This window comes from Streptomyces sp. NPDC027663 (genome assembly GCF_055566415.1).
In genome coordinates, this window is sequence record NZ_JBVHSK010000008.1 from 65,838 (window position 1) to 122,530 (window position 56,693).

The window sequence follows — 56,693 nt, forward strand, 5'->3', positions numbered from 1 at the left end:
ACGGAGCCGGCCACCACGGCCACTCGCACAGCCACGGCCCGGCCGCGCCCGTGTCCAAGCACCTGCGCAAGGTCATCGCGGCGATCCTGGTGCCCTTCACCGCCGCGGTGATCGTCGGCCTCGTGGTGCTCTGGCCCGGAGGAGCCCCGTCCCACAAGCGCACCGGCGTCGGCTTCGACCGGCAGACCCAGCAGGCCACCGTGACCCGGGTCGTCGAGGTCGACTGCAAGTCGGTGAACGCGTCCGGCGGCACACCGACCGGCGACCCCGCCGAGGGCACCTCAGCAGTGCAGGAGGCCGGCGGGGCCTGCAAGAAGGCGACCGTCCGGGTCGACACCGGCAAGGACGAGGGCCGTACGTTCACCGAGATCGTGCAGCCGGACCAGTCACGGCAATTGCACCAGGGTGAGAAGGTGGTGGTCGCCTACGAGCCCTCGGCACCGAAGGAACTGCAGTACTCGGTGACCGATGTGAACCGGACGTTCCCCATGGCGCTGCTCGCGGGGATCTTCGCCGTCGCCGTCGTCGTGGTGGGACGGCTGCGCGGTGTCATGGCACTCGTCGCCCTGGCCGTGAGCTTCCTGGTGCTGACCCTGTTCATCCTGCCCGCCATCCTGCAGGGTTCGAACCCGCTGGTCGTGGCCGTGGTCGGGTCGAGCGCCATCATGCTGATCGCCCTGTACATGTGCCATGGCCTGTCGGCCCGTACCTCGGTGGCGGTCCTCGGCACGCTGATCTCGCTGTCCCTGATCGGTGTACTCGGCTCGCTCTTCATCGGCTGGGCCGCCCTCACCGGCAACACGGACGACAACACCGGTCTGATCCACGGTCTGTATCCGTCGATCGACATGAGCGGTCTGCTGCTGGCCGGCGTCATCATCGGTTCGCTCGGTGTGCTGGACGACGTGACGGTGACGCAGACGTCGGCCGTCTGGGAGCTGCACGAGGCCAACCCTGCGATGGGCTGGCGCGGGCTGTACCGGGCGGGTATCCGCATCGGCCGCGACCACATCGCCTCGGTGGTCAACACCCTCGTGCTCGCGTACGCCGGTGCCGCGCTGCCGCTTCTGCTGCTGTTCTCGATCGCGCAGAGCAGCGTGGGAACCGTGGCCAACAGTGAGTTGGTGGCCGAGGAGATCGTGCGCACGCTGGTGGGCTCCATCGGCCTGGTCGCCTCGGTGCCGGTCACCACCGCACTGGCCGCGCTGGTGGTCGCCGCCGACCGGCCGGGCCCGGGTGCCGCGGTGGCGGCCGGGGCCCAGCCGGTACCGGCGCGCGGCGGCCGTGGGCGGCGCCGGAAGCGGTGAGTGCGACGGGGCCGGCCGCGGAGCCGGACACCGTGAGTGCGGCCGGGCCGACTTCGGACCCGGTGAGTCCGGAGCGGCCGGCCGTCGGCCGCAGAAGCGTTCCTGCAGGCGTCCCCGAGGTCCTGCGGAGCACCGGGCGCCACCCCTGCCGTAACGCTTCAGCCGGCGCTCTGTTCCTCGGCCAGGATGCGGTCCAGAGCCTCGTCGAGATGAGCGTCGAAGTCCGCCAGCGCACCCTCTTGCCCGAGCGGTACGAGCTTGTCCGTACGGTCGAGAAAGGCCACGAGCGGCGGCGCCGACGAACGGAACAGCGCCTGGTCACCACCGACCTGAAGCCTGATCAGCACCTCGCCCAACACCTCGGAATCGACGGGGGCGATGTGCACGTCCCCCTCCCCGCACGGACGGCCGACCCCGTCGATCAGCAGCTCCCGCCCGAAGGCCCAGGTCACCGGGGCGTCTCCGGGCAGATGAAAGGTGAGCCGCACGGCATAGGGATCATGGGTCTCGTAGCGCAACTCCACCGGAATGCGGAAGGAGAGCTCCTCCGACACGAGAAAGCTCATCAGGACTTCTGCTTGTACGGACTCGCGCATCGCCTACCCCGTCACATGACATCGACTGGCCGGGATTGATCCTCTGACCGTGGTCAAATCTTGCTGAACGTACACAACAGATCACAAGGAGTAAGTTTTCAGATACTGATAGAGAGCGTGAGCGACCCCAGATGCCGCCCGATCTCGGTCTGCAGCCGGTGCGCCGCGGGCATCAGCCGGTCGGCGTGCTGAGCGGGGAGGGAAATGGCCATGGTGGCCGCGGTGGTGCCGACCGTGATCGGGACCGCCGCACAGACCGTCCCGAGTGCGTACTCCTGCCGCTCCACCACCGGCTCCATGCGCCGTGTCCGGGCCAGCCGCCGCAGCAGCGCGTCGTTGTCCCGCACGGTGTACGGCGTGAGGGGCTGTACGGGATAGCGGGCCAGATGATCGCGCCGGGCGTCCTCGTCCAGCTGGGAGAGCAGGCACTGCCCGATGGCGTGCGCGTGGCCCGTCTCGCGGAAGCCGGCCCACTCCTCGACCGCGGGCGCCTCACGGGAGTCGGAGACGCACATGACCTCGATCTCGCCGTCCCGGTACATCGCGTAGTACATCGGCACACCGATGGAATCGCGCCAGTGCGCGAGCGTGTCCGCCACCGTGCTGCGACGTTTCTGCTGCGCTCCGCTGCCGGCGAGCCGGGCCGCCGCTTCGCCGAGGAAGAACAGCCCTTTCTCGCGCCGCAGATAGCCCTCGTGCACCAGGGTGCGCAGCAGGTGGTACGCCGTGGGCAGCGCGAGGCGGGTCTCGCGGGCGAGTTGTTTGGCGGGAGCGCCGTAGGGGTGGGCGGCGACGGTCTCCAGCAGGCGCATGGCGCGCTGGACGGATCCGATGAGCGTCGCGGTGGCCGGAGGGCCCGGGTCGTCCGCCGCACGCGGCTGTCCGGGGACGACCGCGAGGGGAGCCGGGGGCTGGGCGGGGGATGCGCAGGAGCGCGGGACGGTGGGGGGTGCGTGGGGTTCTGCCGGTGCGGTGTCAACCGTGGCCAAGGGTCACTCCCGGAGCGCGAGGGGGCAGCCCGTGCGGAGAAAGAGCACGGAGGGGGGTCTGCGCCGCCCACGGGGCCGGTCCCGTGGGGAGTTCCGGACTTTAACCGTCCGCCGCCGCGCGCAGACGGCTCCTGCCGAAACTTCCCTCCCCCGAGGGAACCGGTGGTCCCGTCACCGGTCACCGGCCCCCCGTACGCCTCACCAGTCGCTGCGCGACGAGGAGTTTCCCATGAACTTGCGCACGACGTAGATCAGTCCACCGACCAGGGCGACGAAGAGCAGCACCTTGAACAGCAGGAGGATCACCAGACCGACCACATGCGCTATCAGGCCGCCGAACACGACCAGGGCGATGACCGGCACCGCGACCCACTTCACCCACCACGGCAGCCCCGCGAAGATCTCTCGCATCGCCCTCGTCCTTTGCGTTCTCGTGCGTTGTCGGTTTTCTGCACTCGATGCTAGGGCCGCGCAACGGCCCGGCGGGGGCCGCGCAGCCCTTGTCCTCCCCTGATCCGTCCCCTAGGGACCCCAGGGTCGCGGGTCACGCCTCGGGCGGAGAGAACACCACGAGCACCCTGAGGTCCTCGCTGATGTGGTGGAACTTGTGCGCGACCCCGGCCGGCACGTACACGACGCTGCCCCGCGCCACCTGGGTGGTCTCCAGCCCGACCGTGATCGACGCCCGGCCGCTGACGACGAAGTACACCTCGTCCTGGTTGTGCGGCTTCTGCGGGTCGTGCTCGCCCGCGTTGAGGGCGTACAGGCCGACCGACATGTTCCGCTCGCGCAGGAACTGAAGGTAGGCCCCCTCGTTGGCGGCGCGCTCCGCCTCCAGTTCGTCCAGCCGGAATGCCTTCATCGCCGCTGCCGCCCTCGCCTCACTGCTCGCTCTGCCCCTGCTCGACGCCCGTCAGGTCTGCCACGATCAGACACATGAAGAATTTCGTAGTCAAGACGATCGCCAACGCGGGCGCCCTCGCGGTCGCAGTGTGGCTGCTCGACAAGATCACCCTGACGGGTGACAGCACCACCAAGAAGGCCGGCACGCTGATCGTCGTCGCGCTGATCTTCGGTTTGGTGAACTGGCTCGTCAAGCCGATCGTGAAGGTGCTCACCTTCCCGCTCTTCATCCTGACCCTGGGTCTGATCACCCTGGTCGTCAACGCGCTGATGCTGCTGCTGACGTCCTGGGTCTGCGGAAAGCTCGACCTGAGCTTCCATGTGGAGGGATTCTGGACGGCCGTCCTCGGCGGCCTGATCATCTCTGTCGTCTCCTGGGCGCTGCACATCGTCCTGCCCGACGAGGACTGAGCACACCATGCCCTACCGCGTCTGTTTCGTGTGCACCGGCAACATCTGCCGCTCCCCGATCGCCGAATCCGTCTTCCGTGCGCGTGTGACGGAAGCCGGCCTGGAGGAGCGGGTGAAGGCCGACAGCGCCGGCACCGGGGGATGGCACGAGGGCGAGCACGCCGACCCGCGAACCGTCTCGGTCCTGCACGAGCACGGCTACGGCAGCGAGCACGTCGCCCGCCGGTTCGAGCCGTCGTGGTTCGCCCGCCTCGATCTGGTGGTCGCGCTCGACGCCGGCCACCTCAAGGCCCTGCGTCGCCTCGCGCCCACCGAGGAGGACGCGCGCAAGGTACGCCTGCTCCGCTCCTACGACCCCGCCGCCGGCGACGACCTCGACGTACCGGACCCCTACTACGGGGGCCGGGACGGCTTCGAGGAGTGCCTTGAGATGGTGGAGGCGGCGAGCACCGGTCTGCTCGCCGCCGTACGGGAAGAACTGGAGGGACGTGCCGCATGAGCGACACCACGAAGGACGAGGGCCGCACCGGCGACGGCACGCGCGCGGTGCGGGCGGGGCTGCCCGAGCCGGTCAAGCACGAGCCGACCCTGCCCGGACCGGTGTTCGCGGCGCACTTCCACCTGCCCGGGGAGGTGACGGGGCCGTATGCGTACGGCCGTGACGACAACCCGACCTGGACGCTGCTGGAACGTGCCATCGGCGAGCTGGAGGCGCCCGGCCGGGAGGACGTCGAGACGCTGGTGTTCGCCTCCGGCATGGCGGCGATCTCCGCGGTGCTCTTCTCGCAGCTGCGCGCCGGGGACGCGGTCGTACTGCCCTCCGACGGCTACCAGGTGCTGGCGCTCGTCGGCGCCCAGCTGGAGGCCTACGGCATCGAGGTGCGCACCGCGCCGACCGGTGGCGGCGCCCAGCTGCAGGTGCTCGACGGAGCCCGGCTCCTGTGGATCGAGTCCCCTTCGAACCCCGGACTCGACGTGTGCGACATCCGGCAGCTGGCGGACGAGGCACACGCGCGTGGCGCCCTGGTGGCCGTCGACAACACCCTCGCGACCCCGCTCGGGCAGCGCCCCCTGGACCTCGGCGCCGACTTCTCCGTGGCCAGCGGCACCAAGCAGCTCACCGGGCACGGTGACGTCCTGCTGGGCTACGTCACCGGCCGGGACGCCGAGGCGATGGCCGCCGTACGACGCTGGCGGAAGATCGTCGGTGCGATCTCCGGGCCCATGGAGGCCTGGCTCGCGCACCGGTCCATCGCCACACTCCAGCTGCGTGTCGACCGGCAGAGCGCCTCAGCGTTCGCCGTAGCCGAGGCCCTGCGGCAGCGGCCCGAGGTCTCCGGCCTGCGCTACCCGGGCCTGTCCGACGATCCCTCGCACAAGATCGCCGCGCAGCAGATGCGCCGCTACGGCTGTGTCGTCTCCTTCACACTGCCCACACGCGCGCGTGCCGAGCGTTTTCTCGAGGCACTGCGTCTGGTGGAGGACGCGACCAGCTTCGGCGGGGTGCGTTCCACGGCCGAACGCCGCCGCCGCTGGGGCGGGGACGCCGTCCCGGAGGGTTTCATCCGGATGTCCGTCGGCGCCGAGGACCCGGAGGACCTGGTGGCCGACGTGCTGCGCGCTCTGGACGAGTCCACCGGCTGACCGTCTCCACGACCGCGTCACGGCACACCACACGGAGTACCTTCCGGAACTCGGCCCGGCAGCCTCCGAGAGGCGCGGCAGGTCCGCCTGGGACGGCCCGTGCCCGAGCGGACGCACGACGGTCCGAACCTCCCCCCTCATGGCTCGGACCGTCTGCGGTTTACGTGCGAACAACCGCTCGACCAAGGCTAGTTGACTCTGTGTCAGTGTCCAATCACGGTGGCGACAGAGACCTATCGACTTATTTATAGTTGGTGTCTGCCTCGGGGGCCGGAGGAGGGCAGGACAGGGGAGGCGCGTCATGGATCTGGCCTTGCTGCGGACCTTCGTCACCGTGCACCGGGCCGGTTCCTTCACACGCGCCGCCGCTCTGCTCGGCCTCTCCCAGCCCGCCGTCACCTCGCAGATCCGCACGCTGGAGCGCCAGCTCGGCAGGCCCCTCTTCCTGCGCCAGGCACGCGGCGTGACCCCGACGACCATCGGTGATGAACTCGCCCACAAGGCCGCGCCCCATCTCGATGCCCTGATGGAGATAGCCGAGAGCGGCCTGGACGACGACGCCTCGCTCCGGGCGCTGCACCTCGCCGGGCCTCCGGAGTTCATCGCCGAGCGCGCTCTGCCCGCCCTCACGGAGCTGTCCGACGACGACGGACAGGGCTTCGCGCTGCGCGCCTCGTTCGGAACGGCGGAGGAGACGCTGGAGGGGCTGGCCTCCGGACACCACGACCTGGTCGTCAGCACGGCCCGCCCACGCGGCGGCCTGCTCACCGCCACTCCGCTCTGCGACGAGGAGCACGTACTGGTCGCCGCCCCGCGCTGGGCGGAGCGCATCGGAGCGGACGCGCTGCGGCTGAAAGGCGCACCGGTCCTGGAGAACCTGCCCGTCGTCGAGGTGCACGAGTCGCTGCCGTTCGTCTCGCGCTACTGGGCCTCCGTCCTCGACTCCGACCCTGCCGCCTCCGGCACGGTCGTCGTTCCCGATCTACGAGCCGTGCTCGCCTGCGCGATCGCGGGGGCGGGACTGGCAGTGCTGCCCCGCTATCTGTGCGACCAGGCCCTGGACGACGGAACGATCGTCACCCTGCACGAACCGCCGGTACCGCCGCTGCGCACGTACTTCCTGGTGGTGCGCGCCGGCACCCTCGCACTGCCTCATGTCGCACGGGCCCACGAGTGGCTCCTGCGCGCGGCCACGACCTGGTGCTGACACCGTTCGGTGGAGGTGTACGCGCTGCGGTCGTGTCGTGGCGTCCTGTGATGTTTCACGTGGAACCAACCGGGCCACATTTCTCCCATGACCGTCCGACCCGTGGTCAAGCGCACCGCCCGTGCTGTTCTCCTGGACGGTGACGACCTGATTCTGATCAAGCGCACCAAGCCCGGTGTCGATCCCTACTGGGTCACCCCCGGTGGCGGGGTCGAGCCCGGGGACTCGACCGTCGTGGACGCCCTGCATCGCGAGGTGTACGAGGAGCTGGGCGCCAAGATCACCGACGTGGTGCCGTGTTTCGTGGACACCGTCGAGCACATCGGTGAAGACGGCGGCGCGACCGGCGTGAAGGTTCAGCACTTCTTCGTCTGCCGACTGGGATCCATGGACCCGGCCCTGCGGCACGGCCCCGAAGTGGAGGCGCCGGCCGGTGAGTACGAGATCGTCCGCATCCCGTTCACCCGCGTCGGCATCGCCTCTGTCCACCTCGTCCCACTGTCCCTGCGTCACTATCTGGACGGCAATATCGAGGGAGTACGTGCCATGCACGCGCCCGACCTCGGGTGAAAGCGGTCAGTCCGCGAAGACGAGCAGTTCGCCCACCGAGTCGTGTCGTATGCGGCTCGGCGGAACGCCGACGTCCCGGAGTGTGTCGATGCCGCTGCGGATCATTCCGGGCGGCCCCGACAGGTAGGCGTCGTACTCGTTCCAGGGCCCGTAGTCGCGTACGGCATCCGGCAGCTGGAGGTGGGCCTGCTGGTCGATGACGGCCCGGACCGACAGCCAGGGGTGGCTCTGCTGGAGTCTGAGCATGGTGTCGATGTCGTAGAGCCCGTGGTCGGTGCATGCGCCGTAGAACACGTCGACCGGCCGGCGTTCACCGTGCTCCGCGACGTCTTCGACCAGGGCCTTGACGGGTGCTATACCGGTGCCGCCGCCCAGGCAGAGCAGTCCTCTGTCGGTGGTGTGGTCGACGGTCATCGAGCCAGTCGGCGGACCGAGGCGTATGACATCTCCGGGCCGTGCTCGATGCACCAGCGCATGGGAGACCCAGCCGGCCGGAACTGCCTTCACATGGAAGGTGAGCAGTCCGTCGGAGCGGGGCGCGGACGCGAAGGAGTAGTGCCGCCAGACTCGCGGCCACCAGGGCGTCTCCACGCTGGTGTACTGGCCCGCGAGGAAGGGATAGGGCTGGTCGGGACGGACGGTGAGGACAGCGACGTCGGGGGTCCGCAGATCGTGGGTGACGACCTCGGCGTGCCACCAGGCCGGGGACCGCAGTTCGTCTGCAGCCGCTGCGTCGATCATGACCTGGGAGATCGTCGTGTACGCGCGTACCCAGGCCGCCTCGGCCTCCGGGGTCCAGACCGCGTACTTGCTCAGTGCTCCGATCAGGCATTCACCCAGGGCCGGATAGTGCTCGGCCCGTGTCCCGTACTTGCGGTGTCCTCGGCCCAGGTTCTGCAGGTAGTCGACGAGGACCGGGGTGTTGTCCAGGTGCTCGGCCGCCGTGAGCAGCGCCCTCAGCAGACGGTCCCGCTGGATGTCCATGGCGGCCGGGAACAGAGCCCGCAGCTCGGGATGGCGGACGAAGACAAGAGCGTAGAAGTAGGAGGTGACCTTGTCCGCGACAGGGGCCACCTCGGCCAGCGTGCGGCGGATGAGAAGTGCGTCCGGGGAACCGTGGTCGGCGGCCGGCACCGGTAGCTGCGGGGACACGTGCCCCGGAAGGGCACCGGGCCGGGCAGCGGGGTGACCGTGTGGCAGAGCCGAACCACCTGGGGCAGCCGCTGTCGGTTTCATGACGGTCGGGACGAGCGCGTTCGAGGCGGGGTCGTGCCTCTCCTGATCACCGCCCGGAGGCAGAGTGGACGGCGCCTTGCGCGGCATGAACCAGCCGCCCTCGCCCGGCATGTCGTTCTCCCCCGACGTGGTGGTCGGAGCGTCCATGATGTGCCCTCGCCTCGAACATCTCGCGGTCGGTCTGCGCGCCTCCCTCTCGGAAGGCACATGCTTTCCCCCGGTCGGCGGCCGGCCGTAGCACTCTCCGCAGCCTCCCCTCCCGACCGGCGGCCGCGGTCGCCTACCCGGAAATGCGGTTTTTGATGTCCCCGGCCCGCTAGGCTGCCTGCCTGCTCCCGGCCCGCACGGGATGCGTGCACTTCATCCCGGACGTGAACCGGGGTCGACCCTACCGGCCGTCGCCGCGCACACAAGTACCCCCTTCCGCCCTCACGAAGAGGGCACCCGCGTGCACGATGGCGTACGTCAACTAGCGGGGTTGACGGACCAGTTCATAGGCATCCCACAGGTCCCGGCCCGTGTAGGAGTGGGTCGCGATCCCGGTCAGGTGCGCGTCGGCGTTGACCGCCACCGAGACCGGTACGACAGCAAACAGTTCCTTGTCCGACGACGAGTCGCCGTATGCCACGCAGTCCGCCCGCACCACGCCGAACTCCGCACACAGCTGGTCGGCGATGATCACCTTGGCCGCCGCGCTGAGCACCCCGGCCGGGTCGACGGGCTCACTGAACGGCACGGCAGGAAAACGGGATCCATGGGCCGCGTGAGCGCCCCAGTCAAGGAGCAGCTCCACGAAGAAGGAGGGCGAGAGGGACACCACCGCGCAGTAGTCGCCGGCGCTTCTGATCTCCGCCCAGACTTCCCGGATGCGGGCCAGCCAGGGAGCCGCCTCGAACGCGGCACGTACCTGCGCCTCGGTCAGGTCCATCCACAAGTCGTACACCTGCGCCGCATACTCCGGAGGACCTATCCGTCCTGCCGCGATCGCGCGGTCCAGTGCCACGGTTTCCGCCTCCAGTCCCAACTGGCGGGAAATTTCCACCGGTGCGGTGGTGCCGTGCAACAAGGTGCCGTCGAGATCGAAGAGATGAAGTCTCGCCATGGGCCCGAGGCTAGTCGGCTGCCGATGTTTCACGTGAAACACCTGGCAGCTGTCCATGGGCTGTGCGCACGGCTACGAGATGACCAAAAGCACGTGCATCCGCGTCGAAACGGGTGGACGGCGAGGGTGCCGGTCGGACAGCCTGACCTGCGTGCCAACTCTTTCCCTCGCCTCTCTGCCCATCCGTCGCCTGACGCTTCGCGACCTCACCGCATGCGCCGATCTGTCCGAAGACCGGGGGTGGCCACGCGAGGAACACAAGTGGGGACTTCTCCTCGCGGCCGGGAAAGGCCTGGGCATCGACGACCCCGAGGGCGGTCTCGTCGCAGCGTGTGTGGTCACGGAGTACGGCTCGTGGGGGCGACCGGATCTCGCAGCCGTCGGCATGGTTCTGGTGGCCGAACGGCATGCGCGGCAGGGCGTCGGGCGCCGCCTGATGCGGTACGTCGTGTCGTCCATGGGGACCACTCCGCTGACCCTTCATGCCACGCCCTACGGGCGTCCTCTGTACGAGGAACTGGGCTTCAAGGTGACGGGCCGGGCGGAGATGCTGACGGGCCGCTTCACTCCAGGCGAACCGGAAGCCGGGGTCGTCACGCGTACGGCCACCGCGGAGGACCTCCAGGCGATCCTGCGTCTCGACGAGGAGGTGTTCGGCACCGATCGCACGCCACTCATCACCCGCTTGCCCGCCTTCGCCGATCAGCTGCGGGTGGCCGAAGAGGACGGTCGACTCATCGGCTACACGGCCGCGTGGCCCAACATGGACACCCATGTCGTCGGTCCGCTGATCGCACGGGACACCGAAACCGCCAAGGCCCTCATCGCCTCGCTCGCGGCCGGCACGGACCGTCCGCTGCGCACCGACATCGACGTGCGCCACGAGGAACTGCTGGCGTGGGCCAAGGCACGGGGGCTGGCCTCGGTGGCTTTCAATGCCGTCATGACCTACGGCATCACGGACCTGCCCGGGGACTGGACCCGTCGGTTCGCACCGCTGACGGTGGCCGCGGGCTGAACCGTCGTACGACACGCGCAGGGCCCCGCCGCCACAGCGGCGGGGCCCTGCGCCGTGAGGCCGCGGGTGTGTCCTCAGGCGAGGGCCTGCACGGCCGCGGCGGCGAAGCCGTGGTCCTGGTCCGGCGCACCGCCGCCGACGCCGATGGCGCCGATCAGCCTGCCGTCCCGGTGGACCGGGATACCGCCCGCGATGAACAGCAGGGGACGGTCGAGGGCCGTGGGCAGCGTGTGGAAGAGCCCGCCGGGCTGGACGGCGTCGACGAGGTCGGCGGTGGGCGTGTTCAGCTGGAGTGCCGTGTAGGCCTTGCGGGTGCTGGTCTCGCCGGAGATCAGCACGGCCCGGTCGTCCCGGCGGAAGGCGAGCAGGTTGCCACCGGCGTCCAGGACGGTGACGCTGACGGTGACTCCGGCGTCCTCGGCCGCTCGGCGGGCCGTGGTGATGAGCAGCTCGGCGTCCTCGATGGTGAGCGGGGCGACGGCGGTGGTGCTCATGGAGGTGTCTCCTTGGGTGGTGCGGGTGGGTGCTTGCCGTACCGCGAGCGCGTCACCGGTACGGACGTCTGTCGGATGGCGGTGGTGGCGCGTCCGGGGTGCGAACGGTTCAGTGGTGGACGGGTGTCCGCTGCTGAGCGGGCGTCCCGGAGGCGACCACGGAGCCGTGCGCGCCGTTGCGGTGCTCCAGCGCGGCCGAGAGGACGGCGAGGGCCAGGGCGGCCGCGGCAAGTGCGGCACCGACCCAGTTGGGGGCCGTGTAGCCGAAGCCGGCCGCGATCACGAGGCCGCCGAGCCAGGCGGCCAGGGCGTTGCCCAGGTTGAAGGCGCCGATGTTCACGGCCGACGCGAGCGTCGGGGCGCCGTGCGCCTGGTCGAGGACGCGCTTCTGCAGCGGCGGCACGGTGGCGAAGCCGAGGGCGCCGATCAGGGTGATGGTGAACGCGGCCGTGATCTTGTTGTGGGCGGTGAGTGTGAAGAGCGCCAGGACGACGGCCAGGGCGCCGAGGGAGACGTACAGCATCGGCATCACGGCGCGGTCGGCGAACTTGCCGCCGACGAGGTTGCCGCCGACCATGCCGAGGCCGAACAGGACCAGCAGCCAGGTGACCGATCCGTCGGCGAAGCCGGCGATGTGGGTCATCATCGGTGCGATGTAGGTGATGGCTGCGAACACACCGCCGAAGCCGAGGACGGTCATCGCCATCGCGAGCAGGACCTGGGCGTTCTTGAAGGCGGCCAGCTCGTGCCGCAGGTGCACGCCCTCCGGTCGCGGCAGCTCGGGGACGAGCTTGGCGATGCCGACGAGACCGACGACGCCGAGGGCGGCGACGATGCCGAAGGTGACGCGCCAGCCGACGCTCTGCCCGATGAGCGTGCCCAGCGGGACACCCACGACATTGGCAACGGTCAGGCCGGTGAACATCATGGCGATGGCGCCGGCCTTCTTGTCGGACGCGACCAGCTCGGCCGCGACGACCGAGCCGATACCGAAGAAGGCACCGTGGGCGAGCGAGGCGATCACTCGCCCGATCAGCATGATCGCGAAGGCCGGGGCCACGGCGGAGAGCAGGTTCCCGGCGATGAAGAAGCCCATCAGCAGCATCAGCATGCGCTTGCGCGGGACCTTGGTACCGAGGGCCGTCATCAACGGGGCCCCGATGACCACGCCGAGCGCGTAGCCCGTCACGAGCAGGCCCGCCGTGGGGATGGAGACCCCGAAGTCGCCCGCGACCTCGGGCAGCAAGCCCATGATCACGAATTCGGTCGTTCCGATGCCGAAGGCCCCGATCGCGAGGGCCAGAAGCGCGAGAGGCATGTGGGGGTACACCTTCCCAAACGATTGCAGGAGCGCTTTGCGTGCGTCCACAATAGTTGCAGACGCGGGCTACTTGCAAGCGCGGGCTATTGCAGGAGTGCTCTACCCTGGTGATGCAGCCGCTCCGGGATGGAGGAGAACGCCAATGACAGCGACGGACCCCGCGCTCACCGCCCTCGCCCAGGGCTGGTGCGCCCTCTCTGCGCTGCACGGAAGGATCGAGGCGCACATCGAGCGTGCCCTGCAGGCCAAGCACGACTTGAGCGTGCGCGAGTACTCACTGCTCGACGTGCTCAGCCGGCAGCACGACGGTGAGGGCGGCCATCTTCAGATGAAGCAGGTCGCTGACGCGGTCGTGCTCAGTCAGAGCGCCACCACACGCCTGGTGACCCGGCTGGAGGACCGCGGTCTGCTGGAGCGCTATCTGTGCCCCACCGACCGGCGCGGCATCTACACCAACGTCACCCCGGCCGGCCTGCGGCTGCTGGAGGAGGCACGGCCCACCAATGACGCCGCACTGCGCGAGGCTCTGGACGAAGCGTCCCGGAACACCGAGCTGGCCCCGCTGGTCCGGGCCGTGGAGTCCCTGAGCGTGCCCGCATAGGGTGCGCGCATGGGAGATCTTGAAATACGGTACGCGACCGCCGATGACCTTCCGGCGATCGTCGGGATGCTCGCCGACGACCCCTTGGGCGCCGAGCGCGAGTCACCCGACGACCTGACGCCCTACCTGGCCGCGCTGGAACGCCTCGCCGCCGACCCGAACCAGCACGTCGTCGTGGCCGTGCGCGAAGGTCGTGTGATCGGAACTCTCCAGCTCACGATCATTCCCGGCCTCTCCCACAAGGGTTCCACGCGCGCGCTCATCGAGGCCGTGCGCATCCACGCCGACGAGCGGGGCAGCGGGCTGGGCAGCCGGCTGATCGAGTGGGCGATCGACACCTCGCGACGGCTCGACTGCCAGATGGTGCAGCTGACGTCCGACAAGTCACGCACCGACGCCCATCGCTTCTACGAGCGGCTGGGCTTCAGCGCCTCGCACGAGGGCTTCAAGCTGCGGTTCTGATCACGTCCCAGAAGCTGTTCAGGCATCGGACACCGGAGGGGTGTGTTTCACGTGAAACACACCCCTCCGGCCTCCAGGAGCTAGCCGATACCCCGCCATCCCTCCGGGTCCACTCCACCAGGCACCGGCGCCTCGGGGTCGTACGGCTGTCGGGTGAACACGAATGAACCGAGGTCCAGGTGGCTCAGGGACCCGTCGCGACGCCATACGGGTCGCAGCAACTCGCCGGCGTAATACCCTTCGAGGCCCGTCCAGGTGCCGTCGCCGTTCGCGCGGAAGCGTGCCTGACGGCCGCCCCCGGCCAGCGGTGCGAGCGCGAGCAGACCGTCGGCAGTCGCCCGCAGTCCGAAGGCATGAGTGCCCCAGTACCACTGGCCGACCAGCTCCAGCACCGCCGGGTCGACCTCGCGCAAGGGTCGCCAGGGCTCGGGGATACGCGGTTCCGCCTCGGCGACGATCCGGATGAGATCCGCACTCACGGCGCCCGGCAGGGGTCCGCTGGTGCAGTTGGCGAGCACGACCGCGGCCACGTCGTCCTCCACGCTGATGGTGAGGTTCGCCAGAAAGCCCGGCAGCGAACCGGAGTGCCCGGCGAGCAGCCGGCCGTCACGGCGTTGAATCTGCATGCCCAGACCGTAGGTGGCCCCGTCCATCACCTCCGCAGCCTCAGCAGGCGCTGCCGGGGTACGCATCTCCCGCACTGATTCCGCACTCAGAACCCGGTCGTCTCCGCGAGCCAGCAACACGGCGAAGCGCGCCAGGTCCGCGGTGGTGGACCAGAGTTGGCCGGCCGGTGCCATCCGGCCCAGATCCTCCAGCGGCTCGGGCAGCATCGCGTCGGCCCAGGGGTGCACGGCCCATCCGCCGACGTGCGGGGCCTGTGGCTGTGCGCTCGTACGGTGCAGGCCCAGCGGCTCCAGGACCTCGTCCCGCAGCACCTCCTCCCAGGGCGCCCCGCGCAGTTCCTCCACCAAGGCACCGAGCACGGTGTATCCGGGATTGGAGTAGTGATGCCGTCGGCCGGCGGGATGCAGCAGGGGCTGTTCCCCGAGCACATCGCTCAGCTCGGGCCGCAGGGAGCCGGGCGTCCGTTCCCACCAGGGCGCCGGTGATTCGGCCGCCAAGCCCGCCGTGTGTGCGAGAAGTTCGGCGATCGTCGCCTCCCCCACACCGGTGCCCGGCAGGTGCTTCTCCAGCGGATCACCGAGGCCGAGCAGGCCCTCGTCGCGCAGCCGCATCACCAGTACGGCGGTGAAGGTCTTGGTGATGGACCCGATCCGGTACTGCACGGTCTCGTTCGGTGCGTGCCCGCCCACCGAGGTCCGCGCCCCGTGCCATACGGCCTGTCCGTCCCGTACGACGGCGGCGACCAGCGAAGGAGCCCGTCCTTCGGCCTGCGCGACGGCGATCCGGTGCAGCAGGGCCCGCCGGGTGCCGGGCAGCAGCGCTTCCTGAGTTGTCGTCATGGGGCCAGTCCACCGGTTGCGTCAGCAGACGTCGAATCCAGTTCGGGCACGGGCGCTCGTGCCCGACGGATCAGGTCTGGGCCATGTCCACGAAACGGGAGTAGTGACCCTGGAACGCGACCGTGATGGTGGCCGTCGGACCGTTTCGGTGCTTGGCGACGATCAGGTCGGCCTCGCCCGCGCGCGGAGACTCCTTCTCGTACGCATCCTCACGGTGCAGCAGGATGACCATGTCGGCGTCCTGCTCGATGGAGCCGGACTCACGCAGGTCGGAGACCATCGGCTTCTTGTCGGTGCGCTGCTCGGGGCCACGGTTGAGCTGGGAGAGCGCGATGACGGGGATCTCCAGCTCCTTCGCGAGCAGCTTGAGGTTACGGGACATGTCCGAGACCTCCTGCTGACGGCTTTCGGCGCGCTTGGAGCCGCCGGACTGCATCAGCTGGAGGTAGTCGATGACGACCAGCTTCAGGTCGTTGCGCTGCTTCAGGCGCCGGCATTTGGCGCGGATCTCCATCATCGACAGGTTCGGGGAGTCGTCGATGTACAGCGGTGCGGCCGAGACGTCCGGCATGCGGCGGGCGAGGCGCGTCCAGTCCTCGTCGGTCATCGTGCCGGACCTCATGTGGTGCAGGGCGACCCGGGCCTCCGCGGACAGCAGACGCATGGCGATCTCGTTGCGGCCCATTTCGAGCGAGAAGATCACGCTCGGGAGGTTGTTCTTGATGGAGGCGGCTCGCGCGAAGTCCAGTGCCAGGGTGGACTTACCCATGGCCGGACGAGCCGCGATGACGATCATCTGCCCGGGGTGCAGGCCGTTCGTCAGTGAGTCGAAGTCGGTGAACCCGGTGGGGACACCCGTCATCTCGCCACTGCGCGAGCCGATCGCCTCGATCTCGTCGAGGGCGCCTTCCATGATGTCGCCGAGCGGGAGGTAGTCCTCGCTGGTGCGCTGCTCGGTGACGGCGTAGATCTCGGCCTGGGCGCTGTTGACGATCTCGTCCACATCACCGTCGGCCGCGTATCCCATCTGTGTGATGCGCGTACCGGCTTCGACGAGACGGCGCAGGACGGCCCGCTCGTGGACGATCTCCGCGTAGTACTCGGCGTTGGCCGCCGTCGGCACGGTCTGGACGAGGGTGTGCAGATACGCGGCGCCACCGACCTTGTTGATCTCACCGCGCTTGGTGAGTTCGGCGGCGATGGTGATCGGGTCGGCCGGCTCACCCTTGGCGTAGACGTCCAGGATGGCCTGGTAGATCGTCTCGTGCGCGGGCTTGTAGAAGTCGTGGCCCTTGAGGATCTCGACGACGTCGGCGATGGCGTCCTTGGACAGCAGCATGCCGCCCAGCACGGACTGTTCGGCGTCCAGGTCCTGGGGCGGCACCCGTTCGAAGGAGGTACCCCCGCCGTCCCAGCCACCGTTTTCCCGGCCCCGGTCGTGCTGTTCGTCACGGCCCCGGCCGCCGTCGCTGCGCCGACGGGAGGCGGGCAGACGATCACTGGGTCCGGTGTCGGCCCACGGATCGTCCAAGGGCTCGGAAATGCTCACCGAGCCACCTCCTCCCGTCCGCACGGCGGACCTCGCCGTGCCCTCTTTTGTACGGCACGACACTGACAAATAAGAGGCCCAACTCCGGTTCTCACGCGTCGGCTTTGTGACGGTTCCCGGGCCGGAAGAGGGACGCTCCCCGGGCCGGAGGAAGGAGCGGGCGCCGGACCACGGTAGGCCTCTCGGCACCGTCAGCCAATCTGGTTATCCACAGGCCATGTGGACGACCGCCCGGATGCTGTGGAGAACTCGGCGAAACCTGTGCACGACCCGGTGGACAGCCTTGTGAACAAGCCCTCGATCTCCCACAACGGAAGCGTCTGACCTGCGCCTTTGCCGTCCACCGGCTGTGCAGAAGAAAAACTTCCCCAGTCGGGCCAAGATCCCTTCGAACGGTGCGCGAAAGGACACGACCGAAGACTCGAAGTAAGGACCGATGACCGTTTGCATCTCTTACCTGTGGACGATTACATTGATGCTCATGACACACGCTCCCGCGAGACCCGAGGCCCCCCGGCGGCAGCACGACCGAGACATCATCGCGCTCGCCGTCCCGGCCTTCGGCGCCCTCGTCGCCGAGCCTCTGTTCGTCATGGCAGACAGTGCGATCGTCGGCCATCTCGGGACCGCTCAACTGGCCGGTCTCGGCGTCGCCTCCGCACTCCTCACCACCGCGGTGAGCGTCTTCGTCTTCCTCGCCTACGCCACCACTGCCGCCGTCGCCCGCCGCGTCGGTGCCGGCGATATCCCCGCAGCCATCCGCCAGGGCATGGACGGCATCTGGCTGGCGCTGCTGCTCGGCATCGCCGTCATCGCCTTCGTCCTGCCTCTGGCCCCCGGCATCATGGACCTCTTCGGCGCCTCCGCGACCGCGGCTCCCTACGCCACGACGTACCTGCGCATCTCCTCGCTCGGGATTCCGGCCATGCTCATTGTCCTGGCCGCGACCGGTGTCCTGCGCGGACTGCAGGACACCAAGACGCCGCTCTACGTCGCCGTAGCCGGCTTCGTCACGAACGCCGCGCTGAACGCCGGACTGGTCTACGGCGCCGGGCTCGGCATCGCCGGCTCGGCCTGGGGCACGGTCATCACCCAGTACGGCATGGCAGCGGTCTACCTTACGGTCGTCGTACGCGGGGCTCGCCGGTACGGCGCTTCCCTCCGACCGGACACCGCCGGTATCCGGGCCTCGGCGCAGGCAGGTGCTCCCCTTCTGGTCCGCACCCTGTCCCTGAGGGCGATCCTCATGATGGCCACAGCGGTAGCGGCCCGTCTCGGTGACGCCGACATCGCCGCTCACCAGATCATTCTGTCCCTGTGGAACCTGCTGGCTTTCGCGCTCGACGCCATAGCGATCGCGGGACAGGCCATCATCGGCCGCTACCTCGGCTCGGACGACACCGAGGGCGCACGAGAAGCCTGCCGTCGCATGATCCAGTGGGGCATTGCGACCGGTGTCGTCCTCGGTCTGCTGGTAGTGGCCGGCCGACCGTTCTTCCTTCCGCTGTTCACCGGCGACTCCGTGGTCAAGGACACCGCGCTGCCGGCTCTGCTGCTCGTCGCCCTGTGCCAGCCGATCTGCGGAATCGTCTACGTGCTGGACGGAGTCCTGGTGGGGGCGGGCGACGGACCGTACCTGGCCTGGGCCATGGTCATCACCCTGGCCGTCTTCACTCCGGCGGCCCTGCTCGTCCCCGCGCTCGGCGGCGGGCTCACCGCGCTCTGGGGCGCGATGACGCTGATGATGGCCATCCGCATGCTGACCCTGTGGCTGCGCACTCGCTCGGGCCGCTGGCTCGTGACGGGCGCGACCCGCTGACTGTTGCACCTGACGGGCGCGCCGCGCTGGCCGTTTCACGTGAAACAAGCGGCTGGCTGTCGTGTTTCACGTGAAACCTGCTGCAGCGCCGGGCTCCAGCCATAGGAAAGGGGCCGCACCCTTTATGGGTACGGCCCCTCTCACTGGCTCAAGCGAGCACAGCGATCACGCAGCGATCAGGCCGCGACGACCTCGATGTTGACCTTGGCGGCAACCTCGGGGTGCAGACGCACGGACGCCTCGTGGGCGCCCAGGGTCTTGATCGACGTACCCAGCTCGACGCGACGCTTGTCGACCTCGGGGCCACCGGAAGCCTTGATCGCGGCAGCGATGTCGGCCGGGGTGACGGAACCGAAGAGACGGCCGGAGTCGCCCGAGCGGACGGCCAGACGGACCTTCACGCCCTCGAGCTGGGCCTTGATCTGGTTGGCCTGCTCGATGGTCTGGATCTCGTGGATCTTGCGAGCACGACGGATCTGCTCGACGTCCTTCTCGCCACCCTTGGTCCAGCGGATCGCGAAGTTCCGCGGGATGAGGTAGTTGCGAGCGTAACCGTCCTTGACGTCGACGACGTCGCCAGCGGCACCGAGGCCGGAGACCTCATGGGTGAGGATGATCTTCATGAGTCGGTCACCCTTCCCTTAGCGCGCGGTGGACGTGTAGGGCAGCAGCGCCATCTCACGGCTGTTCTTGACGGCCGTGGCGACGTCACGCTGGTGCTGCGTGCAGTTGCCGGTCACGCGGCGGGCACGGATCTTGCCGCGGTCGGAAATGAACTTCCGCAGCATGTTCGTGTCCTTGTAGTCCACGTACGTGACCTTGTCCTTGCAGAAAGCGCAGACCTTCTTCTTCGGCTTGCGCACAGGCGGCTTCGCCATGGTGTTTCTCCTGTGTGATCAAGAAGTTGGGGTACGACCCGCCTTCGGCCCGAAGGCTTAGAAGGGGGGCTCGTCCGAGTAGCCGCCGCCACCGCTGCCGCCGGAGCCTCCGCCCCAGCCGCCGCCACCCTGGTTGCCACCGGCGGGAGCGCCGGTCGCCCAGGGGTCGTCGGCCGGAGCGCCGCCCTGCTGGCCGCCACCGGGGCCTCCGCCCCAGCCGCCGCCCTGCTGGCCGCCACCGCCGCCGTAACCGCCCTGGCCACCGCGAGCGCCACCGGCGGTCTTGGTGACCTTGGCCGTGGCGTTGCGCAGGCTGGGGCCGACTTCCTCGACGTCCAGCTCGTAGACCGTGCGCTTGACGCCCTCACGGTCCTCGTAGGACCGCTGCTTCAGCCGGCCCTGCACGATGACGCGCATGCCTCGCTGAAGCGACTCGGCGACGTTCTCCGCCGCCTGACGCCAGACCGAGCAGGTCAGGAAGAGGCTCTCGCCGTCCTTCCACTCGTTCGTCTGGCGGTCGAAGGTGCGGGGAGTGGACGCGACGCGGAACTTCGCGACCGCCGCACCGGACGGGGTGAAGCGCAGCTCGGGGTCGTCGACAAGATTGCCGATGACCGTGATGACGGTCTCGCCTGCCATGGGGGAACCTCTCGGCGGGTTTGCTGCTGGCTGCTTGCTGCTACTCGAATCCCGAGATCAGCTGAGCGGGAGAGCTCAGTGGGTCTCGGGGCGGAGGACCTTGGTCCGGAGGACCGACTCGTTCAGGTTCATCTGGCGGTCGAGCTCCTTGACGACCGCAGGCTCGGCCTGCAGGTCGATGACCGAGTAGATGCCCTCGGGCTTCTTCTTGATCTCGTAGGCGAGACGACGACGGCCCCAGGTGTCGACCTTCTCAACCTTGCCGCCGCCGTCACGGACGACAGACAGGAAGTTCTCGATCAGCGGGGAGACAGCACGCTCCTCGAGATCGGGGTCGAGGATGACCATCACCTCGTAGTGACGCATGTGGAACCCACCTCCTTTGGACTCAGCGGCCACGGTCGTTCCGTGGCAGGAGGGTCGTGATGCGTACGCAACGGTATCGGCCGCCACTGACAATCCAGGGCCCCTCGGGGGAGCCGGCAGTGGGACTGCGGTGTGAGCCGCCAAGCCGTGGGCAGACACCGGTGCAGACGGTACAGACTACCCGCACACCTGCTTCCGGTTGAAATCCGGTCGCGGAGGCGGCCAATCTGTACACATCCGGTGTGTACGGCGCTACGATGCGCCGCCTTCCGCAGGAGGTGCCCATGGCACAGGCATTGCGACCCAACACCGCTGGTTCCCTCTTCGCCACGGACGGCAAGCCCCATCCGCTCCAGGACGCCCTGATGGCGGTGACGTTCGTCCTGGGGATGCTGTCCTTCATCACATGCTTCTTCCACAGCCTCCACCTGCTGACCTCGTGGGCGGGCCTCGTGGCACTGGCCACCGGCGTCTACGGACAGTGGGTCTCGGTGACCACGAGGCAGCGGTTTTTCCTGATCCTGGGTCTCGGTGCCGCGGGGGTCGGCTTCCTGATCGGCATGGCACACGGCGGGCTGTTCGGCGGGATCGTCGGCTGACCCACCCGGTCAACGCCCGTACGCCCGGTCGGGGCGCTCGCAAGGCGCAGTAGGCTTCGGCGCGAGAGCCGGAGCCCCTGTACCCATGGGGACACACCAGCCCGAGGAGCGCCCCGACATGAGCCTGACCCTGAGGACCATCAGCCGCGAGCAGCATCTGGCCTACATCCAGAGCCTGCCGGCGGCGAGCCACATGCAGGTCCCGGCCTGGGCCGACGTGAAGGCGGAGTGGCGCTCGGAGAGCCTCGGCTGGTTCGACGAGCGCACCGGCCAGATGGTCGGCGCGGGCCTGGTCCTCTACCGCCAGCTGCCCAAGATCAAGCGCTATCTCGCGTACCTGCCCGAGGGCCCGGTCATCAACTGGTACGCGCCGAACCTGGACGACTGGATCCAGCCGATGCTCGCGCACCTGAAGCAGCAGGGTGCCTTCTCCGTGAAAATGGGCCCGCCGGTGATCATCCGTCGCTGGAACGCGGACACCATCAAGAAGGGCATCCAGGACCCGGACGTCAAGCGGCTGCGCGATCTGGAGGCCGACTTCATCGAGCCGCGAGCCTTCGAGGTGGCTGACAAGCTGCGCCGCATGGGCTGGCAGCAGGGCGAGGACGGCGGCGCCGGCTTCGGCGACGTGCAGCCGCGCTACGTCTACCAGGTGCCGCTGGCGAACCGCTCCCTGGAAGAGGTCCACAAGAACTTCAACCAGCTGTGGCGCCGCAACATCAAGAAGGCCGAGAAGGCCGGCGTCGAGGTCGTCCAGGGCGGCTACCAGGACCTGGCCGAGTGGCAGCGGCTGTACGAGATCACGGCCGTCCGTGACCACTTCCGGCCCCGACCGCTGTCGTACTTCCAGCGCATGTGGACGGCCCTCAACACCGAGGACCCCAACCGCATGCGGCTGTACTTCGCCCGGCACAACGGCGTGAACCTTTCCGCGGCGACCATGCTGATCGTCGGCGGCCACGTCTGGTACTCCTACGGCGCCTCCGACAACATCGGCCGTGAGGTCCGCCCGTCGAACGCGATGCAGTGGCGGATGCTGCGCGACGCCTACGCGATGGGCGCCACCGTCTACGACCTGCGCGGCATCTCCGACTCGCTGGACGAGACCGACCACCTCTTCGGCCTGATCCAGTTCAAGGTCGGCACCGGCGGTCAGGCCGCCGAGTACCTGGGCGAGTGGGACTTCCCGCTGAACAAGCTGCTCCACAAGGCGCTCGACATCTACATGTCGCGACGTTGAGCCGCGCGGGCGTTTGATTCCATAGCCTTCACAGCTCTCCCCTCTCTGAATACACCGCAGCCACGAGAAAGGTTCCGGGTCCGGCCATGGCGCTCACGCTCTACGTCGACACCGCGCGCTGGCGGGCGCATCACAAGCACGTGCAGGAGCAGTTCCCGGGACTCGTCCCGGTCTGCAAGGGCAACGGCTACGGCTTCGGACATGAACGGCTGGCGGAGGAGGCCACGCGGCTCGGCGCGGACCTGCTCGCCGTCGGCACGACGTACGAGGCCGCGCGCATCAAGGACTGGTTCAGCGGTGACCTGCTGGTGCTGACGCCCTACCGGCGCGGCGAGGAGCCCGTCCCGCTGCCCGACCGGGTCGTCCGCTCGGTGTCGTCGATCGACGGTGTGTACGGCCTCGTGGGTGCCCGCGTCGTCATCGAGGTGATGTCCTCGATGAAGCGGCACGGCATCAGCGAGCACGACCTGCCGCTGCTCCACCAGGCCATAGAGAACGTCCGCCTGGAGGGCTTCGCCATCCACCTGCCGCTGGACCGTACCGACGGCTCGGACGCCGTCGAGGAGGTCATCGGCTGGATGGACCGGCTGCGCGCGGCCCGGCTGCCGCTGCACACGATGTTCGTCAGCCACCTCAAGGCGGACGAGCTGATCCGGCTCCAGCAGCAGTTCCCGCAGACCCGGTTCCGCGCCCGTATCGGCACGCGGCTGTGGCTGGGGGACCACGATGCCACCGAGTACCGCGGAGCCGTGCTGGACGTCACGCGCGTGGCGAAGGGCGACCGGTTCGGCTACCGGCAGCAGAAGGCGGCCTCGGACGGCTTCCTGGTGGTCGTGGCGGGCGGTACGTCGCACGGTGTGGGTCTGGAGGCCCCGAAGGCCCTGCACGGCGTCATGCCGCGCGCCAAGGGCGTCGCACGCGCCGGTCTCGCCACGGTCAACCGGAACCTTTCTCCGTTCGTCTGGGACGGCAAGCAGCGCTGGTTCGCCGAGCCGCCGCACATGCAGGTGTCGATCCTGTTCGTGCCGTCGGACGCCGCCGAGCCGAAGGTCGGCGACGAGCTGGTGGCCCATCTGCGGCACACCACCACCCAGTTCGACCGGATCGTGGATCGCTGAGCCCCGCAGGACCACGAAAGGCCGTACCCGGGCGTTCCGGGTACGGCCTTCTGCATGTTCTGCCGGTGTGACCCCGACCAGCCGGGAGAGTTGTTCGCTCAGAGCGAACGGCCGTCGTGGGACAGCGTCTCGGTCCTGCCCCAGTCCACCTGTGGCCCCTCGAAGTGGGCTGCGTGCCGCGGCGGGTGGGCTGCCGCTCCGAGCACGAAGGCGTCCTCCGCACCGTCCAGCACCCCGCCCGACGGATCGTCGTCGCCGGCCCGGCGCACCACGTCCCGCTCCGGCATGAGGATGTCCCGCACGACGACGGCGCACAGGTACAGGGTGCCCAGCAGGTGCACCGCGATCGCCCAGTGGTAGCCCTGCGTCGGCAGGCCTTTGTGGGCGTCTCCGCTGGTCGTGTAGGCGAGGTACATCCAGATGCCCAGGAAGTACGCCACCTCGCATGCCTGCCAGATCAGGAAGTCCCGCCACTTGGGCCGGGCCAGGACCGCCAGCGGCACCAGCCACAGGACGTACTGCGGGGAGTAGACCTTGTTGGTGAGGACGAAAGCCGCCACCATCAGGAAGGCCAGCTGGGCGAAGCGCGGACGGCGCGGGGCCGTGAAGGCCAGCGCGGCGATACCGAGGAAGCCCAGCACCACCAGCACTATGGCCGCGTTGTTGACGAAGTCGGTGGTGGGCGGGTGGCTGGAGTTCTGCGCCCAGATCAGCCAGAACGAGCCGAAGTCGACACCCCGCTCCTTGCTGAAGGTGTAGAACTTCGCCCAGCCCTCGCGGATGTGGAAGCCCGTCGCGTCGTGCGTGAGCATGATCGGCAGGTTCACCAGGAGCCAGGCGCCCGCCGCGCCGCCCACGGCCTGGAAGAACTCCCGCCACTTGCCGGCCCGCCAGCACAGCACCAGCAGCGGGCCGAGCAGCACGACGGGATACAGCTTGGCGGCCGTGGCCAGCCCCAGCAGGATGCCGAAGGCGAGGGCCCTGCCCCGCGCCCACATCAGCATCGCGGCGGCCGTCAGTGCCACCGCCAGCAGGTCCCAGTTGATGGTTGCGGTCAGCGCGAAGGCCGGCGCCAGGGCGACCAGGAGGCCGTCCCAGGGGCGTCGGCGATGGGTACGGGCCACACAGACGGCGATGACGGCGGCGCACACCATCAGCAGCCCGGCGTTGACGAACCAGTACCACTGCTCCTGGTGCTGGATGCTGCCGCTGTGCGGGGTCAGCCAGGAGGCCACCTCCATGAACACGCCGGTCAGCACCGGGTATTCGAGGTACTCCATGTCACCCGGGAGCTTGTCGAAGTACGGCACGAGATGGTCGGCGAACCCGCGCCCCTGGTAGAGGTGCGGAATATCCGAGTAGCAGGCGTGCGTGTACTGGCTGCTCGCGCCGAAGAACCATGCGCCGTCGTAGCAGGGCGCCTTCTGGACCAGGCCGAGAGCGAACATACCGATCGCCACGAGCACCACGACCCGCACGGGCGTCCACCAGGAGGTTCCGAGCAGGGCACGCCGCCCCAGGGGGCCGCCGATCAGCTCACTGCCGGCGGCGGCGATCCCGTCCTCCCTGGTGGGCTGCACCGGTTCTGCCGTGGCGGCCCGCACGGGCTCGGGCTCGTGCATGCTCGTGGGCCTCATCTCTGCACTGGGCATGGGGCACATCCTGCCGTACCTGTCCAGGAAAACGCCGAGGGCCGCCGCACCTCGTGGGTGCGGCGGCCCGATGTTTCACGTGAAACACCCCTGGCGGGCGAAACGGCCGCCAACCGGGCGGATCACCGGCTAACCGGTCTGACCTCCGAAAAAGCCCCCGTTGCCATTGCCTCGGGTGTTGCCGGGCTCGATCGTCTCCGTGCCCGTGGGCGTCGGTGTCGTACCTCCGTCGGTGCCGCCCGTGTCCAGGCCTCCGGTGTCGGTGCCGCCGTTGCCGTTGCCGTTGCCGTTGCAGTTGTCGCCCCAGCCGAAGTCACAGGACTGGCTCGGCGAGGGAGACGGTGTGGTCTCCGTCTCACTGGGCGTCGGACTCGGGGTGTTGCTCGGCTTCTGGCTCGGCGTGATCGTGACGCTCGGCGTCGGGGACGGGGCGCCCGCCTGGTCCTGGACCGTGCCGATCTCGGTGGCGGGCGGGAAGCCGAGGTCGTTCTGACCCTTGAGCGCGTCCTTCATGTACTCGGTCCACACCTGCGTCGGGATGTCACCACCGTGGATGGAGTCGACGCCCGCCGTGCCGTTCATGGACAGCAGCTTGTGGTCCTTGGGGTTCTCGCGGAACATCGCCACCGAAGTCGACAGCTGCTTGGTGTAGCCGACGAACCAGGCCGACTTGTTCTCGTCGGTGGTACCGGTCTTGCCCGCCGCCGTACGGCCGAGGGCCTTGGCGTTCTTGCCCGTACCGTTCTGGATGACGTTCTCGAGGACGTCCGTGACGTTGTTGGCGATGTTCGAGTCCATCACCGTCCTGGGCGCGGGCTTCGGCTTGACGAAGCTGGGCGCGTCCACACCGTTCACCCTGACGGCGGTCACGGAGTACGGGTCCGTCTGCTTGCCGGACGCGGCAAAGGTCGCGTAGGCGTCGGCCATCCGGATCGCGCTGGGCGTGGACGTACCGATGGCGAACGACGGGTTGAGGTTCTGCGACATGCTCTGGTTGAGGATGCCGGCGGAATGGGCGACGTCCCGGACGTGCGTCATCCCCACATCGACACCGAGCTGCACGAACGGCGTGTTGATGGACTGCTCCATCGCCTTGCGCAGGGTGATGTAGCCCCAGCGGTGATCGCTCTCGTTGTTCTGGAAGAAGGGCGTGTTGTCCTTGTTGAGGTAGTACGACCCGTCCGGTTTGTAGACCTTGAGGTGGTCGTCGCCGTTGTACTTGCTCAACGGAGAGACGCCCTCGCCGTCGGACTTGTACGTGCCGTACTCCATGGCGGCGGCCAGCACGAACGGCTTCCAGGTCGAGCCCACGGGGACACCGGAGGTGTCGGCGTTGTTCGTGAAGTGCCCGTTCTCGTAGCCGTCACCACCGTAGAGAGCGACGATCGCCCCGTCATTGGGCTTCACCGAGGCCGCACCGAACTGGACGTACTTGTCCAGTTCGCGGCGCTTCGGGTCGAGGCGTTCCTTCTGGACGTTCTTCACCGCCTTGGCCAGGGCGTTGACCTTGTCCTTCTTGAACGTCGTGTAGATCTGGTAGCCACCCCGGTCGAACTGCGCCTCGGTGATGTCGGAGTGTGCGAGGACGTACTTCTTCGCCGTGTCGGCCAGATAGCTGATCTGACCGGTCATGCCCTTGGTCGCCTTGCGGCCGTCGGGCCTGGGGTACTTCTTGATGGCTTCCTGGTAGTCGGCGTCCGAGAGGTGCTTGTCCTTGTGCATCTCGCCGAGGATCCAGGCCCAGCGGTCCTTGGAGCGCTTTTCGTTGGCCTGCGGGGTCGCGGACTTGTCGAGGTCCTGGTTGCCCGCGGGGTCGTAGTACGTCGGGCCCTTGAGCAGTGCCGCGAGGACCGCACACTCGCTCGGCTTGAGGTCGACCGCGTTCTTGTCGTAGTACGTCTGCGCCGCCGCCTGGATGCCGTAGGCACCCCGGCCGAAGTACGAGGTGTTCAGATAGCCCTGCAGGATGTCGTCCTTGTCGAGCTTCGCGCCCACCTTTATGGAGATGAACATCTCCTTGAACTTGCGGGTGACCGACTGCTCCTGGCTCAGGTACGTGTTCTTCACGTACTGCTGGGTGATCGTCGAGCCACCCTGCGTCTGGCCGCCCCGCGCCATGTTGGCCAGGGCGCGCGCGATGCCCATGGGGTCGACGCCCGAGTCGTCGTAGAAGGACTTGTTCTCGGCGGAGATCACCGCGAACCGCATCGCCTCGGGGATCTGGTCGATGCTGACGTTCTGCCGGTTGACGCCGGTACCCGTGGCCACCATCTGGGAGCCGTCGGCCCAGTAGTAGACGTTGTTCTGGGACTTGGCCGCGTCGTTCTCGTTGGGGATCGAGACCATCGCGAAGCCGACCCCGGCGATCGCGACCAGGCTGCCGACGAAGCCGATGAACAGCCCGCTGACCAGCTTCCAGGACGGTACCCAGCGGCGCCAGCCCGCTCTGCCCACCCTGGGGTAGTCGATGAAGCGCTTCTTGCCGGGGGCCGTGGCCGGGCGGCCCTTGCCGCGTCCGGGGCCGGTCGGCCCGCCGCGCCGGCCACCCGGGGTCGTGTTGTCGGCCGCTCTGCGGCGGCCCCCTCTCTGCGCCGCCCGGCGAGCCTCGGCACGGCTGCCGTAGGGGCGCTCTTCACCCCCGGAGTCGTGAGAACCCGACCCATAGGAACTGGACCCATAGGAGTCGGCAGGGGACCCGGTGGCGCCTCGCGGTGCCGCACGGCGACCGGAGGACGGGCCGGACTGGCCGCGTCGGGCAGCGGCACGTCCGCCTTCCTGCGGCGGCGGTTTGCGACGGTGCTCGCTCATCGAACGATTACTCCTCGGGCAGGCGCACCCGTGCGCGCCTGGAACGGCGGCTGTTTTCCGGTCCCCCCGAAGTACGGATGTGGTCGGTTCTGCATTCACCCGTACTGCACCGGGGACGATGACGCTCCCCGGGCGCCACTTGGTTCCCGGTGGTGTGCATGCCGCACAGACTACGCACCACCAAAACCTGCCGAGCCCAGAAGTTCACCCCAAATCAGGCAACTTGCCTCCAACGAATCGGTGATGTGATCCCGTTCACCGCTGCCCCTCTTGTCGCGTGCGAGCGGCCGTTCTATCGTCTTGATGTATCGAGTCGATACATCAGCGCGAGATAAAGACGCTGACAGGCACTGCGTGACCTGCGGGACCGACCTGCAGGACCGAGAGGAGGCGACGATGAGCCGGCGCTCCGGCATCCTCGAGTTCGCCGTGCTCGGCCTGCTGCGGGAATCCCCCATGCACGGCTACGAGCTGCGCAAGCGGCTCAACATGTCACTGGGTGTTTTCCGAGCGTTCAGTTACGGCACGCTGTACCCCTGCCTCAAGACACTGGTCGCCAACGGCTGGCTGGTCGAGGAGACCGCAAGCGCCCACGACGACGCACTGGCCGCTCCGCTGGCCGGCCGCCGCGCCAAGATCGTGTACCGGCTGACGGCGGAAGGCAAGGAGCACTTCGAGGAGCTGCTCTCGCAGACCGGCCCCGACGCGTACGAGGACGAGCACTTCGCTGCACGGTTCGCCTTCTTCGGGCAGACCTCGCGCGATGTGCGCATGCGCGTGCTGGAGGGCCGGCGCAGCCGCCTGGAGGAACGCCTGGAGAAGATGCGCGCCTCACTGGCGCGCACCCGGGAGCGCCTCGACGACTACACGCTCGAGCTCCAGCGCCACGGGATGGAGTCCGTGGAGCGCGAAGTGCGCTGGCTGAACGAGCTCATCGAGAGCGAGCGGGCCGGGCGGGACCTGAAGGGTTCCGCGTCCGGGGGGCCCGCTCAGCAGGACACCACCACTGGATCGACGGGCGGCCTGCCCCGTACCGGGGACACCCCCCGGACGGATACGCCCGACGACACCGCCACGTGAGACCCACTCAGGGCCTCACTCGTACACACAGGGAGCAACCGGAATGGGTTCGGTTCGCGTAGCCATCGTCGGCGTGGGCAACTGCGCGGCGTCGCTGGTGCAGGGAGTCGAGTACTACAAGGACGCCGACCCGGCGTCCAAGGTCCCCGGCCTGATGCACGTGCAGTTCGGTGACTACCACGTGCGCGACGTCGAGTTCGTCGCCGCGTTCGACGTCGACGCCAAGAAGGTCGGCCTCGACCTCGCGGACGCGATCGGCGCCTCCGAGAACAACACCATCAAGATCTGCGACGTGCCCTCCACCGGTGTGACGGTCCAGCGCGGCCACACCCTCGACGGTCTCGGCAAGTACTACCGCGCCACCATCGAGGAGTCCGCGGAGGAGCCGGTCGACGTCGTCCAGGTCCTCAAGGACAAGCAGGTCGACGTCCTGGTCTGCTACCTGCCCGTCGGCTCCGAGGACGCGGCGAAGTTCTACGCCCAGTGCGCCATCGACGCCAAGGTCGGCTTCGTCAACGCGCTCCCGGTCTTCATCGCCGGCACCAAGGAGTGGGCGGACAAGTTCACCGAGGCCGGTGTGCCGATCGTCGGTGACGACATCAAGTCCCAGGTCGGTGCCACCATCACGCACCGTGTGATGGCGAAGCTGTTCGAGGACCGCGGTGTCGTCCTCGACCGCACGATGCAGCTGAACGTCGGCGGCAACATGGACTTCAAGAACATGCTCGAGCGCGAGCGCCTGGAGTCCAAGAAGATCTCCAAGACGCAGGCCGTCACCTCCCAGATCCCCGACCGGGACCTCGGCGAGAAGAACGTCCACATCGGCCCGTCCGACTACGTCGCCTGGCTGGACGACCGCAAGTGGGCCTACGTCCGCCTCGAGGGCCGCGCCTTCGGTGACGTCCCGCTGAACCTGGAGTACAAGCTCGAGGTCTGGGACTCCCCGAACTCCGCCGGTGTCATCATCGACGCCCTGCGCGCCGCGAAGATCGCCAAGGACCGCGGCATCGGCGGCCCGATCCTGTCCGCGTCGTCGTACTTCATGAAGTCCCCGCCGGTGCAGTACTTCGACGACGAGGCCCGCGCGAACGTCGAGAAGTTCATCAACGGCGAAGTCGAGCGCTAAGAAGCCCGGCGCCCAGCGCGCACGCGAACGCTCCTGCCAGGGCTGTGAAGGTCCCCGGGTCACCTGACCCGGGGACCTTCCGCATGTGTGAGGCTGTGCCCCATGCCTGTCGTAGGTGACCTGCGCCTGCTGTTGCGTCTGCGGTACTTCCGGCGCCTTCTGTATGTCCGCCTCCTCTCCCAGGGAGCCGACGGCGTCTACCAGGTCGCGCTCGCCGCGTACGTCGTCTTCTCCCCGGAGAAGCAGACGTCGGCCACCGCGATCGCATCGGCGATGGCGGTCCTGCTGCTCCCCTACTCGCTGGTCGGCCCCTTCGCGGGCGTCCTGCTGGACCGCTGGCGTCGCCGGCAGGTCTTCGTGTACGGCAACCTCCTGCGCGCCCTGCTGGCCACGGCCACTGTCGCGCTGATGATCGGCCACGCCCCCGACTGGCTCTTCTACCTCTCCGCGCTGTGCGTCACAGCCGTCAACCGCTTCGTCCTCGCCGGGCTGTCCGCCGCCCTGCCCCGGGTCGTCGACATCGAACGCCTGGTGCTGGCCAACTCCCTCTCCCCGACGGCCGGCACGCTCGTCGCGACCGCCGGCGGAGGCCTGGCTTTCGGGGTCCGGCTCGTGGCGTCGGACTCCGACGCGGCAGTGGTGCTGCTCGGGGCCTTCTTGTATCTGTGTGCGAGTCTCGCTTCCCTGAGCCTGCCTCCCGGCCTCCTCGGCCCCGACCGGCACCCGAAGCGTCCTCGCCTCGGTACGGCGCTCGCCGAGACTGCACGCGAGCTACTCGCGGCCGTCCGGCACCTGGCCTCGCCGCCGCGCAGGGAGGCGGCCTGGGCCCTGGCCGCGATGACGCTGATGCGCTTCTGCTACGGCGCGCTGCTCGTCCTGGTGCTCATGCTCTGCCGCTATGCCCTCTCCGACACCCCCGAAGAAGGGCTCCGCCTGCTCGGACTGGCGTTGATGCTGTCCGGTGCCGGGTTCTTCACGGCGGCCGCGCTGACCCCCTGGGCGGCGGGACGGCTCGGTCCCGGGCGCTGGATCGTGGTGTGCTCCGGGGCGGCCACGGTCCTCGAACCCGCCCTGGGTCTCCCGTTCGCCACCGCGCCCCTCATGGTCGCGGCCTTTGTTCTGGGCCTGATCACCCAAGGCGCCAAGATCGCCACGGACACGATCGTTCAGGCCTGCGTCGAGGACGACTTCCGCGGCCGGATCTTCTCCGTGTACGACGTCCTCTTCAACGTGGCTTTCGTCGGCGCGGCGGGAGTCGCGGCGTTGATGTTGCCGCCGGACGGCCGCTCGACGGTACTGGTGGTCCTCGTCGCCGTGATCTACGGCGTGACCGCCACGTCCCTGGCTCGCTTCGAGCGTCGGCAAGCCGCCGCGCCATAGACGGAACGAGGGGCAATGTTTCACGTGAAACATCGCCCCTCGGGTCGCGGACGGCTGTTTCACGTGAAACATCGCCCGCGCCGGCTCAGCTCTGAGCGGCCCACCACTCCTTGAGAGCAGCCACCGCGGCATCGTGGCCCATCGGACCGTTCTCCAGGCGCAGCTCCAGCATGTGCTTGTACGCCTTGCCGACGACCGGCCCCGGGCCGACATCCAGGATCTCCATGATCTGGTTGCCGTCGAGGTCCGGGCGGATGGCGTCCAGCTCCTCCTGCTCCTGGAGCTGGGCGATGCGCTGTTCCAGGCCGTCATAGGCCCGGGACAACGCGGCCGCCTTCCGCTTGTTCCGCGTGGTGCAGTCGGAGCGGGTCAGCTTGTGCAGGCGGTCGAGCAGCGGGCCCGCGTCACGGACGTAGCGGCGGACCGCCGAGTCCGTCCACTCTCCGGTGCCGTAGCCGTGGAAGCGCAGGTGCAGTTCGACCAACCGTGAGACGTCCTTCACCAGCTCGTTGGAGTACTTCAAGGCGGTCATGCGCTTCTTGGTCATCTTGGCGCCGACCACCTCGTGGTGGTGGAAGGAGACCCGGCCGTCCTTCTCGAAGCGGCGAGTGCGCGGCTTGCCGATGTCGTGGAGCAGCGCGGCCAGGCGGAGCGTCAGGTCGGGGCCGTCCTGCTCCAGCTCGATCGCCTGCTCCAGAACGATCAGGGTGTGCTCGTAGACGTCCTTGTGCCGGTGGTGCTCGTCACGCTCCAGGCGCAGTGCAGGCAGCTCGGCCAGGACATGGTCGGCGAGCCCGGTCTCGACGAGCAGGGTGAGGCCCTTGCGCGGATACGGAGAGACGATCAGCTTGTTCAGCTCGTCCCGGACCCGTTCCGCCGAGACGATCTCCAGGCGCCCGGACATCTCCGTCATGGCGGTGACGACCTCGGGGGCGACCGCGAAATCCAGCTGGGCGGCGAATCGGGCGGCCCGCATCATGCGCAGCGGATCGTCCGAGAACGACTCCTCGGGCGTGCCCGGTGTCCGCAGCACACGCGCCGCGAGGTCCTCCAGGCCGCCGTGCGGGTCGATGAAATCCTTCTCCGGCAGCGCCACGGCCATCGCGTTGACCGTGAAGTCGCGGCGGACCAGATCTTCCTCGATGGAGTCGCCGTAGGAGACCTCGGGCTTGCGGGAGGTGCGGTCGTACGCCTCCGACCGGTAGGTGGTGACCTCGATCTGGTAGCCGCCCTTGTGCGCGCCGACCGTACCGAAGGCGATCCCCACCTCCCAGACGGCGTCCGCCCATGGCCGGACGATCTTCAGTACGTCCTCGGGGCGGGCGTCGGTGGTGAAGTCCAGGTCGTTGCCGAGCCGGCCGAGCAGCGCGTCGCGGACCGATCCGCCGACCAGGGCGAGCGAGAAGCCGGCCTCCTGGAATCGGCGGGCGAGGTCGTCGGCGACGGGAGCCACCCGCAGCAGCTCGGCGACCGCGCGCTGCTGCGCCTGGCTCAGGGCAGAGGGAGTGTCTTCGTTGGGGTTCGGCACAACAGAAGAGGGTACGTGCCCCGCGCGACCAGGGGCGCCTCGATTACGGTGGCAGGACGGCTCCCGCCATACCCGCGCAAGCGCTGCTCTTGCGGCGTACGCCTGCTCTCCGCCCGATACTGGATATAGAGGACAGGTCATCACCCGTCCTCCGATCTTGTGGTGGAGACCGCGGCACTTCCGTTCAGCGGGCATCGTTACCATGCGTGGACGCACATTCCGACGACCACTGACGACGACGAGGGACGGGCGAGCGCGTGGCCGAGGCGGCAGACTTCCAGGCGACCAGTGCCTCACCTGCCCGCATGTGGCTGCGGCGCGCCGGGGCACTGCTGACCGGGGCGCCGCTGCTGGCCGGCCTGCTCCAGCTGCCCGCCGCCGGGCCCGCACAGGCCGCCTCCTCGGACACCGTCTCGGTCTCCGTGGACACGCTCACCCCGAACGCCCCCACGGACGGTGACACGCTGACCGTCTCCGGCACCGTGACCAACGACGGCAAGCAGACCGTCACCGACGCCCACGTGGGCTTGCGCGTAGGCCCCCAGCTGACCACCCGCTCGGGCATCGACTCCGTCGCCCGGCACTCCGAGGAGCTGCAGAGCGGCACGGGCACCGAGGTCGGTGACAAGTACGAGGAGAAGTTCGACAAGCTGGCCCCCGGCGTCGCCCAGCACTTCAGCATCTCCGTCCCCGTGGACAAGCTCGACCTCGGCGACGACGGGGTCTACGAGCTGGGGATCGCCCTGTCCGGCCAGACCTCCGCCCAGCGCTGGGACCAGGTTCTCGGCATCAAGCGGACCTTCCTGCCGTGGCAGCCGTCCGATGCGGACACCAAGACGAAGACGACGTTCCTGTGGCCTCTGATCTCCACGGTCCACATGACGGCCAAGACGGGCGCGGGCGACCTGCAGACCCCGGAGTTCCTCAACGACGACCTGGCCAAGGAACTGGCACCCGGCGGCCGGCTGGCCCAGATGGTGGAGCTGGGCAAGGACCTCGACGTCACCTGGGTGGTCGACCCGGACCTGCTGGCCTCCGTCGACGCGATGGCCGTGGGCAACTACCGGATCCAGAGCAGCGGCGGCACCAGCACGCCCGGCTCCCGGGAGAACCAGGCGCTCGCCAAGCAGTGGCTGGCGAACCTGCAGAAGGCGGTGACCGGCAAGGAGGTCGTCGCGCTGCCCTTCGCCGATCCGGACCTGGCCGCCCTCGCGCACAACGGCACCAGCGTCACGGGCTCGCTCAGCCACCTCAAGGACGCCACCGACGTCGCCGCGACCACCGTCAAGACCGTGCTCCATGTCACGCCGACCACCGACTTCGCGTGGCCCGTGAACGGCGCCGTGAACCCGTCGATCATGAAGGTCGCGACCTCCGCCGGAGCCGACCGGGTGATCGCGCGCAGCGACAGCCTCCAGGAGACCTCCGGGCTGTCGTACACGCCGTCCGCCGCCCGCCCCGTCGGCGGTGGCACCACGGCGGTGGTCGCCGACACCCGGCTGTCCACGGCGTTCCAGGACGATCTGACGAAGGCAGGCTCGGCCACCCTCGCCGTGCAGAAGTTCCTGGCCCAGAGCCTGGAGCTGAACACGCAGACGGACACACAGCGCAGCATCGTCGTCGCGCCCCAGCGCATGCCCAGCGCCAGCCAGGCACAGGCGATGGCGACGGCGCTGCGAGCGCTCCAGGGCAGCGCCTGGTCACAGTCGCAGGACCTCACCGCCGCGGCCAAGGACAAGCCCGACCCGGACGCCACCACGCGCATCCCCTCGACGTCCTCCTACCCCTCCTCGCTGCGCCGGCAGGAACTGCCGCAGACAGCCTTCGAGCAGATCGCCCGCACCCAGGACAAGCTCGACAACTTCCAGGTGGTCCTCACCGACCAGTCCCGCGTGGTCACCCCCTTCGGACGGGCCATAAACCGGGAGATGTCCACGTCCTGGCGCGGCCGGGGCAGCGAGGCGGAAAGCTACCGGGGCGGTGTGGAGGAATGGCTCGACGAGCTGACCGACCAGGTCAAGCTGATCGACAAGTCCGAGACCAAGCTCTCGGGCCGCAGCGCCACCATCCCCGTGACCGTCCAGAACAACCTCGTCCAGCCCGTCGGCCACCTGGTGCTGCGCCTCACATCCACCATGCCGACCCGTCTGAAGATCGGCGGCAAGGCCTACGACGAACAGCCCGTGGAGATCTCCGGCGGGCACAGCCAGTCGGTGAAGTTCACCACCTCGGCCAACGCCAACGGCCGGGTCGGAGTGATCGCCCAGCTCTACACCGAGGACGGCCAGAAGTACGGCGAAGCCGTCAGCTTCGACGTCAAGGTCACCGAGGTCACGCCCACCGTGATGCTGGTCATCGGCGGCGGCGTACTGCTTCTCGTCCTCGCCGGCTTCCGCATGTACACCCAGCGCAAACGCGCCGCGGCCCGGCAGGCCGGGGAGGGCGGACCGGGCACGGCGGGGGAGGGACCCGACGAGCCCGGGAACCCCGAGGGGCCCGGAGACCGTCTCCCCGACGAGTCCGGCTCCCCCTCCGGGGCAGACGGCCCGGAGCAGCCGAGTGACCCTGCACCGGACACCGCACCGGAAAACGCCGACCCGTCCGGGACGGGTGAGAGAGTGGACCGTTGAGCGATGTCGTGGCCGGTGGGCCCGGGACGATGAGGTGGGGTAAGCATGAACGCGCCGTACGACGGTGACCGCGGCCATGGCGCGGCCGGCTCGGGCTACCCCGAGCCGCCGCCCGAGCCCGGCCAGGTGCCGCCGCAGCCCGCGGCGGACATGTACCTCCAGGACGCCTACGAGCAGGACCCCTACCGCTCCCAGGACCTCTCGGCCCAGGACCCGGTCGCCGAGGCGCTCTACGACCGTGCCGCGCACCCTCCGCCGCCCCCGGGCACGTACGACCCCCAGCAGCCTCTGTACGCGCCGCCGGGTCAGTCTCCGTACGCTCCCGACCCGCAGGTGTGGGCGCAGACCCCGGCGCCGGAGCCGGGCGGCGCCACCCCGTACATGCCCTACGGCGAGGACCCGCGCACGACCCGGTTCGTCGGCGTGGACGACCTGGTCTCGCACTCCGGTGAGGAGTACCACGAGCCGGACGCCTTCGCGCACCTCTTCAAGGACCAGCAGCACAGCGGCGGGCATGCGCCCATGGATCCCCCGGCCGTCCCGGGCCCGGCCGCCGCGCCCGGGAACGGATACGGTCCCGCCGGCCAGTACCCGCAGCCGCACGGTCAGCACCCGCAGCAGGGCACCCCGTACCCCGGCGCCTCCTACCCGGCCGACCCCTCCGCCGCCGGACACCCGGTGCAGCCCCCGGTGCCCGCCCCGGCCGCCGCCCCTGATCCCACCGGGCACCCCGGGGCCGCCGAGCCGGAGCCCCCCACGGCCGGCGAGGCTCCCGCCGCCCCCGCCAAGAAGGGCGGCCGGGCCGCCGGGCTGCTGAAGTCCAGCGCCGTCATGGCGGCGGGCACGATGGTCTCCCGCCTCACCGGTTTCATCCGCTCCGCGCTGATCGCCGCCGCGCTAGGTCTCGGCTTCCTCGCCGACTCCTTCCAGGTGGCCTACCAGCTGCCGACGATGATCTACATCCTCACCGTCGGTGGCGGCCTGAACTCCGTGTTCGTGCCGCAGCTGGTGCGGTCCATGAAGGAGGACGAGGACGGCGGCGAGGCCTTCGCCAACCGGCTGCTGACGCTGGTGATGGTGGCGCTCGCCGCGCTGACCGGACTCGCGATGTTCGCCGCGCCGCTGCTGGTGCGGGCGCTGTCGCCCACCATCGCCGCCAACCCTGCCGCCAACGACGTCGCGGTCACCTTCACCCGGTACTTCCTGCCCTCGATCTTCTTCATGGGCATCCACGTGGTGATGGGTCAGATCCTGAACGCGCGCGGCAAGTTCGGCGCGATGATGTGGACCCCGGTCCTCAACAACATCGTCATCATCATCTCGCTCGGCATGTTCATCTGGGTCTACGGCAGCGCCGCCAACTCCCACATGGACGTCACCAACATCCCGCCGGAGGGGCAGCGGCTCCTCGGCGTCGGCATCCTGCTGGGCCTCGTCGTCCAGGCGCTGGCGATGATCCCCTACCTGCGCGAGACCGGCTTCCGGATCCGGCTGCGGTTCGACTGGAAGGGCCACGGCCTGGGCAAGGCCGCGATGCTCGCCAAGTGGACGGTGCTGTTCGTTCTCGCCAACCAGGCGGGTGCCATGGTCGTCACCCAGCTGTCCACCGCCGCGGGCAACGACTCCGGTGTCAAGGGCACCGGCTTCGCCGCCTACGCCAACGCCCAGCTGATCTGGGGCCTGCCCCAGGCCATCATCACCGTGTCCCTGATGGCTGCCCTGCTGCCGCGCCTGTCGCGCTCGGCCGCCGAGGGAGATGCAGGCGCGGTCCGCGACGACATCTCCCAGGGCCTGCGCACCACCGCGGTCGCCATCGTGCCCATCGCCTTCGGCTTCCTCGCACTCGGCATCCCGATGTGCACGCTGATCTTCGGCTCGGCGGGCACGGGCTCGGCCGTCAACATGGGCTACATGCTGATGGCCTTCGCCCTCGGCCTGATCCCCTACTCCGTGCAGTACGTCGTCCTCCGCGCGTTCTACGCCTACGAGGACACCCGCACCCCCTTCTACAACACGGTCATCGTGGCGGCGGTCAACGCGGGCGCCTCGGCGCTCTGCTACTTCCTGCTGCCGCCGCGCTGGGCGGTCGCCGGTATGGCAGCCGCCTACGGCCTGGCCTACGCCATCGGCGTGGGCGTCGCCTGGCGGCGGCTGAGCAAGCGGCTGGGCGGTGACCTGGACGGGTCCCGGGTGCTGCGCACGTACGCGCGGCTGGGCATCGCCTCGGTGCCGGCGGCCCTGCTCAGCGGCGCTGCCTGCTACGGCATCGGGCACACCCTCGGCCAGGGCGTGATCGGCTCCTTCGCCGCACTGCTCGTCGGCGGCGTCGTCCTGTTCGGCGTCTTCTTCGTCGCCGCCCGCCGGATGCGCATCGAGGAGCTCAACTCGCTCGTGGGTATGGTGCGCGGGCGTCTGGGTCGTTGAGGCGGGGGTACGCGCACAACCATCGTCCGCCGCCGTGTGTCGTGCATAGCGGCGGACTGTGGGCACAATTGGTTTCGGCGTCGGACAGCGTGCAACGGATGGGGAGGCAGGGACGACGGTGGCGGAACGGAGTACGGCTGCCGTCGACGTGGCAGACAACAGCGGTGATCAGCCGCTGACCGCGAAGGCGGACCAGTCCACGGCCGACGGGGTGGCCAAGAACCCGGAGTGGGACACGGACAGCGACGAGACGCAGGGGAGCGGCGCGGCCGAGGGTCCCGGAAAGAAGGCCTCGCCACCGGAACTGCACAGCGGGCACAAGCTGGCCAGACGCTACCGGCTGGAAGAGTGCGTCACCCGTCTGGACGGCTTCAGCAGCTGGCGTGCGGTCGACGAGAAACTCCGGCGTGCCGTCGGCGTCCATGTGCTGCCCGCGGACCACGTACGGGCCCGTTCCGTCCTTGCCGCCGCCCGCTCCTCCGCGCTGCTCGGCGACCCCCGCTTCGTCCAGGTCCTCGACGCCGTCGAGGAGAACGACCTCGTCTACGTCGTGCACGAGTGGCTCCCCGACGCCACCGAGCTGTCCGCGCTTCTCGCGGGCGGCCCGCTGGAGCCGCACGACGCCTACCAGATGGTCAGTCAGGTCTCCTCCGCCATGGCTGCCGCACACCGCGAGGGCCTCGCTCATCTGCGGCTCAACCCGAACGCAGTACTGCGCGCCTCGACCGGCCAGTGGCGCATCCGCGGCCTCGCCGTGAACGCCGCGCTGCGCGGCATCAGCTCCGACACCCCGCAGCGCACCGACACCGAAGCCATCGGCGCCCTGCTGTACGCGGCCCTGACCCAGCGCTGGCCGTACGAGAACGACGCCTACGGCCTCTCCGGCCTCCCCAAGGACATCGGACTCATCGCACCGGACCAGGTGCGCGCCGGTATCCACCGCGGCCTGTCGGAGCTGGCCATGCGGGCCCTCGTCAACGACGGGGCCACGGCGTCCCGTCACGAGGCTCCGTGCACCACGCCGGAGGAGCTGGTGAAGGCGATCGGCGAGATGCCGCGCATCCGCCCGCCGGAGCCGGCGTTCGCGGCGCCGCCGGAGTACCAGCGCACGACCTACCAGCAGGGCACCTACGGCCGCCCGGCGCCGCATCCCGGTGCCACACAGCCCATCGCGCCCCCGCCGCCTCCACTGCAGAGCCGCACCGGCAAGGCCCTGAAGTGGGCGGTGTCGGCCCTCCTCATCGCCGCCCTCGGACTGGGCAGCTGGCAGCTGGCGGACGCCCTGATGCAGGGCGAGAAGTCGGACGACACCCACAAGAGCCAGACGACGGAGGGTGGCGACAAGAACGTCACGAAGCCGAAACCGAAGCCGATAGCGATCCAGCAGGGCCAGGAATTCGTCGCCGAGGGCGGCGCCCAGAACTCCGGTGCCGAACCCAAGACCTACGACGGCAACGCGTCGACGTTCTGGAAGACCAAGAGCTTCAACGAAGGTCCGGCGATCGCCCCGCTCAAGCCGGGCGTCGGCATCGTGTACGACCTCGGCTCGGCGAAGAAGCTCAGCACCGCCACCCTCGACCTGCGCTACAGCGGTGACCACACGACGGTCGAGCTGTACGCTGCGGACTCGCTGACGCCGGCATCGCTGGACTCCATGACGAAGATCGGCAGCGTTACGACCACGGGTACCACCGCCACGGTGAAGGTCACCAAGTCGGTCAAGACGCAGTACGTCCTCGTCTGGCTGACGGCCGTGCCGAACTCGGGGTACGACTCCACCCTGTACGCCAGTGCCGGCTGGAAGCAGGCCATCGGCGAAGTGAAGTTCACGGGCTGACGTCTCACCCGGACCGGAGGGGGCAGATGGCGGAAGGCGCCGGATACGAGGGAGTGGGCGACCGAGACCTGCTCGCCCGCCACGTGGAAGGCGATCCTGATGCCTTCGGTGAGATCGTGCGGCGGCATCGGGACCGGCTCTGGGCGGTCGCACTGCGAACGCTGGGCGACCGCGAGGAGGCCGCCGACGCGGTTCAGGATGCCTTGGTGTCGGCCTACCGGGCCGCCCACACCTTCCGGGGCCAGTCAGCGGTCACGACGTGGCTGCACCGCATCACGGTGAACGCCTGCCTGGACCGGGCACGTAAAGCGGCCTCGCGGAAGACAGCTCCGGTCGACGACACCGAGCGGCTGGAGCAGCTGCTGGAGCCGCACGAGTCCGCTTCGGCACCGGCGGAGCGGAACGACGTGCACCGCCAGCTCCTCGAAGCACTCGGCACCCTTCCGCCGGAACAGCGGGCCGCCCTCGTCCTGGTGGACATGCAGGGCTACCCCGTGGCCGAGGCCGCGCGAATCCTGGATGCCCCGGTCGGCACGGTGAAGAGCCGGTGCGCGCGCGGCAGGGCCAAACTGCTACCCCTCCTCACCCACCTACGACCCGAGGGCACCAGGGATCCACGAGCCGGTGACACCGAAAACCCGAGAGAACCCGGCCGGGCTGCGGGCAGCGAGGGGGCCGGCCGGGCCGGGGACGGAAAGAAAGCCGGCGCTGGACGGAACCGAGGGCCGGGGACATCCGTCCCACCGGCAACGGGGTCACCGAGCGAACGCCCCAGAGGAACGGGGCCGAGCGATTCAGCCGTAGTGAAGGGCGGAGGTGGGCGAGCGTGACTTCCACGACAGACACGGCCGGGCACCCGGACGTCGCGGAGATCTCCGACCTCACCGAAGGCCTCCTCCCGCCAAACCGCAGCACCGACGTGCGCCGCCACCTGGACACCTGCGAGCTGTGCGCGGACGTGTATGCCTCGCTGGAGGAGATCCGGGGACTGCTGGGGTCCGTGCCGGGACAGGAGGGCATGCCGGACGATGTCGCCCAGCGCATCGACGCCGCCCTTGCCGCCGAGGCCGCGCTGAGCGCCATGGGCGAGGACGCCGTGGCTCATGTTTCACGTGAAACATCGCCCGTTGCTGGGCACCCCGCTGAGCACGCCGCTGAGCAGTCCCCTGATCCCCTCGTTGATCGCCCGCTCGACCTCGATCACCCCAGCGATCGGCCCGCCGGGCGCCCCCGCGCAGCGACCGGTCCGGGGCGCAAGGGACCCGAGCGCCGTCGGCGCCGTGGCCGTCTCGTGCTCGGTGCCGTTCTCACGGCCGCTGTGCTGGGAGCCGGGTCGCTGATCGTGACTTCGCTCGGGGACAACAGCGACCACACCACGGCCCACAGCAAGCCGACCCCCTCCGTCGGAGCCTTCTCCGGCGACAGCGTGGAGAACCAGGTGCACAGCCTGCTCACCACGAAGAAGTCGCGGCCGCACGGCACTGAGAACCCTCAGCGGGGCCCCGACGGCGAGTCGAACACACCCGGTTCGACCGAGGGTCCGAACACGCTGATCCAGACCGCGGTTCCCGTACCCGACTGTGTACGGCAGGCGCTCGGCCAGGGGCATGACGTCCTTGGTGCCAAGACGGGAACGTACGCGGGAAAGGCCGCCTACCTCGTCGTGGTGGCGGACGCCCACAACGGCCAGCGGGTCACGGCCTACGTGATCGACGCGGCATGCGTGCAGCAGCAGTCGGCTTCGCCCGGTGAGGTTCTGCTGAAGCAATCCGTCTCACGTCACTGACTCGCCGGGTTCCTGAGTCACCCGGTCGCCGAGTCACCGGGTCGCTGAGTCGGCTGGAACAATCCTTCGGTCGTCCGTGGGCAGGCGTGTGCCCGGACACACTGGGAATGCGGGCCCCGTAGGATCCGTTGGGTGGGGTGGGAGTCCTGAAAAGGGCTCGCACCGGTCGACTGACGCAGACCAGAGACGAGGAATCAAGCCGTGAGCGACGTCCGTAACGTGATCATCATCGGCTCCGGGCCCGCAGGCTACACGGCGGCGCTCTACACCGCCCGTGCCTCGCTGAAGCCCCTGGTGTTCGAAGGCGCCGTCACCGCGGGTGGTGCACTGATGAACACCACCGAGGTGGAGAACTTCCCGGGCTTCCGCGACGGCATCATGGGCCCCGACCTCATGGACAACATGCGCGCCCAGGCCGAACGCTTCGGCGCCGAACTGGTTCCGGACGACGTCGTCTCCGTTGACCTGACCGGTGAGATCAAGACTGTCACCGACACTGCGGGCACCGTCCACCGCGCGAAGGCTGTCATCGTCACCACCGGCTCCCAGCACCGCAAGCTGGCTCTGCCGAACGAGGACGCGCTCTCCGGCCGCGGTGTCTCCTGGTGTGCCACCTGCGACGGGTTCTTCTTCAAGGACCAGGACATCGCCGTGATCGGCGGTGGTGACACCGCGATGGAGGAGGCCACCTTCCTCTCGCGGTTCGCCAAGTCCGTGACGATCGTCCACCGCCGGGACACCCTGCGCGCCTCCAAGGCGATGCAGGAGCGCGCCTTCGGGGACCCGAAGGTCAAGTTCGTCTGGGACAGCGAGGTCGCCGAGATCCAGGGCGACCAGAAGCTCTCCGGCCTGAAGCTGCGCAACCTCAAGACCGGTGAACTGTCCGAGCTGCCCGTGACGGGTCTGTTCATCGCGATCGGTCACGACCCGCGCACCGAGCTGTTCAAGGGTCAGCTGGACCTGGACGAGGAGGGCTACCTGCAGGTCGCCTCCCCGTCCACGCGCACCAACCTGAGCGGCGTCTTCGCCGCCGGCGACGTGGTCGACCACACCTACCGCCAGGCGATCACCGCGGCCGGCACCGGCTGCTCCGCCGCTCTGGACGCCGAGCGCTTCCTCGCCGCTCTCGCGGACGAGGAGCAGGCGGAGCCCGAGAAGACCGCCGCCGTCTGACCTCCCACCTCTCTCCCCCCGACGCACGACCAAGGTAAGGAGCCCGCCGTGGCCGGCAACCTGAAGACTGTGACCGACGATTCCTTTGATCAGGACGTCCTGAAGAACGACAAGCCCGTCCTGGTGGACTTCTGGGCGGCCTGGTGCGGCCCGTGCCGTCAGATCGCCCCGTCCCTCGAGGCGATCGCCGCCGAGTACGGTGACAAGATCGAGATCGTCAAGCTCAACATCGACGAGAACCCGGCCACGGCCGCCAGGTACGGCGTCATGTCCATCCCGACCCTGAACGTCTACCAGGGCGGCGAGGTTGCCAAGACCATCGTCGGCGCCAAGCCCAAGGCCGCGCTGCTCCGCGACCTCGAAGACTTCATCGCCGAGTGACGTTTCACGTGAAACACGAATGGGCCAACCCCCTGCGGGTTGGCCCATTTACTTGGGACGGGCGTCTGCAAGACCGTATCCGTTGACGTACGACTGCTACAGCGGCCTCAGCGCCGGCTCCTTCTGAACCGCTCCCAGGAGCCGGTCGAGTGCCATCTCCACGTCTTCCTTCCAGGAGAGCGTCGACCGCAGTTCCAGCCGCAGCCGCGGATGCATGGGATGCTGCCGGACCGTCTTGAAGCCGACGGCCAGCAGATGGTCGGCGGGCAGCAGACAAGCGGGCTCCTTCCAGCGGGCGTTACCGAACGCCTCGATGGCTTTGAAGCCCCGGCGCAGCAGGTCCTTGGCGACCGTCTGCACAAGCACCCGCCCCAGCCCCTGCCCTTGGTAGCCGGGCATGACGAACGCCGTGATCAGCTGGACTGCGTCGGGTGAGACCGGGCTCGTAGGGAAGGCCGTGGAGCGCGGGACGTAGGCCGGCGGTGCGTAGAGCACGAATCCTGCCGGCACGTCATCAACGTAGACCACCCGGCCACACGATCCCCAGTCCAGCAGAACGGCGGAGATCCAGGCTTCCTTCTCCAGCGCGGCCGTGCCTGCCTTCACCGCCGCTTCGCCGCTGACGGGGTCGAGTTCCCAGAAGACGCACGAGCGACAGCGTGGGGGAACGTCCTGAAGGTTGTCCAGCGTGAGCGGCACGAGCCGACGCCCCATGAAGGCTGATCCTCACTTCCTTCGCCCGCCGCGTCCAGAGCGGCTGTGAGAGCGTTCCGCTCCCTGAGCAGGCTGCCGACGAACCCGCCGACCGCTCCGAGACCCAGGCCCGCGCTCACCAGTCCGGTGCGGCTCATCGATCCCATGGCCCCTGTCTCCCCACTCAGAGATGCAACTGCTGTCCGGTGGTTGTGCCATAGCTGTTCGCATCGTATCCACGATGCGAACAGCTCGATACCGCCCTGAAGCAAAGAGCGGGCCGTGTTCCGGACACGCCGGAAACGACCCGCTCCACCGCTTCACGGGCGGCAACGGCCAAAGCTCACTCGTCCTCGGTGTCGCTCTCCTGAAGGCTCTTCTGCAGGGCCAGCTTCTCGCCCGGGGCGAGCGTGCTGAGGATCCGCTCGAGGTCATCCGCGGAGGCGAACTCGACGGTGATCTTGCCCTTCTTCTGCCCCAGCTCGACCTTCACCCGCGTCTCGAAGCGGTCCGAGAGCCGGGTGGCCAGCTCACTCAGAGCCGGGGAAGGCACGGAGCCGGCCCGGGGACCCCGGGAGCGCGCGGCTTTCTGAGGCCGCGAGCCCATCAACGTCACGATCTCTTCCACGGACCGCACCGACAGCCCCTCGGCCACGATCCGGTGGGCCAGGCGATCCTGCTCCTCCGAGTCCTCCACGGCCAGCAGCGCCCGGGCGTGGCCGGCCGAGAGCACTCCCGCAGCCACCCGCTTCTGCACGGTCGGCGAGAGCTTCAGCAGGCGCAGGGTGTTGGAGACCTGCGGACGGGAACGCCCGATCCGGTCGGCCAGCTGGTCATGCGTGCAGTTGAAGTCCTTCAGCAGCTGGTCGTAGGCAGCCGCCTCTTCGATCGGGTTCAGCTGCGCACGGTGCAGGTTCTCCAGCAGCGCGTCCAGAAGAAGCTTCTCGTCGTCGGTAGCCCGGACGATGGCCGGGATGGCCTCCAGACCGGCCTCACGGCAAGCACGCCAGCGGCGCTCGCCCATGATCAGCTCATAGCGGGCTGGGCCCAGCTGCCGCACCACCACGGGCTGGAGGAGGCCAACCTCCTGGATGGAGGTGATCAGCTCCTGGAGCGCGTCCTCATCGAAGATCTCACGCGGCTGACGCGGGTTCGGCGTGATGGCGTCGAGCGGGATCTCCGCGAAGTGGGCGCCCATCGGAGCTGCGGGCACCTCCACCGCCGGGCTCGCCGTGGCCACCTCGGTTTCCTGGACAACGGGCGGCAATGTGGCCACCTTCGCCGCGGCAACCCCGCGATCGGTCGTCAGCACCGGCACGGCTGCCGGGGAGGTGGATGCTCCGCCCCCCATGGCCGCCGACGCCGGGTTCTTCTCGGTCGGGGCAGCGGGGATCAGTGCGCCGAGCCCACGGCCCAGACCCCTCCGTCGCTCACTCACTGGATCCCCTCCACCATGCTTGGGTCGTTCTGGGCGCCGATGTGGGCCTGGCTCGCGTCGTAGCTGATGCCAACACCCTTCAGCGCGATTTCTCGGGCCGCCTCAAGATACGAGAGGGCACCGCTCGATCCTGGATCGTAAGTCAGCACCGTCTGCCCGTAACTCGGCGCCTCGGAGATACGGACCGAGCGGGGAATGCTCGTCCGCAGTACCTCGTCGCCGAAGTGAGTGCGCACCTCTTCCGCGACCTGGGAGGCGAGACGCGTCCGGCCGTCGTACATGGTGAGCAGGATCGTCGACACGTGCAGCGTGGGGTTGAGGTGGCCCCGCACCAGGTCGACGTTGCGCAGCAGCTGACCCAAGCCCTCCAGTGCGTAGTACTCGCACTGGATCGGGATGAGGACCTCCTGGCCGGCGACCAGTGCGTTGACCGTCAGCAGGCCGAGGGAGGGCGGGCAGTCGATGAGGATGTAGTCCAGCGGCTGCTCGTACGCCTGGATCGCCCGCTGCAACCGGCTCTCGCGGGCCACCAGGGACACCAACTCGATCTCCGCACCAGCGAGATCGATGGTGGCGGGGGCGCAGAAGAGACCTTCGACATCGGGGACGGGCTGTACGACCTCGGCGAGAGGCTTGCTCTCCACCAACACGTCATAGATGGACGGAACTTCGGCGTGGTGGTCGATCCCCAGGGCCGTGGACGCGTTGCCCTGCGGGTCGAGGTCGATCACCAGGACGCGGCCACCATGCAGAGCCAGCGAAGCGGCAAGGTTGACGGTCGTCGTCGTCTTGCCCACGCCGCCCTTCTGGTTGGCGACCACGATCACTCGGGTCTGCTCCGGGCGCGGCAGGCCTTCGCCGGCGCGGCCGAGAGCCTCCACCGCCAGTTGGGCCGCTCGACCGATGGGAGTGTCGTCCATCGGGGACGGTGTTTCACGTGAAACATCCGCCCCCATCGACTCGGTACGGGGACCGGGGACCGGATCGGTCATCGGTCCCGCGATGTTGGCGTCGGACCGCAAGGATTCACTCTCCTCGACTTCAGGCTCGCAATGAACAGAGCCTCCCATGTCTTCGGGGTCGTGAACCAGTGAGGCCTGGTGTTCTGTGGAGAAATCCACCTCTGTGGACAGCTCCGCACCCCCTGAGGAGGGCGGAGCGTCCGGCGCCGGAGACGGAGTGTCCCGGGAAACAGGAGCCTCCCCGAGAGCGCCAAGAGGCTTTCGGTCGCGGGGTTCGGCCGCAGCGCGGCCACGACTGATGATGCCGTGCAGCAGTGAGCGACGTTTCACGTGAAACACGATGCACAGCGGCTGCGACCGGATCTCTGCGACACTCCGGCTTGCGTACGTTTGGCAGCTTGTGTGGAGTACGTCTCGTCGTCAGGACGGATCAGCAATGTCCGTCCATCGGTTCACCGGCGGCGACGGGCTCGGCCGGTACGGGCCGCCTTGGCGCGCTTCGCGGCGAAGCGGACACCACCCGGGCTCTCCCCGACCTCGACCCGCACCACGGTGGAGAGCGGGTCCACCACGCCCTCACCCACATGCAGGATGGACGTCTCGACCGCGCCGAGCTTGGTGAGCGCGGTGGCCGCAGCCTTCAGCTCCTCCTCGGCGGTATCGCCCTTCAGCGCGAGCATCTCGCCGTACGGGCGCAGCAGAGGAATGCCCCAGGTGGCCAGGCGGTCCAGCGGGGCCACGGCCCGGGCGGTCACGACATGGACCGGCGGCAGCTTGCCCATGACCTCCTCGGCTCGGCCACGCACCACGGTGACGTGGTCCAGGCCCAGCAGCTCGACGACCTCGGTGAGGAAGTTGGTGCGCCGCAGCAAGGGCTCCAGCAGGGTGATGTTCAGGTCGTCACGGACCAAGGCCAGCGGGATGCCCGGCAGCCCGGCACCCGAGCCGACGTCGCAGACCGTCACGCCCTCCGGGACAGCCTCGGAGAGCACCGCACAGTTCAGCAGGTGCCGCTCCCACAGGCGGGGCACCTCCCGGGGGCCGATCAGGCCTCGCTGCACGCCCGCCTCGGCGAGCAGCTCCGCATAGCGGACCGCATCGGCGAAGCGATCACCAAACACTTCCCGCGCCTGTTCGGGCGCGGGGGGAAGCTCCGCTGCCTCCGTCACGGGGACCGTCCTTCCGTACAGCGCCGGCGCTTCGCGCACCGGCCACCAGAACTACCAGGCTGACAAAATTCGGCCCCGCCTGCTCAACAGACGGGGCCGGTGAAACCAGGGGGCCGATCAGGCGGGCAGTACGACGACGAAGCGCTGCGGCTCCTCGCCCTCGGACTCGCTGCGCAGTCCCGCGGACTTGACCGCGTCGTGCACGACCTTGCGCTCGAACGGGGTCATCGGCTTGAGCTTCACGGGCTCGCCGGTGCTCTTCACCTCGGCGGCGGCCTTGGCGCCCAGCTCGGACAGCTCGGCCCGCTTCTTGGCCCGGTACCCCGCGATGTCCAGCATCAGCCGGCTGCGGTCCCCGGTCTCCCGGTGCACCGCAAGGCGCGTCAGCTCCTGCAGCGCCTCCAGCACCTCGCCGTCCCGGCCGACCAGCTTCTGCAGGTCGCGGCTGCCGCTGTCGCTGATGATCGACACGGAGGCGCGGTCGGCCTCGACGTCCATGTCGATGTCGCCGTCGAGGTCGGCGATGTCCAGCAGACCCTCCAGGTAGTCCGCCGCGATCTCACCCTCCTGCTCCAGGCGGGTGAGGGTGTCTGCACCCTCGGCAGCGGCGGAGGTGGTGCCTTCCGTCACGGGATGGGCTCCTTCTTACTTCTTGGACGGGGACTTGGGCCGCTGCGGGCCACCCTTGCGCTGGCCGGACTGGGCCTTGCTGCGGGTGCCGGAGCCGGGCTTCTCGGGCTGCTTTGCGGCAGCGGGCTTGGCGTCCTGCGGCTCGTCGGACTTCTCCAGCGACGGGGAGTCCCCCGCCTGCTTGGTACCGCCGGACTGACGCTGGGCCTTGCTCTGACGCTTGGGCTGCTGGCGCCGGGCGGCGGTGGCCGTGGCCGTGGTGGTGCCGGCGACGGCACCGTCCTCGGCCTGCGCCGCGGCCTGGGCCGCGCTCTTCGCCACGGTGCCGTCGGCCTGGGCGACGAGACCGGCCTTGTTCAGCGCGTTGACGAACTTGCGCTCGAACTCGTTGCGGTCCCGGCCCTTGGTGACGATCGCCTTGACGATGGCCTTCTCGCTGCGCCGGCGGACCTTGCCGTGCTGCGTGACGTGCTTGGTCAGGCGCTCCAGGTAGGCGGCCTGGGCCTTGGAACCCGGGGTCGGGTTGTTGCGGATGACGTACATCTGCTGGCCCATGGTCCACACGTTGGTGGTCAGCCAGTAGACGAGGACACCGACGGGGAAGTTCACACCGAAGACGGCGAACATGACCGGGAAGACGTACATCAGCATCTTCTGCTGCTGCATGAACGGCGTCTTCACGGTGGTGTCGACGTTCTTCGTCATCAGCTGGCGCTGCGTGTAGAACTGCGACGCCGACATCAGCACGATCATGATCGCCGTCACGACGCGGACGTCGGTCAGCGAGGCGTTGAGCGCGGTGACCTGGCTCTCACTGCTGAAGAACTTGGAGGCGAGCGGGGCACCGAAGATGTGCGCCTTCTGGGCACTCTCCAGCAGACCCTGGTCGATCACACCGATGGTCTTGTTCGACGCGATGCCGTTGAGCACGTGGTACAGGGCGAAGAAGAACGGGGACTGCGCCAGGATGGGAAGGCACGAGGAGAGCGGGTTGGTACCCGACTCCTTGTACAGCTTCATCATCTCTTCGGACTGGCGCTGCTTGTCGTTCTTGTAACGCTCCTGGATCTTCTTCATCTCGGGCTGCAGCGTCTGCATGGCCCGGGTCGCCTTGATCTGCTTCACGAAGAGCGGGATCAGGCAGATGCGGATCAGGATCACCAGGGACACGATGGACAGGCCCCAGGCCCATCCGGTGTCAGGGCCGAAGATGGCGCCGTACACCGTGTGGAACTGGACGATGACCCATGAGACGGGTGTCGTGATGAAGCTGAAGAGGCTGGCAATCGTGTCCACTAATCATGCTCCTTGGGCATGGGACGAGGTCTCTGCGGCCGGGCTCGAAGGAGACTCGGGAACGAGCTTCGCTTCGGTGGCCGGTTCGGCGGCGGAGGGCCCGCCCCTGCGTGCGCTCCAGGCGTTGCGCAGCATTTCGTGCCACCGCGGGCGCTTTCGCGGCGGAACATGGTCCACACCGCCGAGCGACCACGGATTGCACCGGAGGATGCGCCAGGCGGTGAGTGCCGTTCCCTTGATCGCACCGTGCCGGTCGATGGCCGTGTAGCCGTAGTGGGAGCACGACGGGTAGTACTTGCACACCGGCCCAAGCAGTGGACTGATCGTCCACTGGTACAGCTTGATCAGAGCCAGCAGCGGGTACTTCATCGCGCGCCCCCTCCCAGCAGCCGCTGAAGGGCGGCGTCCAGGTCTCGGGCCAGCTGTGCGTGGTCTGCGTCGCCCGCTCCGGGCAGCGCTCGTACGACTACCAGGCTACCGGGGGGAAACAGGGCGACTCGGTCACGCATCAGATGGCGCAGTCTGCGCTTCACTGTGTTGCGCACGACCGCGCCACCCACGGCCTTGCTCACGACGAAACCCGCACGCGTCGGGGGAGCGCTCTCCCCAGGCGCGTGCGGGTCCGTGGCACCGCTACGAAGGTGGACGACGAGGGACGGGCGGCCTGCCCGGCGCCCTCGCCGTACCGCGGTCGCGAAGTCCTCGCGCCGCCTCAGCCGGTTCTCGGTGGGCAGCACGACGTCATGACCTGATCGGGATCAGGCGGACAGGCGGGCGCGACCCTTGCTACGGCGGGACGCGAGAATCGCGCGGCCGGCACGGGTGCGCATACGCAGCCGGAAGCCGTGGGTCTTCGCGCGACGACGGTTGTTCGGCTGGAAGGTGCGCTTGCTCACTCGGGGGCTCCAGAAAGATTCGGTAGTGGCGGGTGGCCGTCCTGGCTGTCACCGTGCGCCCACGAGTAGCTCGCGTCACGCCCGAGTGCACCGCTTCCCGATCACCTGACGTGATCTGTGCCCATCGGAGGCAGGCGGCAGCAGCCATCGACAACTCGACCTGGTTACGGTACGCGGGGCTACGCCATCCGGTCAAACCGGGGGCGACCGAGAGACACTGTCCACAGGCTGGGGACAACAACTTGAACCGTACCCGCCGCGCTGACTACCGTGGCTGGACTCCGATTCGTTCCTTTATCCCCAGCCGACCCGATATTCATCCCGACCCGTCCGCGAACCACACGTTCGTGGGACCTGTGAGAGAGCGTGCCCTGTGGCTGACGTACCTGCCGATCTTGCCGCAGTGTGGCCACGAGTACTGGAGCAGCTCCTCGGTGAGGGCCGCGGTCAGGGTGTCGAGGCGAAGGACGAGCACTGGATCCGGCGCTGCCAGCCGCTCGCGCTGGTCGCGGACACCGCCCTGCTGGCCGTACCGAACGAATTCGCGAAGAACGTACTGGAGGGCCGTCTCGCGCCCATCGTCAGCGAGACCCTGAGCCGTGAGTGCGGCCGCCCCATCCGGATCGCGATCACCGTGGACGACTCGGCGGGGGAACCGCCGGCGCCCGCGGCACCCTCCGCCCAGCAGCCGCCCAAGTCCCGCTACGAGGAGCCGGAGCTGCCGTCCGGCCCGTACGAGGGCTACGGCCGCCACCGCGGCGCCGACCAGCTCCCGAGCCCCGAGCAGCTTCCGCCGGGCCGCCAGGACCAGCTGCCGACCGCCCGCCCTGCCTACCCGTCCGAGTACCAGCGCCCCGAGCCCGGTGCCTGGCCGCGCCCCGGGCAGGACGAGTACGGCTGGCAGCAGCAGCGGCTGGGCTTTCCCGAGCGCGACCCGTACGCCTCGCCCTCGTCCCAGGACGACTACCGTTCCGGTGCGGACGCCTACGGCTCGCCGTCCCAGGACTACCGCCCCCAGGGCATGGACCGGCCGCCGTACGAGCAGCAGCGTGGCGAGTACGACACCCCGCGCGCGGACTACGAACCGCGGGACTACGAGCGGTCCCGCCCCGACTACGACGCCCCGCGCGGCGAGTACGACCCGGCCCGGACCGAGTACGACCAGCGCGACCCCGTCCGCCGTGAGCGGCCCGACGAGCCGGTGCACCGCGGCGGCCCCGGCCGCCCGGACGGGCCCGCGACGGGTTCACCGGCCCCGCCGGCCGCGCAGCCGGCACCGGCGAGCGGCCCCGGTGAGCCGACCGCGCGGCTGAACCCCAAGTACCTGTTCGACACGTTCGTCATCGGCGCCTCCAACCGGTTCGCGCACGCGGCGGCGGTCGCGGTCGCCGAGGCGCCGGCGAAGGCGTACAACCCCCTGTTCATCTACGGGGAGTCGGGGCTCGGCAAGACACATCTGCTGCACGCGATCGGGCACTACGCGCGCAGCCTCTACCCGGGCACGCGTGTGCGGTACGTCAGCTCGGAGGAGTTCACCAACGAGTTCATCAACTCCATCCGCGACGGCAAGGGCGACAGCTTCCGCAAGCGCTACCGGGAGATGGACATCCTGCTCGTCGACGACATCCAGTTCCTCGCGGACAAGGAGTCGACGCAGGAGGAGTTCTTCCACACCTTCAACACGCTCCACAACGCCAACAAGCAGATCGTGCTCTCCAGCGACCGGCCGCCCAAGCAGCTGGTCACGCTGGAGGACCGGCTGCGCAACCGGTTCGAGTGGGGTCTGATCACCGACGTCCAGCCGCCCGAGCTGGAGACCCGCATCGCGATCCTGCGCAAGAAGGCGGTGCAGGAGCAGCTGAACGCGCCGCCGGAGGTGCTGGAGTTCATCGCGTCCCGGATCTCGCGGAACATCCGGGAGCTGGAGGGCGCGCTGATCCGGGTGACGGCGTTCGCCTCGCTGAACCGGCAGCCGGTGGACCTGGGCCTGACCGAGATCGTCCTGAAGGACCTGATCCCCGGGGGCGAGGACTCGACGCCGGAGATCACCGCGACGGCCATCATGGCGGCCACCGCGGACTACTTCGGGCTCACGGTCGAGGACCTGTGCGGCAGCTCGCGGGGCCGCCAGCTGGTCACGGCCCGGCAGATCGCCATGTACCTGTGCCGGGAGCTGACGGACCTGTCCCTGCCGAAGATCGGCGCGCAGTTCGGTGGCCGTGACCACACGACCGTCATGCACGCCGACCGGAAGATCCGCGCGCTGATGGCCGAGCGGCGCTCGATCTACAACCAGGTGACGGAGCTGACGAACCGCATCAAGAACGGCTGACGTCCGGCGGGAGCCATGCGCCGACGCCGAGGGCGCCTTCGGGATTCCGGTCCCTGAGGCGCCCTTTTGCGTTGCTGCGGGCGGGGTGCGTCTCCGGGGTGCCCGGCGCTGGTGCCGGGAGCCGGTGGCGGGCGCCGGTGCCGGGCAGGGGGCTGGCCCGCGCTTGCGGGGTGCCGCTGCGCCCACCCGTGCCGCCCCAGCGGCACGACTGCCCGCAGCTACGTGGGCATGACTGCCCGCGGCCTCGGGGACACGGCTGCCCGCGGCTACGTGGACATGGCTGTCCGCAGCCTCGTGGGCACGGCTGTCCGCGGCCTCGTGGGCACCGGTGCTCGTGGCCACCTCGGCACCGCCGGCCGCGGGCCACGCGGGCTCGGCAGGGTCCGGCTGCTGGATGTGCAGCGTTCCTCCGTGTCATCCGGTGTTCGAATACTTGCCGGGTTACGGCCACTCTCCACAGATTCGGTGACTTTCTTCCGTCCACATCCTGGGGACTGTGGAGTTGTCCCGAACTGCGTCCACAGGGAGGCTGGCTCTGGGGCTTGTGCCCAGCTCAGGAGCCTGTGGAATCGTGGACGAACGATCTCCACAGACTGTGGAAAACGCGAAGCTCCACAGCCTGTGCACGAGGTTTTCCACGGGCACCCCACAGGCTGGGGCCGGTTGTCCCCAGCAAACCCCGGCTTCTCCACACGGCTGTCCACTGTTCGGCAACGCGACGCCCTCCCTCACCGCGTCGAGTGAAAGCCGTCACACGAAGCTGCCGGGTTGGGGTGTGGGAAACGTGGGTATTCCTGGGGACACAGCTGGGGAGAACTGCCCCCGACCTGTGGGCGGTGTGTGCAGAACTTTCCGTTCTCCACAGAGAGCCCCGGTTGTCCACTGCCTCCACCCACAGGGCCGGTGGACAAAATATGCGTGCTGAGCTGGGCAAACGTGGTTATCCACGGTATCCACAGGCCCTACTACTACTCCCGACTAGAGAGAGCTCGGCAATCGTTTGGAAGCGGGGCCTGTGCACAACTCGCCGTCTCGAGCCCGGCTGCCCCTCGGACCGACTTGACCCCGACAGGCACCTACTGTCAGTGCGGTGCGTCAGACTGGTCCCCGGTGTCCTTCCCGTCCCAGTGGGCGGTGACACCGAGTCGGAGGACTCAGTAGCAACAGCAGGAGGCGGCTTACGGTGAAGATCCGGGTGGAACGCGACGTACTCGCGGAGGCAGTGGCGTGGGCTGCACGCAGCCTCCCGGCCCGTCCGCCGGCGCCTGTCCTCGCCGGCCTGCTGCTGAAGGCCGAGGACGGCCAGCTGAGCCTGTCAAGCTTCGACTACGAGGTCTCCGCGCGCGTCAACGTCGAGGCGGAGGTCGAGGAGGAGGGCACCGTCCTCGTCTCCGGCCGCCTGCTCGCCGACATCTCCCGTGCTCTGCCCAACCGGCCGGTGGAGATTTCCACAGACGGTGTACGGGCGACCGTGGTCTGCGGCTCCTCCCGGTTCACCCTCCACACCCTGCCTGTGGAGGAGTACCCGGCGCTGCCGCAGATGCCGAACGCCACGGGCACCGTCCCCGGTGAGGTCTTCGCCGCCGCCGTCTCCCAGGTGGCCATCGCCGCCGGCCGTGACGACACGCTCCCGGTGCTCACCGGTGTGCGCATCGAGATCGAGGGCGACACGGTCACCCTGGCCTCCACCGACCGTTACCGGTTCGCGGTCCGCGAGTTCCTGTGGAAGCCGGAGAACCCGGACGCCTCCGCGGTCGCCCTGGTGCCCGCCAAGACGCTGCTGGACACCGCCAAGTCGCTGGGCGCGGGCGACAGCGTCACGCTGGCGCTGTCCGGCTCGGGCGCGGGCGAGGGCCTGATCGGTTTCGAGGGCGCGGGGCGTCGTACGACCACGCGGCTGCTCGAGGGCGACCTGCCGAAGTACCGCACGCTGTTCCCGACCGAGTTCAACTCCGTCGCCGTGATCGAGACCGCGCCCTTCGTGGAGGCCGTCAAGCGTGTGGCGCTGGTGGCCGAGCGGAACACGCCGGTGCGGCTGAGCTTCGAGCAGGGTGTGCTGATCCTCGAGGCCGGGTCCAGCGACGATGCACAGGCTGTGGAAAGGGTCGACGCGCAGTTGGAGGGCGACGACATCTCGATCGCCTTCAACCCGACGTTCCTGCTGGACGGCCTGAGCGCGATCGACTCCCCGGTGGCGCAGCTGTCGTTCACGACGTCCACGAAGCCGGCGCTGCTCAGCGGGAAGCCGGCGCTGGATGCGGAGGCCGACGACGCGTACAAGTACCTGATCATGCCGGTGCGGCTCAGCGGCTGACGGTTTCCACAGCTGTGCACGGTGCCGGCTGCCCGGTGTGGGCGCCCGGCACCGTCGCTGCCGACGGAGTGGGTTCGCCGGCCCGTGCCCGGGGTGTCTTCCCAGGTGAGCGCCTATGCCCACAGCTGTGCACGAGCGTCCGGGTTTAGGCTCGGCACGGCACTCGGGTGCCTCTCACGCCACACAGCGACCTAAGGAACACAACTGATGGAGCTCGGTCTCGTCGGCCTCGGCAAGATGGGCGGCAACATGCGCGAGCGGATCCGCCGCGCGGGCCACACCGTCATCGGATACGACCGCAACGCGGACCTCGCGGATGTCCACAGCCTGGAAGAGCTTGTGGGCAAGCTCAGCGGCCCGCGCGTGGTCTGGGTGATGGTCCCGGCCGGTGACGCGACGCAGTCGACCATCGACCGGCTGGCCGAACTGCTGGAGCCCGGTGACGTGGTCGTGGACGGCGGCAACTCCCGCTGGACGGACGACGAGAAGCACGCCGGGGAACTGGCCGCCAAGGGCATAGGCTTCGTCGACTGCGGTGTCTCCGGTGGCGTCTGGGGCCTGGAGAACGGGTACGCGCTGATGTACGGCGGCGACGCCGAGAACGTCGCCAAGGTGCAGCCGGTCTTCGACGCGCTCAAGCCGGAGGGCGACTTCGGTGCGGTGCACGCCGGCAAGGTCGGCGCGGGCCACTTCGCGAAGATGGTCCACAACGGCATCGAGTACGCGATGATGCAGGCCTACGCCGAGGGTTGGGAGCTGCTGGAGAAGGTCGACTCCGTCACGGACGTCCGCGAGGTGTTCCGCTCGTGGCAGGAGGGCACCGTCATCCGGTCCTGGCTGCTGGACCTCGCGGTGAACGCCCTCGACGAGGACGAGCACCTGGAAGGCCTGCGCGGTTATGCACAGGACTCCGGTGAGGGACGCTGGACTGTGGAAGCCGCGATCGACAACGCGGTGCCGCTGCCCGCGATCACCGCGTCGCTGTTCGCGCGGTTCGCCTCCCGGCAGGAGGACTCGCCGCAGATGAAGATGATCGCCGCGCTGCGCAACCAGTTCGGCGGCCACGCCGTAGAGAAGAAGTAATCCACAGGGTCGCTCGGCGATCCACAACCCTGGGGGAGGTCGGCGGGACGACCATGCATGTCACGCATCTTTCGCTGGCCGACTTCCGCTCGTACGCCCGGGCCGAGGTCCCGCTCGACCCGGGCGTCACCGCCTTCGTCGGTCCCAACGGGCAGGGCAAGACCAACCTGGTGGAAGCGGTCGGGTATCTGGCCACGCTCGGCAGTCACCGGGTCGCTTCCGACGCGCCGCTGGTCCGCATGGGCGCCGAGCGGGCGGTCGTCCGGGCGCAGGTCCGGCAGGGCGACCGGCAGCAGCTGATCGAGCTGGAGCTGAATCCGGGCCGGGCCAACCGCGCCCGGATCAACCGGTCCTCGCAGGTCAGGCCGCGGGACGTGCTGGGCATCGTACGGACCGTGCTGTTCGCGCCCGAGGATCTCGCACTGGTGAAGGGGGATCCCGGGGAGCGGCGGAGGTTCCTGGACGAGCTGATCACCGCGCGGTCCCCGCGGATGGCGGGTGTGCGCTCGGACTACGAGCGGGTGCTCAAGCAGCGCAACA

At 68.9% G+C, this 56,693-nt stretch carries 53 protein-coding genes (2 of these 53 cut by a window edge); 27 read left to right on the forward strand and 26 right to left on the reverse strand.

The annotated features are described in order from the left end of the window. On the forward strand, positions 1–1,307 hold the 3' portion of the coding sequence (locus ACZ4SF_RS22000) for a YibE/F family protein (protein ID WP_468387587.1). 82 nt of this gene lie to the left of the window's left edge; 1,307 of the gene's 1,389 nt are visible here — the last part of the coding sequence; its start codon lies beyond the left edge, outside the window; it ends in the stop codon at positions 1,305–1,307. A 158-nt stretch (positions 1,308–1,465) separates the two neighbouring features. Here the strand turns inward: ACZ4SF_RS22000 and ACZ4SF_RS22005 are convergent, their stop codons facing one another. The 4 genes from ACZ4SF_RS22005 to ACZ4SF_RS22020 all read right to left on the reverse strand — a co-directional run bounded on the left by ACZ4SF_RS22005 (position 1,466) and on the right by ACZ4SF_RS22020 (position 3,754). Beyond that, entirely contained in the window at positions 1,466–1,903 is a 438-nt protein-coding gene (locus ACZ4SF_RS22005; RefSeq protein WP_468386964.1) for an SsgA family sporulation/cell division regulator, read from the reverse strand. A gap of 98 nt (positions 1,904–2,001) precedes the next feature. Beyond that, positions 2,002–2,892 (reverse strand): IclR family transcriptional regulator, encoded by an 891-nt coding sequence (locus ACZ4SF_RS22010; RefSeq protein ID WP_468386966.1) that lies wholly within the window; start codon positions 2,890–2,892, stop codon positions 2,002–2,004. Between the two features lie 198 nt (positions 2,893–3,090). After that, on the reverse strand, positions 3,091–3,303 hold the full coding sequence (locus tag ACZ4SF_RS22015; protein WP_468386968.1) for a DUF5326 family protein: 213 nt from the start codon (positions 3,301–3,303) through the stop codon (positions 3,091–3,093). A 133-nt stretch (positions 3,304–3,436) separates the two neighbouring features. Beyond that, entirely contained in the window at positions 3,437–3,754 is a 318-nt protein-coding gene (locus ACZ4SF_RS22020) for a cupin domain-containing protein (protein ID WP_100827154.1), read from the reverse strand. 74 nt (positions 3,755–3,828) lie between these two features. Between ACZ4SF_RS22020 and ACZ4SF_RS22025 the strand changes: the two genes are divergently transcribed. From ACZ4SF_RS22025 to ACZ4SF_RS22045, 5 genes are all read left to right on the forward strand, one after another. Continuing rightward, a complete protein-coding gene (locus tag ACZ4SF_RS22025) occupies positions 3,829–4,206 on the forward strand; it encodes a phage holin family protein (protein WP_468386972.1) in 378 nt (125 codons plus the stop codon). A 7-nt stretch (positions 4,207–4,213) separates the two neighbouring features. Then, positions 4,214–4,705, forward strand: coding sequence for a low molecular weight protein-tyrosine-phosphatase (locus ACZ4SF_RS22030; protein ID WP_468386975.1), 492 nt, complete (start codon positions 4,214–4,216; stop codon positions 4,703–4,705). Further along, the gene (locus ACZ4SF_RS22035) at positions 4,702–5,850 is read left to right on the forward strand and encodes a cystathionine gamma-lyase (RefSeq protein ID WP_468386978.1); all 1,149 of its coding nucleotides are present in this window, start codon (positions 4,702–4,704) and stop codon (positions 5,848–5,850) included. Before ACZ4SF_RS22030 ends, ACZ4SF_RS22035 begins: the two co-directional genes overlap by 4 nt. A 301-nt stretch (positions 5,851–6,151) precedes the next feature. Beyond that, positions 6,152–7,057 carry a LysR family transcriptional regulator gene (locus ACZ4SF_RS22040; protein ID WP_468386980.1) on the forward strand — a complete coding sequence of 302 codons (906 nt, stop codon included), beginning with the start codon at positions 6,152–6,154 and terminating at the stop codon, positions 7,055–7,057. An 87-nt stretch (positions 7,058–7,144) separates the two neighbouring features. Continuing rightward, positions 7,145–7,627 (forward strand): NUDIX domain-containing protein, encoded by a 483-nt coding sequence (locus tag ACZ4SF_RS22045; RefSeq protein ID WP_468386983.1) that lies wholly within the window; start codon positions 7,145–7,147, stop codon positions 7,625–7,627. Positions 7,628–7,633: 6 nt separating this feature from the next. On the opposite strand, the gene ACZ4SF_RS22050 is transcribed toward ACZ4SF_RS22045, so the two are convergent. Further along, on the reverse strand, positions 7,634–9,010 hold the full coding sequence (locus tag ACZ4SF_RS22050; RefSeq protein WP_468386986.1) for a globin domain-containing protein: 1,377 nt from the start codon (positions 9,008–9,010) through the stop codon (positions 7,634–7,636). Between the two features lie 322 nt (positions 9,011–9,332). Continuing rightward, positions 9,333–9,965 carry an HAD family hydrolase gene (locus ACZ4SF_RS22055; RefSeq protein WP_468386988.1) on the reverse strand — a complete coding sequence of 211 codons (633 nt, stop codon included), beginning with the start codon at positions 9,963–9,965 and terminating at the stop codon, positions 9,333–9,335. A gap of 151 nt (positions 9,966–10,116) precedes the next feature. Between ACZ4SF_RS22055 and ACZ4SF_RS22060 the strand changes: the two genes are divergently transcribed. After that, entirely contained in the window at positions 10,117–10,983 is an 867-nt protein-coding gene (locus ACZ4SF_RS22060; RefSeq protein ID WP_468386991.1) for a GNAT family N-acetyltransferase, read from the forward strand. A gap of 74 nt (positions 10,984–11,057) precedes the next feature. Here ACZ4SF_RS22060 and ACZ4SF_RS22065 read toward each other — a convergent pair whose 3' ends face one another. Continuing rightward, entirely contained in the window at positions 11,058–11,477 is a 420-nt protein-coding gene (locus ACZ4SF_RS22065) for a GlcG/HbpS family heme-binding protein (protein WP_468386993.1), read from the reverse strand. Positions 11,478–11,586: 109 nt separating this feature from the next. After that, positions 11,587–12,795, reverse strand: coding sequence for an MFS transporter (locus ACZ4SF_RS22070; protein ID WP_468386996.1), 1,209 nt, complete (start codon positions 12,793–12,795; stop codon positions 11,587–11,589). Positions 12,796–12,940: 145 nt separating this feature from the next. On the opposite strand from ACZ4SF_RS22070, the gene ACZ4SF_RS22075 reads away from it, so the two are divergent. Together ACZ4SF_RS22075 and ACZ4SF_RS22080 are read left to right on the forward strand one after the other, a co-directional pair. Then, a complete protein-coding gene (locus ACZ4SF_RS22075) occupies positions 12,941–13,399 on the forward strand; it encodes a MarR family winged helix-turn-helix transcriptional regulator (protein ID WP_468386998.1) in 459 nt (152 codons plus the stop codon). A gap of 9 nt (positions 13,400–13,408) precedes the next feature. After that, positions 13,409–13,861: a GNAT family N-acetyltransferase gene (locus ACZ4SF_RS22080; RefSeq protein ID WP_468387002.1), complete on the forward strand. Its 453-nt coding sequence runs from the start codon at positions 13,409–13,411 to the stop codon at positions 13,859–13,861. A gap of 80 nt (positions 13,862–13,941) precedes the next feature. Here ACZ4SF_RS22080 and ACZ4SF_RS22085 read toward each other — a convergent pair whose 3' ends face one another. Together ACZ4SF_RS22085 and dnaB are read right to left on the reverse strand one after the other, a co-directional pair. Further along, entirely contained in the window at positions 13,942–15,327 is a 1,386-nt protein-coding gene (locus ACZ4SF_RS22085) for a serine hydrolase domain-containing protein (protein ID WP_468387005.1), read from the reverse strand. A 70-nt stretch (positions 15,328–15,397) separates the two neighbouring features. Then, a complete protein-coding gene (gene dnaB, locus ACZ4SF_RS22090; RefSeq protein ID WP_468387008.1) occupies positions 15,398–16,876 on the reverse strand; it encodes a replicative DNA helicase in 1,479 nt (492 codons plus the stop codon). Between the two features lie 481 nt (positions 16,877–17,357). On the opposite strand from dnaB, the gene ACZ4SF_RS22095 reads away from it, so the two are divergent. Next, complete coding sequence (locus ACZ4SF_RS22095) at positions 17,358–18,695, forward strand: MATE family efflux transporter (RefSeq protein WP_468387011.1); 1,338 nt, start codon at positions 17,358–17,360, stop codon at positions 18,693–18,695. Between the two features lie 176 nt (positions 18,696–18,871). Here ACZ4SF_RS22095 and rplI read toward each other — a convergent pair whose 3' ends face one another. From rplI to rpsF, 4 genes are all read right to left on the reverse strand, one after another. Beyond that, a complete protein-coding gene (gene rplI / locus ACZ4SF_RS22100) occupies positions 18,872–19,318 on the reverse strand; it encodes a 50S ribosomal protein L9 (RefSeq protein WP_468387013.1) in 447 nt (148 codons plus the stop codon). A gap of 18 nt (positions 19,319–19,336) precedes the next feature. Continuing rightward, on the reverse strand, positions 19,337–19,573 hold the full coding sequence (gene rpsR, locus ACZ4SF_RS22105; protein ID WP_003949403.1) for a 30S ribosomal protein S18: 237 nt from the start codon (positions 19,571–19,573) through the stop codon (positions 19,337–19,339). Between the two features lie 57 nt (positions 19,574–19,630). Continuing rightward, positions 19,631–20,212 (reverse strand): single-stranded DNA-binding protein, encoded by a 582-nt coding sequence (locus ACZ4SF_RS22110; protein ID WP_468387015.1) that lies wholly within the window; start codon positions 20,210–20,212, stop codon positions 19,631–19,633. A gap of 75 nt (positions 20,213–20,287) precedes the next feature. Then, positions 20,288–20,578, reverse strand: coding sequence for a 30S ribosomal protein S6 (rpsF, locus tag ACZ4SF_RS22115; protein WP_014673750.1), 291 nt, complete (start codon positions 20,576–20,578; stop codon positions 20,288–20,290). Positions 20,579–20,862: 284 nt separating this feature from the next. Between rpsF and ACZ4SF_RS22120 the strand changes: the two genes are divergently transcribed. From ACZ4SF_RS22120 to ACZ4SF_RS22130, 3 genes are all read left to right on the forward strand, one after another. Continuing rightward, on the forward strand, positions 20,863–21,177 hold the full coding sequence (locus ACZ4SF_RS22120; RefSeq protein ID WP_468387018.1) for a hypothetical protein: 315 nt from the start codon (positions 20,863–20,865) through the stop codon (positions 21,175–21,177). A gap of 118 nt (positions 21,178–21,295) precedes the next feature. Next, a complete protein-coding gene (locus ACZ4SF_RS22125) occupies positions 21,296–22,417 on the forward strand; it encodes a lipid II:glycine glycyltransferase FemX (protein ID WP_468387021.1) in 1,122 nt (373 codons plus the stop codon). An 86-nt stretch (positions 22,418–22,503) separates the two neighbouring features. After that, positions 22,504–23,535, forward strand: coding sequence for an alanine racemase (locus tag ACZ4SF_RS22130; RefSeq protein WP_468387024.1), 1,032 nt, complete (start codon positions 22,504–22,506; stop codon positions 23,533–23,535). A gap of 98 nt (positions 23,536–23,633) precedes the next feature. Here ACZ4SF_RS22130 and ACZ4SF_RS22135 read toward each other — a convergent pair whose 3' ends face one another. Further along, complete coding sequence (locus ACZ4SF_RS22135) at positions 23,634–25,187, reverse strand: glycosyltransferase family 87 protein (RefSeq protein ID WP_468387028.1); 1,554 nt, start codon at positions 25,185–25,187, stop codon at positions 23,634–23,636. Between the two features lie 129 nt (positions 25,188–25,316). After that, positions 25,317–27,995: a transglycosylase domain-containing protein gene (locus tag ACZ4SF_RS22140; protein ID WP_468387031.1), complete on the reverse strand. Its 2,679-nt coding sequence runs from the start codon at positions 27,993–27,995 to the stop codon at positions 25,317–25,319. Positions 27,996–28,391: 396 nt separating this feature from the next. Here ACZ4SF_RS22140 and ACZ4SF_RS22145 point away from each other — a divergent pair, with 396 nt between their 5' ends. The 3 genes from ACZ4SF_RS22145 (at position 28,392) to ACZ4SF_RS22155 (ending at position 31,581) form a co-directional block, all read left to right on the forward strand. Then, entirely contained in the window at positions 28,392–29,075 is a 684-nt protein-coding gene (locus tag ACZ4SF_RS22145; protein WP_468387034.1) for a PadR family transcriptional regulator, read from the forward strand. Positions 29,076–29,118: 43 nt separating this feature from the next. Then, on the forward strand, positions 29,119–30,201 hold the full coding sequence (locus ACZ4SF_RS22150) for an inositol-3-phosphate synthase (protein WP_468387037.1): 1,083 nt from the start codon (positions 29,119–29,121) through the stop codon (positions 30,199–30,201). A 102-nt stretch (positions 30,202–30,303) separates the two neighbouring features. Then, positions 30,304–31,581 (forward strand): MFS transporter, encoded by a 1,278-nt coding sequence (locus ACZ4SF_RS22155; protein WP_468387040.1) that lies wholly within the window; start codon positions 30,304–30,306, stop codon positions 31,579–31,581. 85 nt (positions 31,582–31,666) lie between these two features. On the opposite strand, the gene ACZ4SF_RS22160 is transcribed toward ACZ4SF_RS22155, so the two are convergent. Then, entirely contained in the window at positions 31,667–33,109 is a 1,443-nt protein-coding gene (locus ACZ4SF_RS22160; protein ID WP_468387043.1) for a CCA tRNA nucleotidyltransferase, read from the reverse strand. A 257-nt stretch (positions 33,110–33,366) separates the two neighbouring features. On the opposite strand from ACZ4SF_RS22160, the gene ACZ4SF_RS22165 reads away from it, so the two are divergent. The 7 genes from ACZ4SF_RS22165 (at position 33,367) to trxA (ending at position 43,340) form a co-directional block, all read left to right on the forward strand. Beyond that, positions 33,367–35,739, forward strand: a complete 2,373-nt coding sequence (locus ACZ4SF_RS22165; RefSeq protein WP_468387046.1) for a DUF6049 family protein — start codon at positions 33,367–33,369, stop codon at positions 35,737–35,739. Between the two features lie 45 nt (positions 35,740–35,784). Then, positions 35,785–38,163, forward strand: a complete 2,379-nt coding sequence (gene murJ / locus ACZ4SF_RS22170) for a murein biosynthesis integral membrane protein MurJ (protein ID WP_468387049.1) — start codon at positions 35,785–35,787, stop codon at positions 38,161–38,163. Between the two features lie 118 nt (positions 38,164–38,281). Next, complete coding sequence (locus ACZ4SF_RS22175) at positions 38,282–40,000, forward strand: protein kinase family protein (RefSeq protein ID WP_468387052.1); 1,719 nt, start codon at positions 38,282–38,284, stop codon at positions 39,998–40,000. Positions 40,001–40,026: 26 nt separating this feature from the next. After that, positions 40,027–40,830 (forward strand): RNA polymerase sigma factor SigM, encoded by an 804-nt coding sequence (gene sigM, locus ACZ4SF_RS22180; protein ID WP_468387055.1) that lies wholly within the window; start codon positions 40,027–40,029, stop codon positions 40,828–40,830. Continuing rightward, positions 40,827–41,786 carry a hypothetical protein gene (locus ACZ4SF_RS22185; RefSeq protein ID WP_468387058.1) on the forward strand — a complete coding sequence of 320 codons (960 nt, stop codon included), beginning with the start codon at positions 40,827–40,829 and terminating at the stop codon, positions 41,784–41,786. Before sigM ends, ACZ4SF_RS22185 begins: the two co-directional genes overlap by 4 nt. 201 nt (positions 41,787–41,987) lie before the next feature. Then, positions 41,988–42,959, forward strand: a complete 972-nt coding sequence (trxB, locus tag ACZ4SF_RS22190) for a thioredoxin-disulfide reductase (protein WP_468387061.1) — start codon at positions 41,988–41,990, stop codon at positions 42,957–42,959. A 48-nt stretch (positions 42,960–43,007) separates the two neighbouring features. Beyond that, entirely contained in the window at positions 43,008–43,340 is a 333-nt protein-coding gene (gene trxA / locus ACZ4SF_RS22195; RefSeq protein WP_468387064.1) for a thioredoxin, read from the forward strand. Positions 43,341–43,436: 96 nt separating this feature from the next. Here the strand turns inward: trxA and ACZ4SF_RS22200 are convergent, their stop codons facing one another. The 9 genes from ACZ4SF_RS22200 to rpmH all read right to left on the reverse strand — a co-directional run bounded on the left by ACZ4SF_RS22200 (position 43,437) and on the right by rpmH (position 50,424). Next, the gene (locus ACZ4SF_RS22200) at positions 43,437–44,054 is read right to left on the reverse strand and encodes a GNAT family N-acetyltransferase (RefSeq protein WP_468387067.1); all 618 of its coding nucleotides are present in this window, start codon (positions 44,052–44,054) and stop codon (positions 43,437–43,439) included. 322 nt (positions 44,055–44,376) lie between these two features. Beyond that, positions 44,377–45,471, reverse strand: a complete 1,095-nt coding sequence (locus tag ACZ4SF_RS22205) for a ParB/RepB/Spo0J family partition protein (RefSeq protein ID WP_468387070.1) — start codon at positions 45,469–45,471, stop codon at positions 44,377–44,379. Next, the gene (locus tag ACZ4SF_RS22210; RefSeq protein ID WP_468387589.1) at positions 45,468–46,541 is read right to left on the reverse strand and encodes a ParA family protein; all 1,074 of its coding nucleotides are present in this window, start codon (positions 46,539–46,541) and stop codon (positions 45,468–45,470) included. The genes ACZ4SF_RS22205 and ACZ4SF_RS22210 overlap by 4 nt, the downstream gene beginning before the upstream one ends. A 344-nt stretch (positions 46,542–46,885) precedes the next feature. Continuing rightward, positions 46,886–47,602 carry a 16S rRNA (guanine(527)-N(7))-methyltransferase RsmG gene (gene rsmG, locus ACZ4SF_RS22215; RefSeq protein ID WP_468387073.1) on the reverse strand — a complete coding sequence of 239 codons (717 nt, stop codon included), beginning with the start codon at positions 47,600–47,602 and terminating at the stop codon, positions 46,886–46,888. Between the two features lie 117 nt (positions 47,603–47,719). Next, a complete protein-coding gene (locus ACZ4SF_RS22220) occupies positions 47,720–48,232 on the reverse strand; it encodes a Jag family protein (protein WP_365710398.1) in 513 nt (170 codons plus the stop codon). 15 nt (positions 48,233–48,247) lie between these two features. Beyond that, entirely contained in the window at positions 48,248–49,528 is a 1,281-nt protein-coding gene (gene yidC / locus ACZ4SF_RS22225; RefSeq protein ID WP_468387077.1) for a membrane protein insertase YidC, read from the reverse strand. A gap of 3 nt (positions 49,529–49,531) precedes the next feature. After that, the gene (gene yidD / locus ACZ4SF_RS22230; RefSeq protein ID WP_468387080.1) at positions 49,532–49,897 is read right to left on the reverse strand and encodes a membrane protein insertion efficiency factor YidD; all 366 of its coding nucleotides are present in this window, start codon (positions 49,895–49,897) and stop codon (positions 49,532–49,534) included. Continuing rightward, positions 49,894–50,265: a ribonuclease P protein component gene (rnpA, locus tag ACZ4SF_RS22235; RefSeq protein ID WP_468387083.1), complete on the reverse strand. Its 372-nt coding sequence runs from the start codon at positions 50,263–50,265 to the stop codon at positions 49,894–49,896. The genes yidD and rnpA overlap by 4 nt, the downstream gene beginning before the upstream one ends. A gap of 21 nt (positions 50,266–50,286) precedes the next feature. Continuing rightward, on the reverse strand, positions 50,287–50,424 hold the full coding sequence (gene rpmH / locus ACZ4SF_RS22240; RefSeq protein WP_003956500.1) for a 50S ribosomal protein L34: 138 nt from the start codon (positions 50,422–50,424) through the stop codon (positions 50,287–50,289). Positions 50,425–50,797: 373 nt separating this feature from the next. Between rpmH and dnaA the strand changes: the two genes are divergently transcribed. The 4 genes from dnaA to recF all read left to right on the forward strand — a co-directional run. Then, a complete protein-coding gene (dnaA, locus tag ACZ4SF_RS22245) occupies positions 50,798–52,756 on the forward strand; it encodes a chromosomal replication initiator protein DnaA (RefSeq protein ID WP_468387086.1) in 1,959 nt (652 codons plus the stop codon). 1,183 nt (positions 52,757–53,939) lie between these two features. Next, positions 53,940–55,070 (forward strand): DNA polymerase III subunit beta, encoded by a 1,131-nt coding sequence (dnaN, locus tag ACZ4SF_RS22250; protein WP_208033201.1) that lies wholly within the window; start codon positions 53,940–53,942, stop codon positions 55,068–55,070. Positions 55,071–55,277: 207 nt separating this feature from the next. Continuing rightward, a complete protein-coding gene (gnd, locus tag ACZ4SF_RS22255) occupies positions 55,278–56,153 on the forward strand; it encodes a phosphogluconate dehydrogenase (NAD(+)-dependent, decarboxylating) (protein ID WP_468387090.1) in 876 nt (291 codons plus the stop codon). A gap of 53 nt (positions 56,154–56,206) precedes the next feature. Then, positions 56,207–56,693 carry the beginning of a DNA replication/repair protein RecF gene (recF, locus tag ACZ4SF_RS22260; RefSeq protein WP_468387092.1) on the forward strand. 635 nt of this gene lie beyond the right edge of the window, so only the first 487 of its 1,122 coding nucleotides appear in the window; it begins with the start codon at positions 56,207–56,209; its stop codon lies beyond the right edge, outside the window.

Bases quoted from the DNA above. Each gene is read 5' to 3' on its own strand.
- ACZ4SF_RS22005 (WP_468386964.1), bottom strand. From the start codon at position 1,903: ATGCGCGAGTCCGTACAAGCAGAAGTCCTGATGAGCTTTCTCGTGTCG.
- ACZ4SF_RS22015 (WP_468386968.1), bottom strand. From the start codon at position 3,303: ATGCGAGAGATCTTCGCGGGGCTGCCGTGGTGGGTGAAGTGGGTCGCG.
- ACZ4SF_RS22020 (WP_100827154.1), bottom strand. From the start codon at position 3,754: ATGAAGGCATTCCGGCTGGACGAACTGGAGGCGGAGCGCGCCGCCAAC.
- ACZ4SF_RS22025 (WP_468386972.1), top strand. From the start codon at position 3,829: ATGAAGAATTTCGTAGTCAAGACGATCGCCAACGCGGGCGCCCTCGCG.
- ACZ4SF_RS22030 (WP_468386975.1), top strand. From the start codon at position 4,214: ATGCCCTACCGCGTCTGTTTCGTGTGCACCGGCAACATCTGCCGCTCC.
- ACZ4SF_RS22035 (WP_468386978.1), top strand. From the start codon at position 4,702: ATGAGCGACACCACGAAGGACGAGGGCCGCACCGGCGACGGCACGCGC.
- ACZ4SF_RS22040 (WP_468386980.1), top strand. From the start codon at position 6,152: ATGGATCTGGCCTTGCTGCGGACCTTCGTCACCGTGCACCGGGCCGGT.
- ACZ4SF_RS22045 (WP_468386983.1), top strand. From the start codon at position 7,145: ATGACCGTCCGACCCGTGGTCAAGCGCACCGCCCGTGCTGTTCTCCTG.
- ACZ4SF_RS22050 (WP_468386986.1), bottom strand. From the start codon at position 9,010: ATGGACGCTCCGACCACCACGTCGGGGGAGAACGACATGCCGGGCGAG.
- ACZ4SF_RS22055 (WP_468386988.1), bottom strand. From the start codon at position 9,965: ATGGCGAGACTTCATCTCTTCGATCTCGACGGCACCTTGTTGCACGGC.
- ACZ4SF_RS22065 (WP_468386993.1), bottom strand. From the start codon at position 11,477: ATGAGCACCACCGCCGTCGCCCCGCTCACCATCGAGGACGCCGAGCTG.
- ACZ4SF_RS22070 (WP_468386996.1), bottom strand. From the start codon at position 12,795: ATGCCTCTCGCGCTTCTGGCCCTCGCGATCGGGGCCTTCGGCATCGGA.
- ACZ4SF_RS22075 (WP_468386998.1), top strand. From the start codon at position 12,941: ATGACAGCGACGGACCCCGCGCTCACCGCCCTCGCCCAGGGCTGGTGC.
- ACZ4SF_RS22080 (WP_468387002.1), top strand. From the start codon at position 13,409: ATGGGAGATCTTGAAATACGGTACGCGACCGCCGATGACCTTCCGGCG.
- ACZ4SF_RS22085 (WP_468387005.1), bottom strand. From the start codon at position 15,327: ATGACGACAACTCAGGAAGCGCTGCTGCCCGGCACCCGGCGGGCCCTG.
- ACZ4SF_RS22095 (WP_468387011.1), top strand. From the start codon at position 17,358: ATGACACACGCTCCCGCGAGACCCGAGGCCCCCCGGCGGCAGCACGAC.
- rplI (WP_468387013.1), bottom strand. From the start codon at position 19,318: ATGAAGATCATCCTCACCCATGAGGTCTCCGGCCTCGGTGCCGCTGGC.
- rpsR (WP_003949403.1), bottom strand. From the start codon at position 19,573: ATGGCGAAGCCGCCTGTGCGCAAGCCGAAGAAGAAGGTCTGCGCTTTC.
- ACZ4SF_RS22110 (WP_468387015.1), bottom strand. From the start codon at position 20,212: ATGGCAGGCGAGACCGTCATCACGGTCATCGGCAATCTTGTCGACGAC.
- rpsF (WP_014673750.1), bottom strand. From the start codon at position 20,578: ATGCGTCACTACGAGGTGATGGTCATCCTCGACCCCGATCTCGAGGAG.
- ACZ4SF_RS22120 (WP_468387018.1), top strand. From the start codon at position 20,863: ATGGCACAGGCATTGCGACCCAACACCGCTGGTTCCCTCTTCGCCACG.
- ACZ4SF_RS22125 (WP_468387021.1), top strand. From the start codon at position 21,296: ATGAGCCTGACCCTGAGGACCATCAGCCGCGAGCAGCATCTGGCCTAC.
- ACZ4SF_RS22130 (WP_468387024.1), top strand. From the start codon at position 22,504: ATGGCGCTCACGCTCTACGTCGACACCGCGCGCTGGCGGGCGCATCAC.
- ACZ4SF_RS22135 (WP_468387028.1), bottom strand. From the start codon at position 25,187: ATGCCCAGTGCAGAGATGAGGCCCACGAGCATGCACGAGCCCGAGCCC.
- ACZ4SF_RS22140 (WP_468387031.1), bottom strand. From the start codon at position 27,995: ATGAGCGAGCACCGTCGCAAACCGCCGCCGCAGGAAGGCGGACGTGCC.
- ACZ4SF_RS22145 (WP_468387034.1), top strand. From the start codon at position 28,392: ATGAGCCGGCGCTCCGGCATCCTCGAGTTCGCCGTGCTCGGCCTGCTG.
- ACZ4SF_RS22150 (WP_468387037.1), top strand. From the start codon at position 29,119: ATGGGTTCGGTTCGCGTAGCCATCGTCGGCGTGGGCAACTGCGCGGCG.
- ACZ4SF_RS22155 (WP_468387040.1), top strand. From the start codon at position 30,304: ATGCCTGTCGTAGGTGACCTGCGCCTGCTGTTGCGTCTGCGGTACTTC.
- murJ (WP_468387049.1), top strand. From the start codon at position 35,785: ATGAACGCGCCGTACGACGGTGACCGCGGCCATGGCGCGGCCGGCTCG.
- sigM (WP_468387055.1), top strand. From the start codon at position 40,027: ATGGCGGAAGGCGCCGGATACGAGGGAGTGGGCGACCGAGACCTGCTC.
- ACZ4SF_RS22200 (WP_468387067.1), bottom strand. From the start codon at position 44,054: ATGGGGCGTCGGCTCGTGCCGCTCACGCTGGACAACCTTCAGGACGTT.
- ACZ4SF_RS22210 (WP_468387589.1), bottom strand. From the start codon at position 46,541: ATGGGAGGCTCTGTTCATTGCGAGCCTGAAGTCGAGGAGAGTGAATCC.
- yidD (WP_468387080.1), bottom strand. From the start codon at position 49,897: ATGAAGTACCCGCTGCTGGCTCTGATCAAGCTGTACCAGTGGACGATC.
- gnd (WP_468387090.1), top strand. From the start codon at position 55,278: ATGGAGCTCGGTCTCGTCGGCCTCGGCAAGATGGGCGGCAACATGCGC.